This window comes from Bradyrhizobium arachidis, from assembly GCF_015291705.1.
Taxonomy (GTDB): domain Bacteria; phylum Pseudomonadota; class Alphaproteobacteria; order Rhizobiales; family Xanthobacteraceae; genus Bradyrhizobium; species Bradyrhizobium arachidis.
The window spans coordinates 5,162,499-5,218,357 of the sequence record NZ_CP030050.1 but is presented as its reverse complement, the minus strand read 5'-3'; the positions used below and the strand labels follow the sequence as shown (position 1 = coordinate 5,218,357).

The following is a 55,859-nucleotide window of genomic DNA, read 5'->3' as shown; positions in this document are numbered from 1 at the left end:
GCGTGTGCCGTGAAGCCCGGCCGCAACGAGCGCCACGACCACGAGCGCAGCCCCGAGCACCGAGAGCACATACTCGTCCTTGCCGAAATCGGTCAGGATGCTGATCGGCCACAGGCTTGGCGTGCCGCGCGCCGGCATCAGCAGGATCTCGGTCCGGTCGAACGCGACCATCAGCACGACGATCAAGGCCGCGCCCACTGCGCTCAGCCACAGCGAATGTCGCGCCAGCTTGCGCGCGGCAGCAGCACGGCGCGAATGCGAGGGTGTTCGCACGAGCTGCGCCAGCGCGCGCCCGGACACGGCGAGCAATTGCGCCGGATAGCCCGCACGCGGCGCGATGTCGGTCGTCCCAGGCATCCTACTCGGTGCCTTCCGAGCGGAAGATCGAGATCGAGATCGGCCGCCCTTGCGAGAAATTATAGCCGTCGATGCGTGCACCGACCTTGTAGCGCAGCCCGATCGCCTCGGCGCGCTGCACGAAGCTGCGTTCCGAGCGCTGTTCGATCAGCGCGAAGCGGCAGCTCCCCTGCCGCAGGAAATCCGCCGCGCCAGAACCGTCGGTGAGCAGCGTCTGCGTACCCGTGAGGAACACGAGGCTCGGCTCGTGATAACCGGCAGCCGCCGCCTTCGGCCCGACGCAGCTGACGTTGCGCAGCGCGCGCGCCACCTCGATGCTTGGAAACAGCGGTGTCAGCGACGGCAGCACGATGCCCCAGACCACGACCGCCAGCATCAGGGCGGCGACCAGTGCATTCAGCACCGAGCGCTCGGCGCGGTTGCTGTCGAACAGCCACCAGGCGAACAGGCCGAAGATCAGCGAGGCCGCGATGAACGGCCAGGCGACGAAGGCCGGCTGCCGCGTCAGCATGACCGCGCCGACCACCGCGATGATCGAGGCCGCCGCAGGGATCGCGAACCACCAGGCCGAGCCGCGCGCGAGCCACGAGCGCGACAGCACGTTCCGCTCCAGCGCGCCGACGGTGAGGATCGCGATCGCCGGATAGAGCGGCAGCACGTAATGCGGCAGCTTGGTCAGCACCGCCTCGAACACGATCCAGGACGGGATCAGCCAGGCCAGCAGGAACTGCGCGCCGGGCTCGCGCCGCGCCCGCCACACCGCAGGCGCCGCCATCGCCGCGAGTGGCGCGCCCGGCCAGAACGTGATCCAGAACAGCGCGAGGTAGAGCCCGGGCGGTGCGCCATGGGATTCCTGGGCGCCGATCTTGCTCAGCATGTCGCCGCCGACGGAGTCCGCAAAGAAGGCATCGCCCGCGCGCCAGAAGATCGCGATGAACCAGGGCAGCACCAGCACCAGCATCCACATCAGTCCCCAGACCGGACGCAGCTTCCACAGCCAGGAGGCATCGCGGTCCAAAATCGCCAGCGCGACGATGGTCAGGCCGGCGAACATCAGGATCAGCGGACCCTTGATCAGGATGCCGACCGCGAGCGCGGTCCAGAAGATTGCGGGCCAACTCCACGGCGGACGGGTCTCGTCCTCGGCGCGCTGCCAGGACAGATAGGCGCGAGACATCGCGCCCATCGCGGCGGTCACGCAGAACAGCAGCATCGCGTCGGTCTTTGCGAGCCGAGCCTCGACGCCGAGCAGCACGGAGGCGCACATCAACAGCGCAGCAAGCACCGCAGCGCGCCGCGTCACGAAGCCGAGCGCGGCCCAATAGGTCATGAGCACCGCGCCGATCGCGCCCAGCAGCGAAGGAATGCGGTAGACCCAGATCCGCAACTCGGCCTTCGGCAGCTTGAGCGCCGTGGCAGCTTCAACCGCCGCCGATTGCAACCAATAGATGCCGACCGGCTTCTTGTAGCGGACGTCCTCCTGGAAGCGGATGTCGACATAGTCGCCGCTCTCGACCATCTGCTTGGTCGCTTGCGCAAAGCGCGCCTCGTCGCGATCGACCGGCGGGATGGTGAAGAAGCCAGGCAGGAACAACAGCAGCGCGCACAGCACCAGGAAGCCGGCCGCGCGAGCATGGCTGGACGTGACGACGTCGAGCAGCGACACCAGCCGGCTGCCCGGATTTACGGGCGTTTTCGGCTCGCGGGGCGCTCCAAAACGGGGAGTTGGGTAGGTCTCGGCCATTGGTTCCGCTTACGCTGAAACCGCCATCGCCACAACCGCTTAAGCCAGGGTCATTGAATTCGAATGACAACTGTGTCCGCGGCGCCCGTGGCATCGATCACGGTGAGGCGTGCAAAGCCCGGACCGGGCGGATCGATCAGGCGCTGGCGGCGGCCGTCGATCTCGCCGCGCGAGGTTCCGTTAACCATGACGGTCATGGGCAGGACACCGCCGGCGACCTTGACAGGCATGGCGGCGGCTTCCGCACCACCGGAGCGATCGACGTCGATCCGCGAGCCGTTCAGCGGAAACTGGATGTGCAGCGCCTGCTCGCCGCCGGTGCGAACGAGTTCCCCAATCGGGCGGAACCGCCTCAGCGGCAGCGGCAGCTTGGCGTTGCTGGCGACCAAAGTTCCCTTGGGCGGTTTGGGCAGCGGTGTGAGCGTCTTGCCGGTGCGGGCGAAAGCGTCGAACAGGATTGGAGCTGCGGCGACGCGCCCGATCAGGCCGGGAACCGGAGCGCCGTCGGGCCGGCCGACCCAGACGCCGATGGTCATGCGGCCGTCGAAGCCGACCGACCAGGCATCGCGATAGCCGTAGGACGTGCCGGTCTTGAAGGCGATGCGGTTGTGGGCGGCATTCTCGGGCGGCGGCGTGCCGAGCAGCACGTTGCCGACCTGCCAGGCCGCGGCCTGGTCCAACAGCCGCATCGGCTCGCGGTCATCCTTTGCCGCGACGACTTCGCGCAGCGGCCTGGTGGTGCCGAGCCGGGCGAAACCCGCGTAGAGCTGGGCGAGATCCTGGAGCGTCACGCCGACGCCGCCGAGGCCCATTGCGAGACCCGGCGCCTCGTCCTTGGGCAGGACGAGATTGCCGCCGGCCTGGCGCAGCCGCGAGGCCAGCCGGCTCGCGCCGACGCGGTCGAGCAGGACGATCGCCGGGACGTTCAGCGACAATTGCAGCGCCTTCTTCACCGGCACCGTGCCCTGGAACGTCATGTCGAAGTTTTCCGGCGCATAGGAGCCGAAGCGAACCGGACGATCGTCGATCAGGCTGTCGGGATGAACAAAGCCGTCCTCGAAGGCGAGGCCATAGATGAAGGGTTTCAGCGTCGAGCCCGGCGAGCGGACGGCGCGGGTCATGTCGACCTGCCCTGCCCGGCTCTCGTCGAAATAATCCGCCGAGCCGACGCGCGCGAGCACGTCGCCGCTCTCATTGTCGACCACGATGATACCGACCGAGATGTTCGGCCCCAGCGCAATGGCGCGGTCGCGCGCCAGCGGCTCCAACACCCTCTGCAAGGTCGCATCCAGCGTTAGCTTGATGACCGGCGTATCCTTGACGGTCGCGAGCGCGGAGTCGGAGGCATGCGGTGCCAGGATCGGCATCGGCTTGCGCAGTTTGGGCACGGGCGCGGCCTTGGCCTGCGCAGCGTCCTCAGAGCTGACGACATGCTCCGCGACCATGCGATCGAGCACCCGATCGCGCGCCCTGCGCGCCGCCTCGGGATAGCGGTCGAGCCGGCGCGTCTCCGGCGATTGCGGCAGGGCGACCAGCAGCGCAGCTTCAGAGAGCGAGAGCCGCTTCGGCTCCTTGCCGAGATAGGCGATCGAGGCGGCGCGGATGCCTTCGAGATTGCCGCCGTAAGGCGCAAGCGCGAGATAGAGGTCGAGGATCTCGGCCTTGCTCATGCTGCGCTCGATCTCGATCGCGCGCACGATCTGGCGCAGCTTGGCATAGAGCGAGCGCTGTCGCCGCGGCTCCATCAGCCGCGCCAGCTGCATCGAGATGGTCGAGCCGCCGGACACGATGTGGCCGCGCGTTCCCAGTTGCAACGCGGCGCGTCCGAGCGCGAGCGGATCGAGGCCGTTATGCGCGTAGAAGCGCTGGTCCTCATAGGCGAACAGCAGTTTCAGATAGGTCGGATCGACGTTGGCCTTCGCATCGACAGGCAACCGCCAGCGGCCGTCTGACATGGCGTAGGCGCGGAGGAGCTTGCCATTGCGGTCGATGACGGTGGTCGAGACCTGGCGCGCCTCGTCGAGCGGAAGCGGTCCGAGCGAGTAGACCCATGCGACGAAGCCGATGATGGCGAGGATGAAAGTGAGTGCGAGGGCAGAGAGGACACGATGGCCCCTGCCCCTTGCTCCGTCATGGCCGGGCTTGTCCCGGCCATCCACGTTGGCCCCGGCACCAAAGTCCGTGGATGCCCGGGTCAAGCCCGGGCATGACGACGGAGTTTGTAGCCCGTTCGGAGCGTCAGTCATCCCAAGCACTCACTTCGCCGCCCGCACCTCGACCGTTCCCGTGCCCGTCCGGCCGTAGCGCGAGGGGTTGTACATGTCCTCGACATAGGCCTGCGGCAGCACGTATTTGCCGGGCGAGACGGCGCGCACGACATAGGCGACGGTGAACACCGCCTTGGAATCCGCGGCCCGGTCCACGGCCGCGGTGAAGCGGTCGTCGCGAAACTCGGTGTCTTCAGGCTCCTCGCCGTCCTCGATCCAGTCCAGCGTGCCGCTGTCGCCTGACGAGACCAGCTTCGGATTGTCGATCTCCAGACCCGCCGGCAGATAGTCGGACACCATGATGTGGCCGTACTCGGGCTTCGCCTCCGTGATCTTCAACACCACGGCGAAGCGATCGTTCTGCTTGACCTTGCTGATATCAGCGGGCTTGCCGTCGAGCGTGAAGTAGTTCCGCTCGATCTTGAACCCCGCCGAGGCGGCCGGCTCCGGCGTCACCGGCGAGCCCGACACCGAGACCACCGCCTGCACCGGTGCGTCGCCGGTGTTGGTGATCTTCAGCGGCTTGCCGCTCAGCGTGTCCGCCTTGTAGCTGCGGTACAGCGCAGTCTTGACCGGCTGGCCGTCGACCTCGATCGACAGGTTCTCCTTGGCGAGCGCCCTCGCCGCCAGCACCAGCCACGCATTCTCCTGCGTGGAGGTGTAGGGCGTGAGCCCGCGCGCGGTCTCGACCCGCGACACCGCCTGCGTCAGCGTCGCCTTCGACGCATTGCCCTCGCTCGCGAGCGAGACCAGAGCTGCGGCATCGCGAAGCTGCGAGCCGTAGTCGGTGCGGCCGAACTCAAGCACCGGCTTCGGTGCCAATGAGTCCAGAGCCGCGCCATAAACCCGCTCCGCGCGGTTGCGGTCGCCGACCAGCGCGAGCGCCGCAGCGAGCTGCGACTTCGCAATCGGCGTTGCGAGGTTGGAGAGCTTGGTGTCGGCGAGATAGCGGAGATCGCCGATCGGCGCTGCGCCATTGCGGGCGAGCACGTAGAGCCCGTAGGCGAGATCGCGGCCACCGTCCTTCTCCGGCTCGTTGCCGTTGACGACCGAGTTGCGGATGCGGTCGAGCGCGTTCTTGAACGGCACGTCCGGCACCGCAAAGCCCTTCTCGCGGGCGCGGGTCAGGAAGTCCGTCACGTACGCATCGAGCCAGGCATCGTCGCCACCAGCCAACCACAGGCCAAATGAGCCGTTGGAGCCCTGGCGGGCCAAAAGCCGCTCGATCGCATCGCGGATGCGCTGATCGACCTCGGTGTCCATGGCGAGGTGCGCACCGGTCGCGAGCTCGTTGACGTAAAGCAGCGGCATGGCCCGGCTCGTGATCTGCTCCGAGCAGCCATAGGGATAGCGGTCGAGCGCTTTGAGGATCGTCGCCGCATCGAGCGCGGTCGACAGGCTGGCCGAGACCGAGACGCTGCCGGTGCCCGGCACGAGGTCGGAGAACATGTCCGAGGTCAGCGTCAGGCTCTCGCCCTTGGCGAGGGTGCGGATCGAGCGCCGCGCCAGCACCTGCGTCGCCGCCTTGACGTCGAACGCATAATGGCGCGCCAGCGTAAGGCCATTCGGTCCCTTGATGTCGACGTCGAGCGTCGCCTGCCCCGCCGCGGTCGCATCGAGCGCGAGCGAGAACGCGTTGCGCTGCTTGGCGGCGAGCTTGACCGTTGTAGCGGGATTGCCGGTCATCTTCACCGGGCCGCCCGTCTTCACGTTGATCACGTAGTCGCCGGCCTGGCCCTCGACATTGTCGATCTCGAGATTGACCGTGCCATGGTCGCCATTGAGCAGGAACCGCGGCAGCGTCGTGGTCAGCACCACGGGGTCGCGGATCACGACGTCCGTATTGGCGCGTCCGAGCTTGGTCGCGGTCCACGCCACCGCCATGACGCGCGCGGTGCCGGCGAACTCCGGAATGTCGAAGCTCACCTCGGCCGTGCCGTCGGCACCAACAGTCGCGATGCCCGAATAGAGCGCCAGCGGCTTCTGCGCGGGCGGCGAGCCCTGGAGCTCGGCGGCCCCGGCATCGCCGCCGGATTTGATCTGGCCGCGCGTGCCCGACATGCCGTCGATGAGCTGGCCGTAGAGATCGCGGATCTCCGCACTCAGGCGGCGCTGGCCGAGATAGTAATCGTCCGGCGCAGGCGGCTTGTAATTGGTGAGGTTGAGGATGCCGACGTCGACCGCGGCGATCACCACCTTGGCGTCCTCGCCCGGATTGAGTCCGTCGAGCTTGACCGGAATCTTCAGCGCCGCGTTCGGGCGGATCAGCGCCGGCGGCGTCAGCTTCACCTGGAGGGTGCGGGTCTGCTTGTCGATGCCGAACCATTTCAGGCCGATTGCGCGGCCCGGCATGCGCTGGGCGGCGGCATCGAGTGGACGGCGGAGCGTTGCCACCACATAGGCGCCGGTGCCCCAGTCCTTGCCGACCGGGAGCTTCACCTGCGCGGTGCCTTCCCTGACGTCGATGGTCTGCGTCGTGAGCAGGCGGTCGCCGAGCACGTTGACGGTGAGCTTGCCCGCGGAGCGGACATTGACCGATACCGTCATGGTGTCGCCGGAGGCGTATTGCGGCTTGTCGATCGAGGTCTCCAGCAGGTCAGGCGTGTCGGCGCTGCCGTCGGAATACCAGCCGACGTCGAACTGCACCGAGGTCACCGGGCCGTCGGCGTCGTTCGACTTCACATCCAGCCGGTAGCGGCCCGGCTGCGGGCTGAGCGAGATCCTTGCCGGCTTGTCGGCGGCAACAGTGACGTCACCGTCGGCGACGCGCGAGGTCGACTTGACCGGCTCGTACTCCCAGTAATTGTTCTGGCGATACCATTGGTAGCGCGACTCCATCTTCAGGAGCTCGTAGCGCAATCCGTCGCGGCGAAGCTTCTCGCCCTCGGGCGAGACGAAGACGACGTCGAACTCGGCCTTGTCGCCCTCGGCGACGTTCTTGTCGCCGAACAGCGGCTTGATGCCGATCTGCGCCGCAACGGGCGCGACCGGCAACACCAGCTTGCGCTCGACGGCGCGGCCGCCGGTCTCGACCATGCGGACGAAGATCTGCGCCTCCTGCGGCCGCGTCGATGCCGGCTGCTTGTCCAGCGTCACCGGGAAGGTGGCAACGCCATTGGCATCGGCCTCGGGCAAGTTCTCCAGCGGCGTGCGCTCGTTCGAGGTGGTTTCCTCGTCGGCAACGCCGAACTGATAGCCGGCAAAGCCCGGACGCTCGCTTGCGGGCGCGATCAGCATGTCGCCCTCGAGCGCAAGGCCGGAGGCCGGCGCGCCATAGAGGAAATGGCCGTCCGCCTTAAGCTCCACAGGAGCGTTAGCTTTGATCAGCTTGTCTTTGGCAGACAAGTCGAATTCGATCCGATCTGGGACATAATCCTCGACCATGAAGGTGGTCTCGCCGACCGAGTTGCCCTTCGGATCGGTGAAGGCGCGCACCCGCCAGGTCCCGGTCGGGACGGCCGAATTGAGCGGCACGGACAACGTGCGGCCGCCGGCACCCTGGTCGGCCAGCACGGCGCGGCGGAATTCGACGCCGTCGGGGCGCTCGATCACCAGGGTCAGCGGCCCGCCGGTCACGGCATTGCCCTGCCCGTCGCGGAGCAGCGCTGTCAGGAACACGGTCTCGCTGGAGCGGTAGACGCCGCGCTCGGCATAGACGAAGGCGTCGGCGCCCGCGGGCACGGCGCGGCCCGCGACACCGCGATCGGACAGGTCGAAGGCGGAGGTCTTCAGGCTCAGGAAGGCATAGTCCGCCTTCTCGCCCGTGACGGTCAGCAACGCCGGCGACAGGCCGCCCTCGCCGCGCGCAAGGCCAGCCTCGAACAGCACGTGACCGGAATCGTCGGTCTTGCGGGTCGCCAGGATCTCGTTGTTGCGGGCAACCAGCCGCACCTCGGCCTTGCCGACCGGATCGGTCGAGGCCAGCGAGTTCACAAAGACATGGATGCCGTCATTGCCGGAGTAAGCGGACACGCCGAGATCGGAGACGATGAACCATTGCGTGGCGAGCTGGTACTCGTCATTCGAGCCCGGGCCCTTGGCGGCAGCCGTCATCACATAGACGCCCGGCTGCAGCTCGCCGAGTGCCTGATCGACCGGGAATGCCGTGGTGACGTCCTGATTCAAGGTCATCGCGGTCGCGAGCTCGCCGGACCAGACCTTGACGCCGCGCTCGTCGCCAAGATCGCCGAGCTGATATTTGGTCAGCGTCTTCTGGAAATCGCTGTCCACCACCGTGTTGATCAGGTTGCGGTCGCCGATCCGGAACACGTTGATGCTGACCGCGGGTGTGTTGACGCTGACCACGGGAATGCCGCGCTGGCCGGTCCTGGGCAGCACATAAGCGCGGCTGGTGAAGCGCACGAAGGGCTTGCGGTCACGCACATAGATGTTGAACTCGGCCGATTTCGGCAGGCCTTCCTTGACCGTGGACGGCAGGCCGGCGCGCAGATTGATGTTGTAGCGCTCGCCGTGCTTGAGGCCGTCGACGCAGAGCTGCTTGCCCTCGGCCGACAGCGCCGGTTTATCCTGGCCTGCGAGCGCCAGGAACGGCGCGAAATCGGTGCGCTTGGCGAGCTCCTCCGAGAATTGGAAGCAGGCGCGCGGGCTCGCTGAATCCGAGTCCACGGTATAGTCGAGCAGCCGAAAGCCGTGCTCGTCGCGCATCTTCTCATACTGACCGCGTACGTCGGCGACCTCGCGCGCCTCGAGCGACAGCCGCAGCGCATCCAGCGCCGGCCGCCAGAGCTTGCGTTCGGCGAGCGACTTGCCGAGCACGGCGAGCGCATCAGCCTCCTCGCCCGGATTACCGGCGCGCTGGTAGGCGATGTAAGCGGCGGTCGAGGCGCGCTCCAAAAGGAACGTCTGCTCGCTCGAGTTCTTGGGCCAGATCTGGAAGATCACCTTGGCGAGCCGCAGCCAGTTGCCGGCATCGTCAGGCGTGGTCGCCGCGATCTGGCCGAGCACCGACAGTCCGGTGCGGTAGTCATTGCGGCGGAAGGCAGCGTCGGCGTCCGTCTTGAGCGTCGCATTGGTCTTGGCGACCGGCCCCGCCTCGCTCTTGATCTGGGCCTCCAGCTTGATGGCGGAATCGGCGAGATCGTCGCGCTTGAACGCCTTGTCGGCGGCTTGCGCAGCCGAAAGGCCGAGCGCCAGCGTGGCGCAGAGTGTGACGGCGCGAACAAGACCGATCATGATGGACTCCCGGAAAGCGCGGACGAGCGCCGCGGCGGCAAATGAAATGCGCGGAAAGGTGACGGACTCAAGGCGATGGAACCGAAGGTGCAAATCGTCGCATTCGCCATGACAAGGCAAGCCCAGAGGAGACCGGCCGCGATATCGCCGCGCACGCCGTCCTGATGGCGCAGCAATACCTAGCCAGTCGACCGGCGGCCGCGTCCCGGAAGCTCCTCAGCGCTTCCCGGCGATGTGAACCATCGTCCGTTGCGCTGCCGCTCAACCCGGCACCCTGACACCCCGCCGTTCCGCTTTGTCGCGGCTCGGAGGAAATCGGTTCGGTTCAGACTTGGCGAAACACCAGATTTTTCATATTGGCATGCTAGATGAACGGCCGGCCCCCGAACCGGGGGGTGGCTCAAGACGGTCCCGTAGCTCAACTGGATAGAGTAGCGGATTTCTACTCCGCGGGTTGCAGGTTCGAGTCCTGCCGGGATCGCCAGTCAATTCAATAACTTAGACGGTATTGCCACCCTCAAATCGTGTTGCGCCTGTTGCGCAAAATTCCCCAATACTTCCAACGATTCCCTACAACTCCCGGCTACTCGGCGCGACACGGGGCGCGACAATGGGCTGTGAATAGGTCGGGAAGCGATGAACTGCCGTCCAGCGTGCGCGACGGTTATGCAACGATCCGTCGTTGATTCGTTTTGGAGAGGACCATGGCTGAGGAAGCCGCATCGATTCTTAAATTATCGGACGTCGTTATAACTGCGTGCACGCTGCTCGGGCCGATTCTAGCTGTTCAGGCTCAGAAGTGGGTCGAGGGCTACCGGCAACGCGGATGACCGAAGCCGAGCGAAAAGAGGTGGCTCGACGCTTTCTCGATTCCGCCGAGAGTTGGCTGCGCCGGCTTATAGAATCGAAGCTGCCAAATAGGTTCGGACCAAATTATCTCGGGCCAGATGAGGCCGGTGGATGCAAGGTTATCTCAAAAGACATTCGCCGGCAGATCACAACGAGATTTGAATCCGATCGTGGGCGCTTTGCTCGCGTCATCGACGCTGCGGATCTCGGCCATGTCATTACGATCGTACTGCACCCTGAATTACATCAGCGGAACTTTCGAGACGCACTGAAAGCGGCTTATCCAGATGGGCCTGCCGAGGCGCGGACCTTTCTCAACCGGCTGGAGGAAATTCGAAATAAACTTGCTCATGGCGGCACGTGCAGCGACCGTGACCATGAACGTGCCGTTTGCTACTCAAACGACCTCATCGATTCAATCAAGCAACACTTCAGAGAGCAAAACATGGAACGGCAATTCAATGTTCCAACGTTCACTCGCGTCGTCGACAACCGTGGCAATGATTTTCACTTGGCGCATGGTCCGGGCCAAAACATGCACTTTGTCGACGTGCGTCAGCAAGGAAACGGCGACCTATACGTCGGGGACGAGCTTATCGTGGAAGCAGAGGTTGACCCGAATTTTAGTGGCTACAGTGTTGATTGGATGACCTTTAACGGGGACGTCGGTCAAAATTCTCCAGTGCGGCTGTCGATCAATATGAAACACGTAGGGCTTGAACTGATCGTTCGTCTCAACGTTCGATCCTCAGAGCCGTGGCATCGGCTTCACGGAGGAATCGACGATATGGTCGAACTGCGCTATCGGGTCCTTCCTCCGAGTTAAATCCGCAGCGGCGTCCGTATGATAATGTTCTGCGGCCCGCTCAGCTCAGTCAGCGCCCACACGAGCGCGTCGACACGATCAGGCGAATACCCGACCTTCGCGCGGTCAAAATCCGATGTAAATGCACACATCTGGTCTTCCAGCACGTCGAACCCGCCGACATGGTGGACCTTCCGCTGCTCATATAGCGCTGCGATCGGCTCGGCGCGCACCACCTTGCCACGGCTTGCGTGCACCGCTTTGAAGCTCACGCGGTGGTCCAGCGCGCGAATGGTTGCCTCGACCATCGCGCCGCCGTTGTTGATTTCGGCTAGGATCCGGTCGGCCTTGTGCCGTCGGTAGGCGGCAATCGCCACCGCCGCCCATTCGTGCGGAGCATAACGACCGGAGCAATCTTCGAGCACGTAGATTTTGTCGTCTCTCGTCACGCCAGCAACAATGATTCCCGTTTCATCCGATCCCTCGTTGTTGGAGACGGCCGGGTCAATGGCCACAACAATGCGGCGCAGGTCCGGCGCAGCCGAAACACGATCGCGGTCCAGCCAATCCAGTTGCCATAGGGCGCCGGGATTGTCGCTCAACAACTCAGCGTTCAGTTCCTGACGCCCTAGGCGGGTGCCTTCGTAGCGCTGGCGAACGGCAGCAAGGAAAGTCGGCGCCAAATTGGCTGCGTTCTCGAAGGTCGAGCCGCGCGTCACCACAACGTCCCTGCCCTGGCGCACCAACAACTCCTTGAGCAGCTTGATCGGCCGGGGCGTCGTTGTCACCAACCAGCGCGGGCGCTTCCCGAGGCGCAGGCCGAATTGCAACATGTCCCAGGTGCCCTGCACGTCGGTCCACGCTGCCAGCTCGTCGGCCCATGCCGCGTCGTGCTCGGGGCCGCGCAGCCGGTCTGCCTCTTCGCTGGAAAAGGTCGTCGCGACCGCTCCATTCGGCCAGGTCAGCCGGCGCTTGCTCGACTCGTAGATCGGCCTATTCCATGCCGGCGCGGTGTTGAGCAGGCCCGAGACGCCCTCGACCAGCGTGTCCCGAGCGTCGGCCGCGGTGGCGGCGACCAAGGCGATGCGGCCGGCCTGGCGGGTCTCGACCAGTTCGTGCACCCACCCTGCCCCGGCTCGAGTCTTGCCGAAGCCGCGGCCGGCTAGGATCATCCAGCCGTTCCATTCGCCGGGCGGCGGCAGTTGGCTCAGACGGGCCTTGGCGCGCCATCCGCCGTCCTCAAGGGCGTTGGCGAGCGCGGCGGCGATGCTGGTCATCGGGCGGGCTCCGGTAACGATACAGGGCAAGGCGGCGGCAGCGCGACAGCATCGATCACCACAGGCACCCTGCCCCCGTCGGCCGTCTCGGAGTCCAGTTCGTGAAGAGCCGCCACAACGGCCGCGCGCGCGGCTCCGTGCGGTGCCAGGGCTCGCAGGATTGCCGCCTGCACCTTGGCGAACTGCGGACTGTTCACGATCGCCACGTTGTTCTGAATGTTGATAGTGCCTTGCGCGATCGTCGCAATCTCCCCAGTCACCTTGCCGATCTTCTCCAGCACGCCGACGAGCTGGCCGGCCACGATCGCCGCCCCGCGTGCGTCACCGGCTTCGGTGGTCGCCGCAAGCTGCGACATGAGCATTGTGCGCACCGCCCTGAAGTGGTCGAGCACCGACGCGCCCTCGTCGGCCGCCTTCGCGGCAAGGTCGGCAAGCTGCGCCGGCCCGACGAGATAGGACGCCTTCATTTCAGCGCTGACGTGGTTGTGCCAGTGCCGGCCGATAGCGTCCTTGGACAGTCCGAACTTCGTAGCCAGGCTATCGAGTGAGGCGCCGCCCGCACGCAGCAATTCGATTCGCCACCTCTCGTCGTGGCTGCAAACGGTGCATTTAGGGCCGGATTTCATTCGCATTTTTCCAATGTGAATTGCGCCCCCGACCCGCATCACCGGCCAAGGGCACAACATAGGCGCGACAAACTCAAGGGAATGACGTTATTTCAAGTAGTTAGGATGAGAGTAGAAGATATATAATCCGTTAATCGCGTGACCGGGTGACAGAACCGAGCGCGAAAGCACTGAAAAACCGGCGCGGATTGATGCGGCGTTGCAACGGGGAACTATAAGCAAGGCTTGCAGGTTTGCTCTCCACTGACAAACACGGAGGAGACAACACCATGAACAGTATTATTTACCTGGTCGGGCTCGTCGTGATAATCGGCATCATCCTGTCGTTCTTTGGTCTGCGCTGAGAAACTCATTTTCCATGGGCAACGCACACACGCACAGCCATAGGATCTGAGTGTGTGTGCGTACGATCGGAAGGGACGTAAACGTCCCCCTTTCCGAATATCGTCTTCGCACAATGTCCAAAAGTATGAAGCCATGGAAATCGCAACGATTTTTTGAATTTTCGCACACACGCACAGCGCAAAACGCACATGTGCGAAAACTGTGCGTTCTGAGCGAAACTCGGCATCAGAAACGCACAGCCCTGTATGTGCGTTCTTCCACTTCAAAATGAAGTAGACCCGCGCGGCATTGGGATCGGCGGCACCGGCATGGTCGCGCGCTTTGCGTCGATCGCGTTCAACTCGCGATCCCCCGTCTGTGTGGTTCGCCACGCGCCAAGCCGCTCGACCACTAGCTTTTCCTTGAGCAGTCGTTTCAAAACCCGCGCCACCTTCGTTTGATTGGGGGCCATAGCCGCTCCGTATGTCCAGCCAAGCGCCTTGGCCAGGTCAGTGGGGGACGAGCCCTGCCGATCGCTCACAGCCCGCAGCACACGCTCGTTGTCGTGGTCGGCGCCTTTCTCCATCACGTTTGCCCTATCGCCACCGACTGGCCGCGCAATGACCGTCGGGATCGGTCGGCTCTTTGTGTCTTTGAGCTTTGGATGATCGCGCACCGTTTCGAGTTCGAAATGCATCGCGGGAAACTCAGGGCCGCGGAATTTGCCCTGCGCGGTGAGAGCGAGCAGTGAGTCGCGACGCTGAACCGCAATGTTGCCGTCGACTTCAGCCAGGAACGCGCCGCCGCCGCGGGGGATCAGGTCGTCGTCGCCGGCCCGCTTCGTCGGATGGCAGAGCACAATGACGGTCGGCCCGCCAGGCAATTGCGTAAGGGATCGGAGCTGCCTGGCGTATGCGCCGGCCTGCGTGTTGGAATTTTCGTCTTCTGACGAATTGTAGGCCGCTGCGGTGTCCACGATTACTAGGGCTAGGTTCAGCCCTTTCCGGATCACCTCCGCGGTAATGCGCTCGGCCGTCTGATTAAGGTCCATCGCGCCGACGAGGAAGTGCACAGCCGACGTGTCGGGGCTGATCTCCATGTCACGCGTCAGGCCGAGCCAACGCGCTTGGACGTCCGTCGGGTTCTCACCAGCGAAATAGAGCGTGGTCCCTTGCTCCACTGCGACGCCGTTCAGCGGCCGGCCGGCTGCGACGTGCCCCATGACCCGCATGGCGATCGCGGTTTTGCCCGATCCCGTGGTCGCGGTGAGGCTATAGAAATAACGCCGCTGCAAGATGCCATCGACCAGAAAGTCGGGTGGCTCGAAAGCGCCGACGAACTCACCAGATGACCTAAGCAGGTCGGGTTGCGGGACCGCGGGAGCTTTCAAAGGAACAACGGGCATCGGGGGTGTCTTCTCCAGCAGTTCGCGAAAACGCCGTTCAGTCCAGCGCTCGTATTTGGCTCCGTTGATCTCAGGGCGGCCGTCCGCCAGCCATTTGGCGTAGCCGGCGTCGTCCAGATCAAAAAAACGGTCGAGGCGCTTCAGGCGCCTGGCTTCGCGCGCGTCTTCTGCGGTCTTGACCGCTGCACGTTTGGCACCGACCTTCGCGGCCAGGTCGTTTAAGATTGCCTCAGTCCGTTCCCAGGCAACGCCGCACGGCTGGTAGCCGCGATGTTCCTTCTCGCTGGCAAGGACGTCGATGATGAGGGAGTCGGTCCAGTGCTTTTCGCGATCGAAAAGTTGCCACTGTTCAATTAGAGCGGCCTCGTATTGCTCCATTGTCACGGGCTCGTGGACGCCCGGAATCCAGCAAGGCGGCTCATACTCGAACATGAGATCGCGCCAGAGTGCGAACCCCTCAGTTGGCCACAGGCGGTGCATGTCCCAGCCAAGGCAAAGGGGCGGCGACATCTCCGGCTCGGGGCCGCCGTCCCACCATTCAGCGAGATCGCGCATAGCCTCCATCGCGACCGGCGTCGCAAGGCGTTCGACTTCGTCGAGTTCAAGTAAGCTCATCGTGGACTCCAATCGTTGGAGCCCCACGCAACATTTACATTGCGGCCGTCGTCGAAGTGTGGTAGCGGTGAACTCGCGACAGTTTACGACTACCTTTCGACGCCTCTGCAATGCCCGTTGCAGGGGCGTTTACTTTTAGACGGTGCGAACGTTCGCAGCCTGCGGCTTCCCGGTTCGGGAGCTGATCTCAATTTCGAAGCCGGCGTATGAACCCACTTCGAGCGATTTAGTGCCGAGCGGCAGCGCGGAGACGTGGCAAAACACGTCATAGCCATCTGTCGTGATGAAGCCGAACCCGCGGTCGGCGTTCCACTTTTTCACCCGTCCAATTTTCATCTGTGTTCTCCTTTCGGTGAGAGTTACGTCGGTTCTTTCAGTCCAAGCAGCTTCGCAATCTCCAGCAGCACGCGGCCGTGAAATACTGTCAGACGCTCGACATCGCGCCGCTTCCGTTCGCCCCGCTGGTAAAGTGTGTTGACGAATTGAGCCACTTCGTCGGACGGCCGATCAAAGATCGATAGCGAGACGAACACCCCATCCGCGTCAAAGTTAGCCGTCACAAGATCGTCGCCACGCTCAAGGCGCTCTCGGATCCGCGGCAACAGCATGTCGCCAAGGAAAAGTGCGAGCCCATGCCCGGCGGTTTTTGCCGATAGGTGCGTGAGATCGTCCGCATAGCCCTTCGGATTGATTAGATATTCGTGCATCGGAAGGTCGAGGACCCGTTTGACCTCCTTGCCGAAGTCTCCACCGCGCTCATGATCGATCGCAAGCGCAATCAGCCACACCGCCGCGTCGCGTGCCGTCATTTCCGCGGCGCCGCGCCCGTGGCCTTTGATGTTGAGGAGTCCGGCCGCCCTCAGATGTCGGCCGTATAGATCCACTGTCGAAAAGGGCTCATTGAGTAATTCCGACAGCGCCTTCGCGAGATCGCCAGATGTAGCCATGTTACGCGGCCCGTACTTTTACCGGTAGTTTTTACTGTTGAAATAATCTATACACCTGCTATTCTTAACAAGTCAACAACACGGCGGTTTGAGTCCGCTCTGGGGAAAGGGAAGACGGATGGCATCGAAGGCTGACAAGGAATTCACCACGCGCGCGGTCATGGCGATGGCGCAGGAGATGGTCAACGCAAAGAGCGCGTTCGATCGCTCGTTCACGATGTTCAAAGCGCTTGCCAAGGAGCATGGCGTGAAGCTGCCAAAGCCGGAGTGAATTAGGGAGACTTGGGTGTGCGAGGCGGCCGGGCTTTTCTCTCGGCCGCTTTTCGCCGCTCGTAGCGGGCCTCCCATTCGTCCTCGATGCGCTTTTCCTCACGGCGCCGCAGCGCCTCGCGCGCTTGCTCAAGAGCTAGGTTTGACAATTCCAACTCGGTGAGCCCGAGCGCATTCGGTGCGGATGGTGACCGCTTCTTTGTCGTCGGAGGCTTCGGCCCCACACGCGTTGCCCGAACCATTTCCCACACATTGACCAGCGTCGACAGATGCTGCTTCCCAGGTCGATACACGACGAGCTTACCGGCGCGGGCTAGACGCTTGAGCGTGTCCGCTGTCACGCCACTGCCTTCCGGAAACGCAATGCGCGCCAACTCATCCAAAGGTCTAAGGGTCTCGTCGGTCCAATCGGTCACAACCGACAGGTACCACGGCCGCCCCGGGTTTTGTGTTGACAGTTTGCATAAGCCCCTATTTTCACAGACTTTTTGTTGCGCGCTCGCGTAAGTTGCGCTTTGATGGGCCCTTTAGGGGGCGATCCATGTTTATTCGCAATTGCACAATGGCGGCCGTTCTGGCCGTTGCTCTCGCGGGCTGTCAGACGGCCGCAGAAGCGCCGAACACCGCGAGCGGAAAGCCCGAGGTGACCATTCGCGCACCGACGGCCGCAATCAAGGCGAGGCTCTTATCGCTCGCAATGGACAAGCGATTCAACGTAACGAAGGATACCGAGTACCTATTGCAGGTCGAGAAGCCATCGGAGAACTTCGGCGCCGCGCTGTTGCTTGGCTCCAAATACGACGGCATCCCTGCAGAGCGGATCGTGTTCACGTTTGCCCCGATCGGCGAAACTACCCGCGTTGTGGCGGCTGGCATGTTCGTTACCAACCCTGGCTCGGGTTTCGAACGGATAACTCCGGTCAATGGGGGCGAAGGCGCAGTCCGGACACAGCAGACGCTCGATGAATTGAAAGCCAGCATGGAAACGCCGCCAGCCCCGCCGCCGGTAGCAGCACCGGTCGCGGCGGCCCGCAAGCCGGCAAAGCCGACGACTTAGAACACACCAATAAATCGGCTCAGCAATTCTGAAACGGACAACTCACGCCCACGAGGCAATTACCAATATGGTATCCGTCGGGGCAATAGACGCTACATGCTTGGCTGTTGCCATTCTGCCTGCAATCTGCCTTACAAGCCGGCCTGCCGCGACCAGAATTCTCGCAGATTTTTGACCAATCGGCCGGCCTCGGCTTCTTGGATAGATCGGCGGCAGTGGCTGAAAAGGTCAGCGCGATTGTCGCAAAAATGATCGAAACGAAGAGGCGTAGCATCTTTAAGCTCCTCCCGGTTTGTTCATCTGGGAGTTGCATACAACTTACCAAGCGACGCAGACATGCGACTTTCTGGCGCTCCACCCCAACCAGCAAGTGCGGTTGAAACGGACTGCGCCGACGCGCACCCGACACGATCACACAGGCGCGTCCGCCCATGCGATCGCCGGAACACTTTGAATCAGGACGTCTCCGTTTCCAAAGTGTTCACTTGCCCGGCCTCGCCTTGGCATCTCGCCAATGACTCAGCCTGGCAAATGGCTGTTTCCTAGCCGTCTCTGCCGCGACGGTCGATCCAGCCTTGCGTATTGACGATAAGCTGGCCGGTCGCGTTGAAGGCGCGGTAACGAATCTGCGCGCTAGCATTCGTGCGGACTAGAAAGCGCTGCCAGCCCTGCAACGCCGTGGACCCTTGAACGCCCGCGTTGAGATTTGAGTTTCCTGGCGCTTCATCCGATTTATCAAACTCTGAAATATAGACGCGCCCGTCTGCCCCACTTCCAGCAATCCCACCGACCGACAGGATGGCCGTAACCTTCACACTGGTAGGCACATTCACGGTAAGGGCGTGAGCCAGAGTGTCACCGACAGGACTTGCATTTAGGCTCAACGTCGAAACATCCCAAATGAACTCATCGCCTAGCTGTGTAAACTTGATCCACTGCGATGCAGCCGTGCAAAGCGAGCCGATGCGGCGAAACAACGTGTAGTTCGCCGGAAGGGTCGGAGACGTCGCAGACAAAGAAATCAGAACATCAACGACACCCGTGTCAGGTCGCTTGATCAGAAAAACATGGTACCAAGCGCTGCTGGCGATGGTCCCGGTGTCGAGCGCACCATTGCCGCTCCCGACCGCCCATGCACCGGTAGTTTTTGCATAGGCTGATGCTAGCGAAAGGAAATCGACATTGGTGCTGTCGGTCGCCACGCCAGCGGCGACGCCGAAAGACGACGAACTTCCCGCAGTCGAAAGCGTAAGACCCGCGAGATAGGAGCGCAGCACAGCCGGAGTACCAAGATTCTTGAGTGCAGCGGCAGGACTGGCCACATCCGATAGATTATTCGCTGCGACCATGTCGCCGGGGCCAGGTTGGCCCGCGATTGCAAAGGTCCAATTTGCGAACGTGCCACTCCCGTTCGTCTTGTCGACCGAGATTGTTAGAGTCGTGCCGCTATAGGTGGCGACGCCCTCCATCCATTTCGTGGCGTCGCTCGCGGCTGCGGCTCGCACGCGCGCGCCGTTGTAGCCAAGACCGGATTGCGTGGTGAATGCCTTTGACCCCGTGCCAATGATAAGCGACGTCGTCGAGGTACCACCATAACCAGCGGCAGGCGACCCGCTCGATACCCATACGCCTCCGGTTTTCAGCCAATAGGCCCCGGTTGAGGGCTGATAGGCCCATTGTCCATCGTTGCCATAAGACGGATCGGGGGCCATTAGGCCGACATCGACGAACCAAAAGAAGCCGCTGACTTCAAAGGCCGCCACCAGTTCATTGACGGTCTGCATCGCCTGCGCGCCCGCAAAGCGCTGGGGCGACACTTGCCAAATCGTGTAAGCGACTCCCGTCTGAGCACCGCCGCCCCACGGGGGAATGACCAGGTGCGTGGTGTCCGTGACGTCGGAGATCACCGATTGAAAATTACCAACTTGGAAAATGTCGCCGGGCTTGACGTTCGTTCCCGACCAGATCGTGCCGATGCCGGTGACAGTCGTTCCTCCCGCCGAAACGGTGGCGGTGCCCGTGGAGTAAGTTGCGAGTGCGGTCATTGAGATTTCTTCCTTGCTTCAACGATGGCGTTTGCTTCGGCGATCGGCAGCCACCGGCCGTCGAGCTTTCGCCAGGCTTTGCCGGTCAGAGGTTGCCAGGCAAGCCACCCGCGCGCGTCGGGCGGTGGCTCGGTGAGATCGGGGGGCAAGTTATGGAGTTCGATTTTTTGACTGCTTGCGCTCATAGATCCCGCCTTTTCTTCGCGCTCTGAACAATCTTGACCGTATCCGCGTAGCGAGACGCGCGATCGCGAGCCAATTCCGCACGCATCAACGCGACGGTTTTTTCGTCGGCGCTGCCCTCAATGTTGATGTGGGTATCTCCCGCATGGATGGTCACCTGGCCACTGTTGCCATTGGCTGCGCGCGTCATGTTTCCAACGAGGCCGCCATCGGCGTAACCGCGCAGGCTGTCCAGATTGGCAACGCCAACGCGGCGGACCGTTACCGCGTCCATCACGTATTCGCCTTTGTGGACAATGCCGGCAGGCTGATATTTGCCGCCCGCACCGGTATAGCCGCCATCGGCAAACATGGGGAACGACAAGCCGCCCGTACCTGCGCCAAGGTCACCAGGTGCGGACATGGTCGGCGTGCCGCCGAGACCGAACAGAGAAGCGAGACCGCCCGACGAGCCGCCGAACGCCGACGCAAATAGCTTGTCGGCCGCCATTGATGCGAGCTTGTCGCTGAGTTTGCCGAGCGCATCGAGACCGGCTGATTTGAACGCGTCCCACGCGTTAGCGCCGCTTCGAATCTGCTGATTGAACATGGTGAAAAAGCCGCGATTGACGCTCATCCCTTCGGATGCAAGTGAATCAAGCTGCTTCCGAGCGTTGCCGGCGTCGTTCAAGGCTTGCTGGAATTGCGGCAGCAGCGACGCCGCGACTTTCGCTTGATCGCTCAGGTCTTCCATTTGCTTGGAACTATAGTTGAGCGCGGCGCTGAACTCGTCCACCTTTTTCGGATCGATGAGCCCTTGGTCTTGCCATGCCCGAAGCTGATCACCGGCCGCTTTGGCAGCGTCCTTCATTCGGAAAACGCCGATCTGCGCCATTGCTCAGTGCTCCAGCGACATGCGATGGCCGATGCGGTCACCGGCCCAACGGTGGACAATCTGCTGATCGATCGCGTTGGGCGTGATTGTCGTCAGCTCGGCGAAGCCGCCCACTCGCGAAAAGCCATCCTCCGCGGGCGTGCGGCGTTGCAGTTCGAGCAGCTTGCACAGGCTGTTCGCGATCTGGCCCGGCTCGTCGTCGGGATCCGGCTCGACGAAGCCCGTCGCCGCGATCAATTCTTCTGATGGCCATGGGCCAAACGACGTCCGCCCAACGGGCAAGATCAGGTAGGGAGTCGAGCCAAAGCCGATGCTGTCATGACCGCCGGCTGTCCGGATATAGAACAGCATCGGGCGACCGCGGAAAAAGCCCGCCAGGTGGAGTTCGAAAGGCCGGTCCAATTTGAACTGATCGACGATCAACGGAAGTTCGCGGGAAGCGATGCCGACCAGTTCGTCGAAGCTGGAGGCGCGCTTCCGAAGCTCACGAGCAGCGGTGTCCAGGCCGAAGGAATTGCCGCGACCGGTGATCACGGCCGGCCACGCAGGAATGGCGTGAATCTTGGACTTGAACTCCGTGATAGTCCCGTCGTCCAGATACGATGCCGCGTCCGTCGCGATCCAGATGCAGTTGTGTTTTTTGGATGCGATAAGATTGTTGGCGGTCACGACTCGATCACCTTCAGTGCCATATCCAGTTTCGCGCCGATCTCGCCCGCGACATCAAAGATCGTTTCGAGACATGGCGACGCCGAACCTTCTTTGACCTCGCGCAGCCGATCGAATGCTTGATCACGGATCGATTTCAGCCCCGCTTCGTCGGCACCGCTGCGGACACCTGCTAGCAAAGCGGTCTCGAACTCCTGCACGATCTGTTTGAGAGCGTCGGTCACGCGAAGTCACCACCAACCAAGTATTCGATGTCGCCGAGAATGCCGGGGCCGCCCGTTCGCTTCATCACCATGAGCGAGCCCGACTGATATTGCGTGGACAGAGCAGTCTTGCCGGACTTGTTGACCGCGTGCGGAGCGGCAGCGAGCGTCACTATGCCGGTGTTGTACATGACGAAACCGACGTTGAAGCCGGTGTGCAAGTCACTGGGGACGGTCACGACGACATTGCTAGGGTCGTCGCAACGGAAGACCTTGCCGTTGTCGTTGATGGTCAGCGTAAAGCTGCCAGTGAACGGGACGACGTTTCCGCGGAAATCTGCGTATTGATAGCTCACCTGGACCTCTCGACTTGCTCGCGATTACGAAAAATCACCACCGACGAGGTAGTCGATGTCGGCCACTACGCCGAAGTTGCCGCCGCTCCGCTTCGTCACTATGAGCGAGCCGGACTGGTACTGCGCGTTGGTTGCGCTTCCGCCCGCCACCTTCGTCGCATGCGCTCCGCTGACGATCGTAATCGTGCCGGTCGAGTATTGAATGAAACCACAGGAGAAGCCGGAGTGAAGGTCGTTGGGGACGGTCACGCTGGCGTTAGTGGCGCCTTCGTATCGAAACGCCTTGCCAATGTCTTCGTTTCTCAGGGTGAAGCTCGCGGTAAAGGGGACGATTTCGACTCGTCCAGTGGAATAATCGTAGCTCATGGTCTGAACCCCTCGATCTGCTTGTCGCTGATCTGCACCGCGCGATCGTGCCATTCGTTGACCAAGATGCGCGGCGCGAACTCGCTGTGTTGAAACGATCGCAACGCCTGCTCAAGGTTGTTGCGCATGAAATGGAAACTGCGCGGCGGAGAATCGTTTCCGGCTACGTTGCTATTCGCCAAGGTGCGGTCGATCGCGGCCAGGCGCGCCCACGCCTCGCGAAAGGCTTTAACAGCCTCCACGTAGGCCGCGCCGGCCGCTTCGCGTTCTGCTCGGAGCTGTTGCCGATTCATCGCGGCTCAACCCGGCGTGAACGATGAGAGGTTCGAGTTCAGCGCCGCGACAATCTGTTCCTCCCAATCGCCGGTCACGGTCGGCTGGAATTCGTTGTGAGCAAACAATTCCAGCGCTGCGATTAGCTGAAGGCGGTCGCGCACTTTGAAGGTGGGGTACTTCAGCGCCGTCCCGACGCTGTCGACGTTCTTGTTGCGAAGCGTCATGTCATACGCCGCGAGATTGACGAACGCCGTCTTGAAGGCCGCCAACGCAGAAACATAGGTTGCCCCGGCGCTGGTGCGAGCGGTCTGCAACTGGGAAAGAGTAGCCATGGAAAAGGATCCTTTCTTGAGATGGGAGCGAGTTACGCGGCGAGCGCGGTTTCGCGCTCAACGTCTGCTTCGATGTGCCGCTGATCCGGTACGGTCTGGTTCAGGAACTCGGTCAGCGCACGGGTGTTCGGCAGCTCTGCCAGGTCGCACGCGGCTTTGCTCAATTCGCCCGTGGCGTTCGCCAGCAGTCGCACCGCGTTGCGCTCGGCGTCCAGAGCGGCCGTCACGCCCGGCTGCACGAGTTCGATTGCACGACTGCGTGCGACCTCGACCGTCTCGGAATCGGCGCCGACGAGTTCAGGTGCTTCGAGTAGCGTCTGCAGATACAGCGCCGACATAGTCGGAATCAGCGTTCGCAGCTCCTTGCTCGACTTCGGCAGCCGGTCACGCACCTGACCGCGCAATACCGCGCCGGCCGCATCGGCTTTATCGATCGCCGGCAACTGAATCTTGGCGCGCTTCTCGTCGATGCGCGCGTTAAGCCGCTGCACGGTCGCGTTGGCGCGGATCAATTCCCAAGCCTTTTTGCCGAGGAGAGAACGGGCTTCCTTCGTCCGGCCCTGTTCGCTTAGATCCTTGTTGCCGCGGACATTGGCGGTGTTCGCCAGGATCTCGCGATGCAGCTTGGCAACGCGAGTCATCGCGCCCCGTACGGCAACGTCCGAAACGCTGGCGGCTTGGGCTTCGAGAAAATCAAAATAGCGCATGTTCGACCTATGGTAAGCATCCGGTGAGGACCGCGTAGCGGTCACTCAGGCTGCTTGGTTGACTTGCTTATTTCGGTCGCGCCAATTCCAGGGCAAAAGTTCGTCGAGCCGTTGTACGGGATGTGCAGCGATGCGTGCCAGGACGTCGGCGAGCCAAGCTTGTGGATCCACGTCGTTCATTTTGGCTGTGACGATCAGGCTGTACATCATCGCGGCACGGTCGCCGCCGCGGTCGGAGCCACAGAACAGCCAAGACTTCCGCCCCAGGGCGATGCCGCGCAGGGCTCGCTCGGCGGCGTTGTTCGACAGGCAGATGCGGCCATCGTCGAGGAAGCGGGTAAACGCATCCCAGCGCTTGAGCATGTAGTCCATCGCCTTGGCAACGTCGTTGCGCCGGGAGAGCTTGGCGCGTTGTTCACGCATCCAGACTTTCAGATCGGCCATCAGCGGCGCGCTCAGCTCCTGGCGGACGGCCCGGCGCCGTTCGGGCGTCTCGCCGTTGATGCCTCGCTCGATCTCGAACAAGGCGTCGATCCGACGGACTGCTTCCAGTGCCAGAGGCGAGATCACCGCTGGCTTTTTGCCTTGTACCTTGCGGCGCGCATTCTCCGCCAGATCAGCCATCACGAAGAACGGTCGTCGGGCATGGACCCAACACGCCGCTTCCAGGATCGGACCTACGTTGCGGCTCGGGTCGTAAAGCTTGCCATAGCCGCCATAGGCATCGGCCTGGAAGATGCCGTTGTAGCCGGCCAGATGGGCCTGGGGATGCTCGCCCGCGCGATCGCGCGAGTAATAAAACACTGCTCCCGGCGGGGCCTGCCCGCCAAAAGGCTTGTCGTCGCGTACATAGACCCAGATGCGGCCGGTGTCGGTCTTGCCTTTGGCCAGGACCGGCACCGTCGTGTCATCCCCGTGCAATCGCTCGGCACTCAGCACATGGGCCTCGAGGCGCCGGAACAAGGGCGTCAGCGCAACAGTGCAGCCACCAACCTGGTCGGCGAGGGTCGACAGGCTGATCGGCACGCCTTCCTTGCCATAGCGTTCGGCCTGACGGTTCAGCGGCTGGTGCTGGCCGAACTTCTCGAACAGCACCATCGCCAGTAAGCTGGGGCCGGCCCAACCACGGTCGATGACGTGGAACGGCGCCGGGGACTGGCTGATCTTCTCGCAATCACGGCAGCTGAACTTCTCCCGGACGTGCTGGATCACCTTCCAGGACTTCGGGATCACCTCCAGCGTCTCGGTGATGTCCTCCCCGAGCTTGGACAACCTCGCTCCGCCGCAGCAGGCGCACGCCACAGGTCCCGGCACGAGCACCCGCTCGCGAGGCAGATGGTCCGGGAACGGCTGGCGCGACGGCCTCTTGCGCGTGAACGAGGCCACCTTCGTCGTCTTGGCCGCGGCCATTTCGGCAGCGAGTTCGTCCTCAGTCGCTGAGGCCTCGAGCTCCTCCAGCGTCAGTTCGAGCTGATCCAGCAGCCTTGCGGTACGCTCCGAGCGAGGGCCATAACGATCACGGTTCAGCTTTTCGATCTGCAGCTTCAGGTGAGCGATCAGAGCATGGTCGTCGGACTGCTGGGCGCGAACGCTGGCGAGTTCGGCGCGCGTCGCCAGCAACGCCGCTTGCAGCGCCTCAATGTCTTCCGGCAGCTTCTGGGGACCGTCACCCATGCACCGATGGAATCACAAAAGCGACGATTTGGCGTGCGCTTTTTGCAATCTCACGGGACTATTGCGCAACCTATCCTGCGCTCTGCGGCCGCCAGCTGTGTTGGGGATTGCGCCAGTCGATCGCCTCCAGCAAATAGCCCATCTGAGCTGCGGTCAGCGATACCACGCCATCCACCGTCGCCGGCCAGATGAAGCGGCCACGGTCCAGTCGCTTGGCGTAGAGCGACAGCCCGATCCCGTCGTGCCAAAGGGCTTTGATCAGGGTGCCAGCACGACCACGGAACACAAAGACGTCGCCGGCAAAAGGATCCCGCCCCAGCCCCTCCTGCACCAGCAATGCCAGACCCTGCATGCCTTTGCGCATGTCAGTGTGACCGGTTGCGATCCAGATCCTCGCCCCTGCCGCGATCGGGATCATCGCCGCTCCAGCAGATCCAATACGCGAGACAACGCGGTCATATCAACGCCGGCGTCCACGATCACCCGACAGGCCTTGCCGACGACAATCTCCATGCGTCCGCTCGCTGGCCCCGCTAAAGTTACTGGCGGCGCCGGCGGTTGGTCCGGCATCACCATCGCTGGCACAAACGCTGGCTGAGGTTGTTCAGTATTGCTCGTCCGCGTCCCAAACGATCGTCGCCAAGTCAACAGGAGCGAGCGCGAGATGCCGTATCGTCGTGCTGTCGACGAGACCGCGCGCGGGGCCTGCAAACTCTCCAGAACGATCTTGAGTTTCTCATCATCGGTCCAGCGACGGCGACGGCCAGTCTCGACAACCTCGAACCGTTCAATCTGAGCACTGAACTTATTGCTGTCCATAAGGGCTGTTACACAGCACTGGTATTAACCCGACAAGGCGGCCCTCACCGGAGGGAGACGACCTATGTCGTCAGTTTGCAGTGAATGGAAATTGTCAACGCTCAAGCGGCGACGTTTGCGCGGGGCGTTGTGGCGGTCTGGAAGCTGGCGAGGAAGGTGGGGACATGCAGACCCCAACGGCCGGCGACATTGCGAGCGCCCGGCACACGGCCGCTTTGAAGAGCGTGGAAAGCGCCCTTCTCGGTGCGGCCGATCACTTTGCCAATGGCAGCGGCGCCCCAAATCAATTCGGTTTCTGGAATTTCGATCTTCACGACCGCGAGTCTCCGTTGAGGCTCGCTACTTCGGGCAATAAAAAAGGCCGAGGCGCGAGCACATGTTGTGCTGTTCGCTCTCGACCATCCCGGTCGTTCAGCTTCTTACTCGCGCTAGGGCATCTCGCCCGTGGGTCGCCGTCTCGGCAACGCGAATTTCCACCTAGAAACTACGTCGTACGCCCGATAAGTACCACCTGTTTCGTTAACGTTTCGTTACCTAACCAAATTCCCCTTCAGCCGCTGCAAGCTCCTCGTGGTGATCAGCCCGCGGAATCAAATGGGCGTAAGTATCGATCGTGATTTGAATGGACGCGTGTCCAATTCGTTCTGACAATTCTTTGAGGTTCAGGCCGAGCCCTATTGGCGGTCGAGCAAGGCACCAACTGGCGAAAAAATGCCGCAGGCTGTGCGCTCCCGTGTACTTGGCTTTGACGACCGGCCTCCCCTCTGCGTCTCGCTCCGGCTTTCCCTTTTCATCGAGCACCGGCACCGTAATGCCGGCCTTTTCCCAAGCAGGAATCAGACCGCGCTCGATGATGTTCGAGTGTGCTTCGACTTTCCCGGATCCGTTCGGGAAAACTAGATGTTGTTGCCCGTCTGCCTTCGGACATTGCAGTTTCCATGCTTTAAGTGCGGCGAGTGTCTTGGGCGGGATTGGGACGGCACGTTGACTATCGGCGGATTTGGGATTGCCAATAGAGTTGTAGCGGTCAGCACGCTGGCGAACGTGCAATTCGCTCTTCTTGAAGTCGACGTCTTGCCAGCGCAGCCCGCGCAATTCACTGGCGCGCAAGCCGCAGCGAACTGCCGTAAGAAAGAAAGCGTGCCAACGCTTGCTGTCCGTTTGCTGCAACAGCGCATCAACTTCCCGAGGTTCCGGAATATCTCGTCCGATGACGAGCTTGCGCTTCTGGCGACGTTCGACTTTGCGCTTTCTGCTGCGGTTTGCAGTCATCGAGCGGACTACGTTATGCCCCACCTTCCCGCGTTCCAGAGCGTCGCTGAGTAGGCTGGAAAGCGAGGTGGTTACTTTCTTGACCATTGCCGCAGAGCGCGGCTCCGCTTCCTTTTGGCCCGGCGCGGGAATGCCGTTTCGTAGCTTGTCCTGCCAGTCACGCACGATCGCGACAGTCAGTGCCGGGAGCTTGAGCGCGCCCAAATACGGTTTGATGTGGAATTTTAGGTGCTGTCGATACTGATCGACGCTGGAACGTTCGAGATCGCCGCAACCATCTATCCAAAGGTCGCCAGCTTCCTCGACGGTGATGCTCCGGCTTGTCGGAGTGTGAACGCCCTTCTTAACGTCGATGCGGACTTGTGCCTGGAAATCCTCGGCGTCCTTCTTGCGGTCGAATGTTTTGATGTGCCGCGTGCGCTTTCCACGGGCGTCGCGCTCGGCGGTTGAATATTGGACCACGTAGGCGGACCGCTCTTCGCCACTCTCGGTGGTCCATGTCCGTTTTCTGATCGACATGTCGCTCCCCCTCGCCCTTGTTACAACATACCACGGCGCAACAAGAGCGCAACATGAAGCCAAATAATTAAAGCAAATCAATGCCCGATAGCGGATTTCTACTCCGCGGGTTGCAGGTTCGAGTCCTGCCGGGATCGCCAGTCAAACCGCTTGGCAATCAAAGACATTTTGCCGGTCAAGCCCTAAGGCGAATCACCGCCTGGCTAGAGCGAGTGGGGATCAAAGACCCCAAATGGGGCCAGGTGGGCAGAAAATCCCCGGAGAAATCCCCGGAGCATTTTCGCACACCGGAATGGCGCCGGCGCGCGCATTGCGCGGCCCGCGCTCTACTTGCGCAGCCTGCCCATACCAGCCGCGAGGAACACGTCGATCAGCACGGCCGCGCCCAGCAGCAGAAACATCTGGATCGGAAACATGTATTGCATGTGGAAATAGATCAGCACGCCCTGCGCCACGAAGCCGGCGGCCATCGACGCGCTGGCGGCCATCACGGCGTCGAAATTCTCGATCCCAGCGTCCGAGCGACGATACCACCTGACGAGAGCGCCGGAGATCGCGAGGACCAGCAACACGGGCCACAGCGTTGGTGCGAACGGCAGCCCAGACATTTCGGCGTGGAGGATCAGGACGAGCTTGGCCCAATAGATCGAGGCGACCTCGGCCGGATGCTGGCGGACGAGATCGAGATAGCGTTCCCGCAGAATCTCGTAAAAGCGCGGACTGAGATACGGAACGGCCGGATCAACGGCCTTGACGGCGTCGATCGCGCTGTAGTCACTCCATTCGATCCCGAACGGGTTGGGTACCCCGCCGAGCCCCATATAGAGGTTCGCCCAGGTCCCGTGACTTTCCAGCTTCTCGGGCGGCGGCAGCTGATAGACGGCGTCTCGCGCGCGCAGAAGCGCATACGGCGTCGCCGCCGTGGCGACAATTGCAAGCGCCAGCACGACAGGAGCCAGCTTGCGCTCGCGGATGACGAGCAAGATCGTTGCGATCAAAGCGGTCAGCACGCCCATCATGCCGATCGCCTCACGGAGCAGCAGCGCCACGGCCAGACCCACAAACCCGGCCGCGATCCACGCAGCCCGAAATCGCGGCCTGCCAAGGATCGCAATCGGCAGAATGACCGCGAAGCACGCCGCCGCGAACTGGGCAGGATGTGGCGTCAGGGCGTGAAACTGGCGGGCCATGAACGCGCCGACGGTCAGCACCGACAGCGAGGCAACCGGAAGATTGCAGGCCATCAGGAGCAACGCCACAGCGATGAGCGCCGTGTAGTTCAAGGCGGTGTTGAGGTGCGAGATCTGCTCGGGCCGGACCGGAGCCCCGCTCACGACGGAATAGACCTCGAGCGCCAGGGCGTGGCCGAGATCGTCACCACCGAAACCGTCGGCGATCGGCACGACATCCTCGCCGTGGCACAGCACGAGAAACTTGTGCGTCGCCCTGGCGCAGTCCGCGCTGGCGAGCCAGACCTTCGCAGTGGTCCAGCTGTGCGGAAGGCCATCGGCTTTCTGAAATGAGCGATACGCCTGCGGCGCGGTCGCGAGCGCCAGACAGACAAGGAGCAACGCCGTACGCACGAACGGCGCACTAAAACCCCTGACCGACTCCATTCCCATTCCGCGGCGCCTCAAATCTCCGGCTTGCGGTTGCGCCGGCGCCCTTCGCCTATCCCCGCGATACCACCAACTACGACCAGCCCCGCGACGATCGCCGCCACCGCGGCGACATTCGCAACATCAGCCTTGCCGAAGCGATAGAACCGATTGACCGCATCACCCGCCCCGTCAAGCCTCATTTGAGCTTTCCGACGCAAAAGTCCAGAACTAAAGCGAGTTTGCAAGACCCTTTCGACATGCACATCGAGCGGACCAGGCCGGAGGACGCGCGCGAGACCGCCGCCACCTCGACCTTATCGCTCCAGTAAGCCGTTGATAGGCGATCTGGCTCGCCACCTCGTCGGCGATGTCGCGATCGAACGCGGCCCGCGAAACGCCATATTGGTCGAGCACCTGCGGCAGCCCCTGGTTGAATCAGTGGGAAACGGCGCCGATCGCACATGCCGCGCGATTGCCTCGCCAAGAGAGGTGATGGTAAACCTTCCTGCGCATTTGCACGGGAACTGCTGGAGGATCCGCGGTGCCGAAAATCGATAACCGCTTGATTGGTGTCGTTGTCCTGGCGCTGATGATTCTTGCGATCGCCAATATCGCAACTCAACCCTAAAATGCACGCCACTGCCGCGCGCGATGAGTTCCGACCAAGATGCAATGGCGATGAAGGATGCGCTCAGAACCAGAGGCGCAGCACCAGATCAAACATGGGCTGAGGTGGTAGAACTGCGCCGCCAAGGAGACGCTAAATGTTGAACAGCTTAGGAGATGCGCGCCCGGACAAGGCGGGCATCCGGGCTGCTTATGTCGGCAGGCCGAAGGAGCCCTGGGTAAGCGCATTGCGGACTTACATCGCGCTGCTGGTTTTCCTTGGAAGCTACCTTGTTCTCACCGTCGTCGGGAACCTGCTCTATTTCACCAATGTGGGTGAAGTGATGGGCAAAACCGCCATTGTGGGCTTCGATATCCGCAATTTCTCCAGAGCGCGCTCGCCAGGTTATTGGGCGCTGCTGTTCTTGCCATTCGTAGTAGCGCCGCCCATCGTCATTTTCGTTCGAAGGCTGGCCGCCAAGATGGGAGGGTACGTCGCTGCGTTGCCGAGCCTCTCCAGGCCGGCCTACTGTTTATTGCTGGGATTGCTTTATGCGTATGCCCTCTTTTCCCTGTGGAATGCTGACGCAGCACGCCTGTTGCTACGCCCGGCAGACTACATCAGCGCGTTGGATAGTCGCTTCCAGCTCATGGAAGCGCTTGGGTTTTGGCCTCAAGTGACGATCAAGTCCCTGCTCTTCACTCTGTCGATCTACGGCATGGTCGAGGCAACGAGCCGAAACGACTACTTCTGGAGCATATTGACCGCATTCAATCTGATCGCGATGTCGATCATCCTCATTCTACTGAACATGAAATGGCCTCTCGTATTGTTCTATGCCGCGAATCTTGCAACGATCATGCTCTTCGCCAAACGCAAAATAGTGCCGGGACTGCTTTTTACCAGCTTAGCTCTAGTTAGCTACTTCTCAGTCTCTCTTCTGCTTCTGCGCGCGAGTTCCACGCCTGTCGTCGTGACTCGCATCGAGAGCGCTCCGGTGTCTCCCACTTCAGAGCAGTTCAATCGAACTTTGGCAGAAGCGAAAATATGGAGAGAACAATTTGGCACCAGCGCCGAAACGGCGGAAGTCAGCCGGGAATCGTTTTCGAACGTGCTAACCCTGTCAGCCGGCGCCATCGTCAACCGCATGGCCCAACCGTTCCCATACTACTATGAAATATTCTCGAAATCCGAAGGAAAATGCGGATCCTTGGAAACGAGAATTCTTCGTCAACGCTCACCATGCCAGCCAAGCAATCTCGTCTATGCGGCGATGTTCGATGACAGATTTTCCGGCGTAGGAACCGCGCCTCAAGGTCCCCATGTAACGGGCTTTGCCCTCCAGGGATGGCTCGGCGCCATCATCGAGCTCGTTTGCACATCGATCGTTTTAGGGCTCTTTGCGGCAGCCTCCGGCGATGAGGGAACGATGCAAGCGACGATCACCGTAATGGGGGCCGTCACTGGCTACTTCTTTTCTCAACTGCCATTTGAGGGGCCATTAATTTACGATCACGGCGCGTTCTGGTGGATGATCCCACTTCTGTTGTATGCAGCATGGAAAAGGGTCCCGCTGGGGTGAACATACCGCCACTCCAGCCAACCGCTCCCTGAGATCAGTGCCAAAAGCAAAGCAAGGCGGTCATACCTCGCCAAGCTCGGCCTGATGCGCCCGCCACCACCCCGCAATCGCCGCCGCCAGATCATTCCACGGCTCTGTCGGCAGATCAGGCACCGCCACCCGCACGCTGTACTCGTCCGTGGTCGCACTGTGAAACCACTCGGTCGCGGCGAAATCGAAGCCGAAGCTGCCGGCGTGACGGATGGGAAAACCGGCCCGGCTGAGATCGTGGCTCATGGCCTCGGCGGCTTGTCGCGCGCCCGCCTCATCGAGAGGACACCTTGAGCGGAGCGTGACATAGAGCCCGTGAGTGAAGTGAAGCTCGGCCGCGAGCGAGGCGAGCTCGCGCGCGAAATGCCGGGCCGCATGACGACCGTTGCGCAGGATGGCCGCGACGCGTCGCTTCGTCAGGCCCCAATAGGCCGGGCTGCCGACAAACGGAGGAAAATGCGCCGGCAGCGCCGCGCCGCCGAGAAGCCGCACGGCATCGCGCATCTCCGCCGCGAGGCGTTCGGCCAACGAACGCTCCGCGCCCTCCTCGCTCCAGCGGACGAACACCGCAGAGCCCAGCCGTCCGTATTCCGCGCCGAGCGAATCCAGCTTGGTGTGGCTTCGCACCATCACGACCGGGATTTGATATCGCCGCGCCCAGCGCAGGACGCGCCGGATGCGGCCCGACCGGCCGGCAAAGCACGTCGTGTCGAAGATCAAAAGATCGAACGGCGAACCGTCGCAGCGCAGCGTCGCTTCGAAGGCGCCGGCGGGGACGCAGGAATCGAGCAGCAGAATTCGCGGCGCGCCGCCCGCGACAGGCACGCCCGCCAGCGGCGGCTTCACCGTGACAAGCCGCAAATGCGGGACAAAGCGCTCGATCAGCTCCAGCGTCTCGCCGTAGGAGCCCGGCAGCACCACGATGTCGCCCGTGGTGACGAGCCTTGCCGAGGCGAGCAGCAGCGCCGCGATCGCGGACATGCCGGACGCGGTGTAGATGGCCTCGCTGGTGCAGCCGCGCGCGTCGTCATAGAACGAGGGGCCGCTCACCTTCAGATCCGCGCGCTGGTAGTCGTAGCTGAATGCGAACGGGCCGCTGGTCGGACGGGCGGTCGCCGACCAGGATGTCTCGGTCGCCTTCCAGTCCGCCAGCTCATGCTCGGCGCGCAGTGCGGCGGTCAGCTGGAATTTCGCCGCGATGACCTCGTCCACCGAGCGCGGACAGGGCACGTGCCGCGGGCTTCTCAGGCAGCCGTTCAGGAGCCTGATCTCCTCATGCTTGCGCCCCAGATAGGCCTCGATGGTCTCCATGCAACGCTTGATACGATCCCTGATACGACAACTTAGCAAACTTCGATCGTAATCAACGTCCGGCGCGGACCTGAGGTCCAATACGCCGCCCTTGCAACGAAGACGCATCTGCGTCGTTGAGAGTGCAAAGAGAGTCAAGCCCGTTCGGGGGCTTCTTGTCTGTTCACGGTCCGACTCCGCTTCGTTCGCGCAGTACGAATCGCGATCGCGAAAATCAGCTCTCCGCAGATCTTAACATCTGATTGCCGCGATCGCTCATGCGGATCCGCTCACCAGCACGGGCCGCAACCGGTAGGCATCGATCGCGGCGTTCGACAGCAGCAGTCTGCGCCGCTCGCCACGCAGCATCATGCGGTCGATCTTGTTCAGGATGAAGCGGGCTGAATCCTTGTGCTCGCCGGTGAGCAGACCGGACTGGTCGAGATATCTCCAGGCAATCTCGAAGCACTGTGCACGCAATTGAAGGTCGGTCATGGCCGCTCAACGTCGACGCGGAACGAATGTTCCTATGCGGGTCGAGCGGGCCGCTTGCGCCGGAGCCGGCGCAATAGCGATGCGCTTATTGGCAAGGGATCGCGGAACGAGACAGCGACCGCGGCGTTGACTGCAACGAAATCGAGTGGTGCCGACCTGCCTGCCCCGGTCGGCTTTGAAGGACCCCGTGCTTGTCCCCCGAGCACGGGGTTTTTCTCATGCAAACCCACAAAGCAAAAGCGCGAGGCGAGCAATGCTCGGCCTCGCGCCTTCAGCCCCTAGCGAGCGCCCCCGCTTACCAGGTGTAACGAATGCGGCCCGTGCCGGCGTAGGTCTGCGACCGGTCGCTGAATTCGCCGTCGAACTTCACCAGGAACGAGACGCCGCTCGCCGTGCGCCATTCGGCGCCGGCCGTGGTAAGCGCCAGATCGCGCGCCGGCGTCGTGCCGAACACGGTGAACGGCGCAGCGCCGATGCCGCCGAGCGCGGCGAAGCTGAGCGTCGCCGAGGGATTGCTGATCTCGTCATGGGCGTAGGCGAACTTGCCGAACAGGTTAAGCTGGCCGCCATTGTCCACCGGCATGATCTTGTCGGTGCGCAGGCCCACCTCGCCGCGATAGGCGGTGGCCGTGCGGCCGACCACGGTGAGTGCGCCTGCAGCGGCGCCCAGCGCCGTCGCCTCGGTATAGCCCGGCGTACGGAACCACTGCCCCTGGATGGCGCCATAGGGCGTCCAGTTCACGCTCCAGTACTGGCCGACCTTGTAGCCGCCCTCGATACGTCCGCCCCAACCCTGGGCCTCGAAATCGGCCTTGTAGAGGTCGATGCCCGGCGTGGTGGACCGGCTCGTACCCATCCAGTAGTTGGTGTAGGTGCCGGCTGCAGCGATGTAGCCCGGCCCGAAACCGTACTTGCCGTAGACACCGGCCATGAACGTGTCGCTGGTGCCACCGCCGTTGCCGGCGCCGGCAACCGTCGGCGTCACCGACCAGTTGATGTTGCCGCCGGCAAGCGAGAAGCCGATCAGCGAGTCCGCGGTGAAGCGATAGTCAGCGCCAGCGGCGACGCCGCCGACGCGGGTATAGAGATCGGACGTGCCAGCCGCGACATTGCCGCTGGTGTTGTTAGCGCCGCCAAAGGCCGCGCCCCAGACGTCCCAGTGCGGGGCATAGGCAACCACGGGCGGCGGTGCCTTCAAATAGGCACCGAAGGCCGAGCGCACGGCAGCCGGCACCGGCTTTTCGCCGGCATAGCTCAGCGTGCCCGTCGTCGAGACCTTGTTGGTCGCGAACGGATCGGTCAGCAGCGAGAGGTAGGAGCTGCCGAGCTGGAATGCGCCGGACTGCGCCTGGGCCAGGTTCTCACCGGTGTTGCCACCGGACAGGAAGGCCTGCATCGCCAGATCTTCGCCGATGGAGCTCCACGACGTGGCGCTCAACATCCCGAAATTCGTGCCGTTGTTCTGATACACGAACTGGCCGTTGGGAATCGCCGTGTTGTTGGTCAGCGCACCCCACCGGTAGGCAGAGTTCGGCTGCCCCGTGATCGTCGACGTGGTCAGGAACAGAACGTATTGTTGTCCGGGCGTGAGCGAGACGCCGCCTGTGTTGATCGACACGGTCTGATACGCGGAGCCGCTCGGCGCGGTCATGATACCGGAGCTGAAGAGCGCCGAGCCAGTGATGTGCTGGGTGGTCGGATCGAACGCGTAAACGAAGGCCTGGTACTGCGGCGCGGTACCGAACGGCAGCGACAGCTGGAAGTTGAAGCCCGACAGGCGGGTCTGGCCACTCGTCGGCGTGAAGGTCTGTCCGTAGGTCGCCGTGTTAGGCACGCCCCAGCTCGAGATGAACGAGGTGCCGTTCCATTGCGGCATGGTGTCGATGTTTTGCGCCTGTGCAGACGTGCCGAGAGCAAGAAAGGCCGCGCTGCCGAGCCACAGCGCCTTGCGAGTCACCAAGGACTTCATTGCCCACCCCCAAATCAAATCCAGAAAAAACGAATGAATAGCCGTCAATATCGTGCCGCCAAGCAATACGTCGAACGCAGGAGGACGGGCAATTGCTGTTCGGGTTCTCAGCAACGATTAGCAATCTAGCGTGACCCAAAAACAACATAATTGGATAGAGGGACACATCGCGACGTTGAGATGATTGGGTTTTTCGTCCCATTGAATTGCAGCGATGCTGCGTCGCGTGCCGACAATATCTGTCGTGCACAGCCGCGCGGGAATACCTGCTGCAAGGACGGCGCCGTCCAGCTCAATCGCGCTTGTCTCCGGCGGCGTCGATCGACCCGCGTAACGGAATCAATCCGTCTCTTCTTCGCGCCGCTCGCGGGCGAGCTGGTGCCACGCCAAAGCGAGCTGGATCAGGCGCTGCCGGTCGTCGCCTTCGGAGGCGGCAGCCTGCTTCATCGCGGCCTCGGCTTCGTGCTGTGGATCGTACTTGGTACACATGCGCTCCACCCTAACCGACCGATCTGGACATGCGGATGGCAATTTCGTCCGTATCATTGCGGGTTGACGCTGGCGTCGCTCGGACTGCTCCGCCGCGGTTGCTCCGACTCTCAGGCCGATGACGAAGCCGTGAGGCCAGGCATCATTCGGACTGATCTGTGAATTGCGTCACAGCCACCATCCGGCATCTCCGCTAAACAGCGCTTCGACGCTTCCAGAAGCGTAACGAGGGCATGGGTGTGTTTCCCATCATGACACAAGAAACAGCATCCGAAGCTGACGTCCCGGCGCCGCGGCAACGCCCCGACCTGCTCGGCATCGCCTATCTCGGGACCATCGGCATCGTCATGCTGGCCTGGATCTGCGGCCTGGTCTGGGCCGCCATCGCGTTCTTCAGCTGGCTGGTGTCTTGATCCCGCGCGCGATGACGGCTCTAAAGCGCGACGAGATCATCGCACTTTAGGTTGTTGTTTGAGCATGATCTTTTCGGAAAACCGCTGCACACTTTTCCGGATCAAGCTCTAGAACAGCCAATGCGCGAACTGCGCCAGCTTGATCCCGCCGCACACGATCATGGCCCACAGCGCCAGGCTGACCTGGATTGCATCCAGCATATCCACACTCCCCCGCGAATCACGTCCCGACTTTTTTCTTTTGAGAATGCGCGAAGCGCCGACATGCGCCAGTGATAATTGGAGGCAGTTGTTGTGCGCCGCCGAACCGGCGGCGACAGGCGCAGCTAGCTAATCCCCAAAACAAAAGAGGCGGGCCTAAGCCCGCCTCCTCGCTTCAAAGCTCGTCTGGATCGTCAGTAGCAGGCGCGGGGATCTGCCTGCACGTACTGGCCGTTCGGATAGCGGTAGTAGCAATTGCCCTGGGCGAGATAATAGCCCGGGCGCGAGGCCGCCGTGGCGCCGGCGATGGCGCCGGTGGCACCGCCGATCACGGCGCCTGCGGCCGCACCCGAGGCATTGCCGGAGATCAGGCCGCCCAGCACGCCGCCGACGATGGCGCCGCCGAGCGCGCTTGCGCCGGGATCGGCCGGCGGCGGAGGCGGAGGTGGCGGTTCATAGGCGACCGGCGGCGGGGCATAGGCCACCGGCACGTCGTCGTAATACTCCTCGGAGATGTAGGCGGGCGGGCCGGCCATCCGCTGCGGATAATAATACCAGACGCCGCCGACGTCCCACCACCAGCCGGAGCGGCCGTTGTGGACCTCGTGGCGCCAGCGCCCGCCGTCCCAGGCGAGATTGCCGCGATAGGCGTGTCCGCCCCAGTCGCGCGCCGGTGCGGGCCCGCGGGCATAATTGCGGCCGGGCGGCGGACCGCCGGCATTGTGCGGGCCCGGGCCTGGACCGCCCGCGTGAGGCGGGCCGCCAGGCTGTCCCGGGGGACGCGCGGCCTGCTGCGGCGGCGGCCCCTTGCGCATGGTCTGGTTGTTCGGGGGTGGCGCACCTGCGCCGGGCGCCGCCTGCGGCTGGGCTTGCGGCCTCGGCGGCAACGCGTCCTGAGCCTGCGCCGAAAGCGCGACAAGGGACATGGCCGAAACCACGGGAATGATGATCTTCATGCGGCTGGACGCACTCATGCGTGCTAGACCCCCTACTCTCTCGATTGCCGTGGTCCCTGGCGCGATAGACGATTCGGCTCGCGCCGGGCTGATGCCGGCCGACATAACTGATCTGCTTTGTCGGCTAAGTCCCGTTACAAATGTTTAAGATCACGGCAATTTTTCGGCCCTGCGGTCGTGCTTGGACCGCTTCTAGCGAGCCGGCTCGATCACATTGCAATTGGTTCGCCCCGACATCAGGCAATCCTGCATCTTGCTGGCCGAGGTCAGATCGCGGGCGAGCCACCAGCCGATGCCGAGGATCAGAAGCGCGATGATCAGGCCGGCGATGGCGCCGCGGCGATTGTCACCGGATGGGGAGCGTGGCGGGGTTCTGGGCTTCTCGCCCGGTTCGGGCTTGGACTCGGACATGGTGACCTGATTGCACGGGCGAGCCGGCTTTATCACCTCTGCGGCGTGGCGTCACATCCCGGCATGCCCTTGCTGTTCAACCGCGGGTCTGGCGGATCGCGTCCTTGCGTGAGGTCTCGACAGCCGGGATCGCCTGGTGCGCGCGGGGCGCACAGGTCGTAAGCACGAAGGCCGTCTGGCTGCACTCCCAGCCGGCGCCCAGGACGGCGTTCTCGATCGGCTGCGGACGGGCGAACAGCAACGCCCCGCCCGCCAGCGCCGCCACCACGAAGGCGAGCGCAAGCGCCTTGAGGGTCAGCCGGAAGATGGTCATGCCCGTGCTCCGTCTCGTATTGGGGCGCACGCTAGGCGCGGCGTCGGGTGCCCGCTATGAGGGACATCACAATTCGGCAGTTTTTCCGGGTTACGAGAGATCGTCGGGGCTGGCGATTTTTCGTTGACCTGATCGGCTGCGATTATGGGTGGCTTCGCGACGCGCGCCGATGTACACGCTTCTGCGTCGCGTGGCGCCTGCTATGCCCAGCCGACGTACCAACAGCAGTGATGTAGGATTGAAAGCGAGGAAGACAAGGCTCGTCGATGAGTGGATTCAGGGAACCCGGCTTCGCGGACCGGCAAAAGGCGGCGCAGGACGCCCGCAAAAATCTTTTGAACAAATTCAAGTCGCAGCCGGGCCCCGACGATCCGGCGGTGGCCGCGCGTCGCGCCGAGCGCGAAGCGCTCTCGGCCAAGCGTGCCGAGGCCAAGGCTGCGCGCGAGGCGGAAAAGGCCGAGCAGAAGCGCGTCGAGGAAGAAGCCAAGGCCGCTGAAGCCGCGCGGATCGCCCGCGAGGCCGAAGAGGCGGTCGCGCGGCAGGCTGCGCTCGAGGCCGAGCAGAAGGCCAAGCGCGACGCCCGCTACGCCGCCCGCAAGGCCAAGCGCAAGTAACGTTCAAAAGTCACGTCCAATTGAAGTTGGGCTGCGACGTGATTTCGGGGCGGTCCAAATGACCGCCCCCAGATTTTCCGAAGCGCGCGCCTGCCGTTTGCATGCGCCCGCGACGGCGGCGGACGATCAGTTCTTCTTCATCATCCCGTCGTCTTTCTTCATCCCGTCCTTGGACATGTGGTCCTTCTTCATGCCGTCGTCCTTGGACATGGTATCCTTCTTCATGCCGTCCTTGGACATCGTGTCCTTCTTCATCATGCCGTCGTCCTTGCCCATTTTGTCCTGGGCAAAGGCGGCCGGCGACAGCGCAAGGCCGAGCGAGAGAGCGGCAGCCGAGATGCCGAGCGCGATGCGGGTGCGAATGGTCATGGGTCATCTTCCTTCGAGGTGATGTTGGCCAGCGACGGATGCCGCTACCTCATGCTCGACGGATGACGGGCCGCACCTGTTACGTGCGGCGGAATTTTTTTTCGCCAATGCGAAACCTGACCGCGGGACCACCGGTTTGACACAATTTTGCCTGCGTGACCCCCGCTAGTGCCGCCCGCGACCGAAGGGTGAGTGTGCGGCGCAGCAATGCCCCCCGCGACTTGCCGCCGCATTCGGTCTCGAACTATCAGATTAGAGAATATCGGGTACAAGACCGGCTAGGATGGGCCTGAAGCCGGGCCTCTTAAGACCCGATCACGTCAAGAACCGTCCAAGGGGATAAATCTATGTTCACGCGTCGTCACCTGCTCGCGACTGCCGTCGCAGCACCCGCCATTCTCCGCTTCGGCACCGGCACCGCGCATGCCGCGACCACGCTGAAGATCTCGCACCAATTCCCGGGCGGCACCGTCGACAAGGGCGATTTCCGCGACCGGCTCTGCCGCATGTTCGCCGCCGAGGTCAGCAAGCGCAGCAAGGGCGACATCGCCGCCGAGATCTATCCGAACTCCTCGCTGATCAAGACCAACGCGCAGTTCTCCGCGATGCGCAAGGGCGCGCTCGACATCAGCCTCTATCCGATGCCCTATGCCGGCGGCGAGCTGCCGGAGACCAATATCGGCCTGATGCCGGGCCTTGTGACCACCTACGACCAGGGCATGCGCTGGAAGAAGGAGCCGGTCGGCAAGGCGCTGACCGATTTTCTTGCCGACAAGGGCATCATCCTGCTCACCTGGGTCTGGCAGGCCGGCGGCGTCGCCAGCCGCTCCAAGCCGATCGTCGCCCCTGAAGACGCCAAGGGCATGAAGGTGCGCGGCGGCTCGCGCGAGATGGACATGGTGCTCCAGACCGCGGGCGCTTCGGTGCTGTCGGTGCCCTCCAACGAAATCTACGCGGCGATGCAGACCGGCGCCTGCGATGCCGGCATCACCTCCTCGACCAGCCTGATCTCGTTCCGTCTCGAGGAAGTCGCGAAGTCGCTGACCTCGGGCGCGGGCGCCTCTTACTGGTTCATGCTCGAGCCGCTGATGATGTCGAAGGCGATCTTCGACAAGCTGCCGAAGAACCATCAGGACGTCCTGCTCGCGGTCGGCTCCGAGCTCGAAACCTTCGGCCGCAAGGGCGCGCAGGACGATGACGTCGAGGTCGCCAAGGTCTACGAGAAGGCTGGCGCCAAGGTCTCGGCGCTCGACGCCGCGACCGTCGGCAAGTGGCGCGACATCGCCCGCGACACCGCGTGGAAGGATTACGGCGCCAAGACCGCGACGGCGGCGAAACTCTTGAAGCTCGCCTCCGACGTCTCGGCATGAGCCACGGTCCGCTTCCGGATCGTGATGACCAGGCGACCCCTGCCGCAGGGACTGGCCCTGCGGCGGCGATTGATCGCGGTCTCGCCATCCTCAACAGCATCATCGTCGTGCTCGCCGCGATCGCGCTGGTCGCCGCCTGCGCCATCCTGAGCTACAGCGTGCTCAGCCGCGCGCTGTTCAAGGCCGCCAATTACTGGCAGGACGAGGCCGCAGTCTTCCTGCTGGTCGGCGCGACCTTCATGACGGCAGCCTATGTGCAGCAGAACCGCGGCCATATCGGCATCGAGGCCTTTGTCGGCCTGCTGTCGCCGCTCGCCAACAGGATCCGTCTTTGGCTGGTCGATGCCGCGACGTTCCTGTTCTGCGCCTTCTTCACCTGGAAATCCTGGACGCTGGCGCATGAAGCCTATGTCGACGGCCAGGTCTCGAACTCGATGTGGTCGCCGCCGCTCGCCATTCCCTATTCGTTGATGGCGCTCGGCATGAGCCTGCTCTGCGTCCAGATCCTCGTGCAGCTTGCGCTGCCTTTCGCGGGAGCGAGGCGTTCATGAGCGTTTTCGGTATCGGTGTTGCCTACGGGATAGCAACGCTGCTCGTGATGTTTTCAGGCATGCCCATCGCGTTCGCCCTCGGCGCGGTCGCGGTCGTGTTCATGGGCATCTACATGCCCGCCGCCTCGCTCGATACGGTGACGCAGAACGTCTACGAGGAAATGGCCTCGATCACGCTCTTGTCGATCCCGCTGTTCATCCTGAAGGGCGCGGCGATCGGCAAGTCGCGCGCGGGCCAGGACCTCTATTCGGCGCTGCATGCCTGGCTGCACCGCGTGCCCGGCGGCCTCGGTGTCGCCAACGTGTTCGCCTGCGCCCTGTTCGCGGCAATGGCGGGCTCGAGCCCAGCGACCTGCTCGGCGATCGGTTCGGCCGGCATCCCGGAGATGCGCAAGCGCGGCTATTCCGGCGGTTTTGCCGCCGGCATCATCGCCGCCGGCGGCACGCTCGGCATCCTGCTGCCGCCGTCGATCACCATGATCCTGTTCGCGGTCGCGGCCGAGAAGTCGCTCGGGCGGCTGTTCCTCGCCGGCATCGGTCCGGGTCTGCTGCTGGTCTCCCTGTTCGGCGCCTACGCCGTGATCCGTTTCCGTCAGGAATATGCCGCCGCCGCGGCGATCTACGAGAAAGGCGGCCCGGAAGCTCCGATCCTGCAGCGCGACGAGTACACGCTCGCCGAACGCTTCAGCGTGCTGCCGCGCGTGATCCCGTTCGTGCTGCTGCTGACCGGCGTCATGATCGCGCTCTATGGCGGCTTCGCCACGCCGTCGGAGACGGCAGGCCTCGGCGGCCTGCTGGCACTGGCGCTGATCGCGGCGATCTACAGCGTCTGGCGGCCGGGCGACCTCGCCCCGATCATGAGATCGACGATCCGGGAATCGACCATGCTGATGATGATCATCGGCATGTCGCTGCTCTATTCCTACGTGATGAGCTATCTGCACATCTCGCAATCGGTCGCCGAATCCATCGTCGCGATGCACCTGCCGCGCTGGGAGCTGCTGTTCGCGATCCTCGTCATGGTCGTCGTGCTCGGCTTCTTCCTGCCGCCGGTCTCGATCATCCTGATGACAGCGCCGATCATCCTGCCGCCGCTCCGCGCTGCGAACTTCGACATCATCTGGTTCGGCGTCGTCATGACCATCGTGATGGAGATGGGGCTGATCCATCCGCCGGTCGGGCTCAACATCTTCGTCATCCGCAACGTCGCGCCCGACATCCCCTTGAGCGAGGTGATCTGGGGCACCCTGCCCTTCGTGCTCTTGATGATGCTCGCGGTGCTGCTGCTGTGCTTCGTGCCGGAGATCTCGACCTGGCTGCCGGATCTCGTGATGGGGCCGGACGGGAGCAGGTAGCGGCACTCACGACTGCCGTAGGGTGGGCAAAGGCGCGTAGCGCCGTGCCCACCACTTCTGAATGGTGGGCACGCTGCGCTTTGCCCACCCTACGAGTTATGCGCTCCGCACAGCCGCAAGGCTGACCCACCCTACGATTTTTCCTTCCGCCGCGACTTCGGTGCGTGCGCCACCACCTGCAACAGATCCTTGCGCACGGCCTCGATGTGCCGCTCCAGGAAGCGGCACGCCTCCTCGACCTTCTGCGCGCGGCACAGCGCGATCAGATGAGCGTGCTCCTTTTCTGCCGTGCCCATTGCCTTGGTGTTGGAGAGTTGCAGCCGCGTGTAGCGGTCGCTGGTCTGGAGCAGCGACAGCACGATCGCGCGGGTGCGCGGCTGCGGAGCGTGAACGTAGAGCGCCATGTGGAAATCGGCGTTGAGCTGACCCCATTCGCTGACATTGCGCGCCTTGATCGCCTTCTCGAACTGCTTGTGGATGTCGTCGAGGCCCTCGAAATCCTCCGCGCTGAAACGCGGCGCCGACTGCGCCAGCAACCGCGGCTCCAGGATGCAGCGCAGATCGAACACGTCGTTGATCTCGTCCAGTGACAGCTCCGAGACGATCGCGCCCTTCTGCGGCACGATGCGCACCAGCCCTTCCGCCTCGAGCTGGAACAGCGCCTCGCGCACGGGGATGCGGCTGACGCCATAGGCCTCGCCAAGCGCATCCTGCCGCAGCTGCGATCCGGCCGGATAGGTGCCGTCGAGGATCGCCTGCCTGAGCTGGTCGACGATCGCAGCCGACAGGGTGCGATGCTTCAGAGGCTGTTTCATCTGATCGTCTGTTGTCCTTCCCGACTCGCTCGGCCGAAGCGGTCCCTGTCTTGCATGTTGAGGTGCCCGGCAAAAGCCAGCTGCCCAGCAAAAGCGCGCCCTGCCGCGGAAATGACCGCAATCTCCGTTTGACAGTCAAAATGTATAAATTATACATTCGGCAATCGCACGACAAATCTTCGGGGGTTGGGGCCTCTTCATGATCGAGCAGACGATGCCGGCCACGCGCGCGCTCAGCGTCCGACGTACGATCGTCCGGATGTCGAGCGCCCTGCTCGCCTTCGAGCGTCTGGCGCTGATGGGGCTGATGTACCTGCTCACCGGTCTGATCCTGGTGAACGTCATCACCCGCTACGCGCGGTTCCCGATTTACTGGATCGATGAATCCGCTGTTTATTGCGTAGTCTGGCTGACCTTCGTCGGGGCCTCCGCGATGACGCGGCTGCGGCTCGACTTCGCGGTGACGATGCTGACGGAGCGGCTTTCGCCGCAGCACCAGAAGATCGCCAAGGTGATCTCGACCGGCCTCGTCGTCGTGTTCGGCATCGCCTTGAGCATCACCTGCGTGCTCTGGATGGACCCGGTCGGGCTCGCGCGCGCTGGATTCGACGGGCGCAAGCTCGCGGCCGAAACCTTCAACTTCCTCTACACCGAGCACACCCAGACGCTGAACTGGCCGACCTGGGTGCTCTATCTGACGCTGCCGATCCTCGCGGTCTCGATGACCGTGCACGGCCTCGCCAACCTTCTGGAAGATCTCGAGCTGGTGCCGCGCACGCCGCCGAAAGGCTTCCAGCTCTCCGAGCTCGACGGGGTCAACTGATGGTCACTTCCGCCGCCTTTGTCGCGATCATGCTGGTCGGCGTGCCGATCGGGCTCTGCCTGTGCCTTGCCGGCCTCGTCTATATCGCGGCGTCAGGCAATCCCGTGCTGTTTCAGTCCTATCCGCTCCAGCTGTTCGGCGGCGTCGACAGCTACGGCCTGATCGCCATCCCGCTCTTCATCCTGATCGGCGAGATCATGAACGGCGGCGGCATCACGCGGCGCATCGTCGACATGGCGATGGCATTCGTCGGCTCGCTCAAGGGCGGGCTCGCCTACGTCAACATCCTCGCCAACATGTTCATCTCCTCCATCCTGGGATCGGCGACCGCGCAGGTGGCGATCATGGCCCAGATCATGGTGCCGGAGATGGAGAAGAAGGGCTACGACAAGACATTTGCAGCGGGCCTCACCGCCTATGGCGGCATGCTCGGCCCGATCATTCCGCCCTCGGTGATGTTCGTCGTCTACAGCGTGCTGGCGCAGGTCTCCGTCAGCGACATGCTGATCGCCGGCATCGTGCCGGGCGTCATCCTCACCGTGATGTTCTGCCTCGTCATCGCGCTGATGGGCTACATGTACAACTATCCCCGCGCCGACTATCAGACGCCGCGCCAGCGCCTGATGACGATCCTGCGGACCTCGCCAACACTGCTGATCCCGATCGTCATCGTCGGCACGATTTTGACCGGTCTTGCCAACGCTACGGAATCCGCCGCCGTCGGCGCCGTCGCCGCGGCGCTCGTCGGCAAGTACTGGACCAAGGAATTCGAGTTCTCGCAGCTGCCGCAGATGATGCTGCGCAGTGGCATCTATTCGGCGATCGTGCTGTTCCTGGTCGCCGCCGCTGCCGTGTTCTCCTGGGTCCTGATCTTCGGCAAGGTGCCGCAGGAAACCGCTGGTTGGATCCAATCCGCCGCCAAGGACCCGATCAGCTTCATGCTGATCTGCAACGTCATCCTGCTGATCATCGGCACTGTCATCGACGGCATTCCCGGCCTGATCATGACGGTGCCGATCCTGCTGCCGGTCGCAACCGACGTCTACCACATCGATCCCCGGCATTTCGGTGTGGTGGTCGTGATCAACCTCGTGCTGGGCCTTTTGTCGCCGCCGGTCGGGCTCTGCTTCTTCGTCGCGGCCGCCGTCACCGGCGCCAAGCCCGGCAAGATGTTCATGGTGACGCTGCCGTTCTTCGTCATCTCCTGCGTCCTCCTCGTGCTGCTCTCGCTCTACCCCTCGCTCTCGCTGATCCTCGTCAAATAGGCCCGTACAATAGGAAGCCCGACCATGCCGCTTTCACGCCGCCGCTTTCTCGCCGCCAGTGCCGCCGCATCGGTGTTCGCGCCCTCGCTGGCGCTCGCCCAGGCCAAGGAATTCCGCCTCGGCCTGATCACGCCCAACGGCCATTCCTGGAACAAAGCCGCGCTCAAGTTCGGCGACGAGCTGAAGGCCGCCACCAATGGCCGCCTGACCGTGACCGTGTTCCACTCCGGCCAGCTCGGCAACGAGCCGGCGATGATGCAGCAATTGCAGTCCGGCGCGCTCGACATGGGCTTCATCCAGGCCGCCGAGCTCGGCTCGCGCGTGCCGCACATCGCCGCGATCAACGCGCCCTACATCGTCCGCTCGACGCCGGCGGTGGCGAAATTCGTGCGGCATCCGGCGGCCGTCAAACTGTTCGAGGTGTTGCCGCAGGAGACCGGCACGATCGGCCTCGGCTGGGGCATCACCGGCATGCGCGCGGTGTTCTCGTCCAAGGACCTCAATTCGCTCGCCGATATCAAGGGCATGAAGCTGCGCATCAACCCGACCCCGGTCTACCGCGACTTCTATTCCTCGCTCGGCGCAGCCCCGACGCCGATCCCCACCCCGCAGGTGTTCGACGCCATGGCCAACGGCCAGGTCGACGGCCTCGAGGCCGACCTCGAATTCTCCTGGAACCAGCGCTTCGACAAGGTGTCGAAGGTGATCCTGCAGATGAATGCCGTCTTCATGCCGATGGCGGCGGTGGTCTCCGGCCGGGTCTGGCAGACGCTCTCCGCCGCCGACCGCGAGCTGATCGCCAAGACGATCAAGACGACGCTGGATGCGCAGATCGATGAGCTCGCCGGCAACGAGCCGGCGCTGATCGAGAACTTCAAGAACGCGCCGATCCCGATCCGCCAAGTCCCGGCCGGCGACACCGAGGCTGTCATCGCCGAGTTCGACAAGATCTGGCTGCCCAAGGCACCCGTTCTCGCCGAGCTGCGCAAGGTCGGCGCCACGCTCTGATCCCATCCGCCATCCTTTTCGCCACAGCCGGCGGCCCCAGCCCTCCGCCGGCAATACACCTGTCAGAACTCACTTGGAGTGAACTCATGAGCCGCCGCGTTTCCTGGGAAGGCGTCTTCCCGGCCGTCACCACGCAATTCCACGACGATCTCTCGCTCGATATCGATGCGACCGCCAAGGTGATGGACGGACTGATCCGCGACGGCGTCTCCGGCCTGATCGTCTGCGGCTCGGTCGGCGAGAATACCTCGCTGGAGCGCAAGGAGAAGGTTGCGATCATGGAGACGGCGAAGTCCGTCGCCGCCGGCCGCGTGCCCGTGCTGTGCGGCATCGCCGAATTCACCACGGCGTTCGCGGTCGAGACCGCCAAGGAAGCCGCGCGTGTCGGCATCGACGGCGTGATGGTGATGCCGGCGCTGGTCTACTCGTCCAAGCCGCATGAGACCGCCGCGCATTTCCGGGCCGTCGCCAGCGCCACCGACCTGCCGGTGATGCTCTACAACAACCCGCCGATCTACAAGAACGACGTCACCCCCGATATCCTGGCCTCGCTTGCCGACGTCGAGACCGTGGTCTGCTTCAAGGATTCCTCGGGTGACACGCGCCGTTTCATCGACACCAGGAACATGGTCGGCGACCGCTTCGTGCTGTTCGCAGGCCTCGACGACGTCATCGTCGAGAGCGTCGCCATGGGCGCCGTCGGCTGGGTCTCCGGCATGTCGAACGCCTTCCCGCGCGAGGGCGAGACGCTGTTCCGCCTCGCCAGGGCCGGCCGCTTGGCCGAGGCCATGCCGCTCTACGAATGGTTCATGCCACTCTTGCACCTCGATGCCCGCCCCGACCTCGTCCAGTGCATCAAGCTGTGCGAGCACATCATGGGCCGCGGCACCGCCCTGACCCGCCCGCCGCGCCTGGCACTGCTGCCGCAAGAGAAGGCCGAGGTCGAGGCCATGATGGTCAGGGCGCTCAAGAACCGGCCGCGCCTGCCGGATGTCGGGCTGAAGGCGGCTTAGGCGAAGGTTTCGTAGGGTGGGCAAAGCGACAGCGTGCCCACCATCTGCGAGTGATTGAGGAAGATGGTGGGCACGGCGCTGCGCGCTTTTGCCCACCCTGCGGCACCTGTGCGCGCCGCAAGCGGCCTTACGACGCCGCCCGCTTCTTCTTCGCGTTCAGCGCGGACGCCACGCGGCTGACCGGCGGCTTGCCCAGCAAGCCGCTCATCTCATTGGTGGCCGCGAGCAGCCTCTCCATGTCGACACCCGTCCTGATGCCCATGCCTTCGAGCATGTAGACGACATCCTCGGTCGCGACATTGCCGGTCGCGCCCGGCGCATAGGGACAGCCGCCGAGGCCGCCGGCGGCGGCGTCGATGACGCGGACGCCCTCCTCCAGACCGGCGTAGAGATTGGCGAGCGCCTGACCGTAGGTGTCGTGAAAATGCATCGCGAGTTTCGCGGGCGGGATGTTGGCGCTGACCGCGCGCAGCATCTCTTTCGCCTTGGCGGGCGTGCCAACGCCGATGGTGTCGCCGAGCGAGATCTCGTAGCAGCCGAGGTCCCACAGCGCCTTGGCGAGATCGGCGACCGCCTTCGGCTTGATCTCGCCGTCGAACGGACAGCCGAGCACGCAGGAGATATAGCCGCGCACGGGCACACCATCGGCCTTGGCGCGCGCCAGTACCGGCTTGAAGCGCTCGATGGACTCCGCGACCGTGCAGTTGATGTTGGCGCGCGAAAAGCCTTCGGACGCTGCCGCGAATACGGAGACGACCTTGGCGCCGGCAGCGCGGGCGGCGTCATAGCCCTTCTCGTTCGGCACCAGCACGTGGAATTCGGCGCCCTTGACGTGGGCGACGCCGCGCAGCACGGCATCGGAGCTCGCCATCTGCGGGATCGCCTTGGGCGAGACGAACGCGCCGACCTCGACCGTATCGAGGCCGGCCGCAACCAGCGCCTCGATGAAGGCGATGCGGGCCTCGACGCTGACCGGCGTCTTCTCGTTCTGGAGGCCGTCACGCGGCCCCATTTCGATGATGCGGACGGGATCGCTCATGTCATTCCCCTGAAGGTTCGACCACGGCAAGCTCGACGCCCTCCTGCACGATGTCGCCGACCTTGCATTTGATCGACTTCAGCACGCCGGCATAGGGCGCCCGCAGCGTCTGCTCCATCTTCATCACTTCGAGCGTCAGGATCGGCGCGCCCTTGTCGAGTTTTGCTCCCTCTTCGGCCAGCACGGCAACGACCGTGCCCGGCAAGGGCGCGGCGATCTTGTCCTCACCGACATGCTCCTCGCTCTCGCCACCGAACGGATCGACCCAGTGCAAATCGAAGCGGCCGTTGCGCGTGCGCAAGTAAAGCTCGTGGCCGTCGATCACGGCGGCGACGGAGGATTTGACGCCGTCCAGCGTCAGGTCGAAGCCGCCATCCTTCGGCGCGATCGCAAACGCCAGCTCGCGCTCGCCGATCACCAGCGTCGACGGCCCGCTGCCATAGTTCAGCGCGATCTTCTGCTCCGGACCATGTCCCACGCGGAAGGCAAAGCTGCGCTGGCGCCGGCCAACCGGCTGCCAGCCAAAGGTCTGCCAAGGAGACCCCGCCTCGGCCCGCGCAGCCTGCCGCTCCCCGTTGACGACCGCGGCGATCGCGGCGCAGAGCTCGAGTTCGCCCGGCGCCGGCGCTGCGGTCGTCAGCACCGCCAGCTCGCGCTCGATGAAGCCGGTGTCGATCGCATTGGTTCGCACCTTCGGATGCGTCATCAGTGCCGACAGGAACGGGATATTGGTGACGATGCCGCGGACGTCGGACTCCTCCAGCCCGCGGTTCAACCGCTCGATCGCAACATCCCGCGTCGGCGCCCACGCGATCATCTTGGCAAGCATGGCGTCATAATACGGCGAGACCGTATCGCCCTCGCGATAGCCGGCATCGATGCGCAGGCCGCCGGTCTCGTCAGGCAGGCGCCACGTGGAAATCCGCCCGACCGAGGGCATGAAGTTCTTGGTCGGATTTTCCGCGTAGACGCGCGCCTCGACGGCATGGCCGTTGAGCTTGATCTCGTCCTGCTTGAGCGGCAGCGCTTCGCCGAAAGCGACACGCAGCTGCCACTCGACAAGGTCGATGCCCGTGATCAGCTCGGTCACGGGATGCTCGACCTGGAGGCGCGTGTTCATCTCGATGAAGAACACGTCCTTGCCGTCGGAGACGAACTCGATGGTGCCGGCGCCGACATAGTTCACCGCGGCCGCCGCCTTTCGCGCAGCCGCACAGACCGTTTCGCGCTGGGCGGCATTGAGCGTCGGCGACGGCGCCTCCTCGATCACCTTCTGGTGCCGGCGCTGCAGCGTGCATTCACGCTCGAACAGCGAGAGCAGATTGCCCTGGCTGTCGCCGATGATCTGCACCTCGATATGCCGGGGATTGTCGACATACTTCTCGATCAGCATGCGGTCGTCGCCGAACGCGGCCAGGGCCTCGCGTTTGGCGCTGACGATCGCGGGGCCAAGCTCGGCCGCCGAGCGCACGATGCGCATGCCGCGCCCGCCGCCGCCGGCTGAAGCCTTCACGAGAACCGGGAAGCCGACCTTCTCGGCCGCCTTCGCCAGGGTCGCATCATCCTGCGCATCGCCATGATAGCCGGGCACCAGCGGCACGCCCGCTTTCTCCATCAGCGCTTTCGAGCCGGACTTCGAGCCCATCGCCGTCATCATCTCGGCGGTCGGGCCGACGAAGACGAGGCCCGCGTCGAAGCAGGCCTGCGCGAACTCGGCATTCTCCGACAGGAAGCCGTAGCCGGGATGCACGGCCTCGGCGCCGGTCTTCTTCGCGGCCTCGATCAGCCGCTCGACATTGAGATAGCTGTCGCGGGCACGTGCCGGCCCGAGCAGCACGGCCTCATCCGCGAGCGCGACATGCATGGCGTCGCGGTCGGCCTCGGAATAGACCGCGACCGTGCGCAGGCCCATGGCGCGCGCGGTACGGATGACGCGGCAGGCGATCTCGCCGCGGTTGGCGATCAGGAGGGTGCGAAAACGCCGGTAGAGTTTTGTACGGTCCATCGCATCACATCCTGAACAGGCCGAACTTCGTCGGCTCGATCGGCGCATTCGACGCCGCCGAGAGGCCAAGGCCGAGCACGAGGCGCGTGTCGGCCGGGTCGATCACGCCGTCGTCCCAGAGCCGCGCGGTCGCGTAATAGGGATGCCCCTGGTGCTCATATTGCGCGCGGATGGGCTCGCGGAATTTGTCTTCCGCTTCCTTCGACCAGCTATCGCCCTTGGCCTCGATATTGTCGCGGCGGACTTGGCTCAGCACCATCGAGGCCTGCTCGCCGCCCATCACCGAGATGCGCGCATTCGGCCACATCCAAAGGAAGCGCGGCGAGTAGGCGCGGCCGCACATGCCGTAATTGCCGGCACCGTAGGAGCCGCCGATCACCACGGTGAATTTCGGCACCGAGGCGGTCGCGACCGCCGTCACGAGCTTGGCGCCGTCGCGCGCGATGCCGCCGGCCTCGTATTTCTTGCCGACCATGAAGCCGGTGATGTTCTGGAGGAACACCAGGGGAATGCCGCGCTGGCAGCACAGCTCGATGAAATGCGCGCCCTTCAGCGAGCTTTCGCTGAACAAGATGCCGTTGTTGGCGATGATGCCGACGGGGAAACCCCAGATATGGGCGAAACCGCACACCAGCGTCGTGCCGTAGAGTTTTTTGAATTCGTCGAACTCCGAGCCGTCGACCACACGCGCGATGATGTCGCGCACGTCGAACGGTTTTCTGCCATCGACCGGAACCACGCCGTAGATCTCCTCCGCGCCGAACAGCGGATCGCGCGGCTTATGCATGTTGAGGTTCGGCCGCGTGGACGGCTTCAGCGTGCCGACGATGCGCCGGGCGATGCCGATCGCGTGGGCATCGTTCTGGGCGTAGTGGTCGGTCACGCCCGACTGGCGCGAATGCACGTCGGCGCCGCCGAGCTCTTCCGCACTGACGACCTCGCCTGTCGCGGCCTTCACCAGCGGCGGACCGCCAAGGAAGATGGTGCCTTGATTCCGCACGATGATGCTCTCGTCCGACATCGCCGGCACATAGGCGCCGCCGGCGGTGCAGGAGCCCATCACGATCGCGATCTGCGGAATGCCCTGTGAGGACATCTGCGCCTGGTTGTAGAAGATCCGCCCGAAATGGCGCTCGTCCGGAAAGATCTCGTCCTGCATCGGCAGGAAGGCGCCGCCGGAATCGACCATGTAGACGCAAGGCAAATTGTTCTGCCGCGCGATGTCCTGCGCGCGCAGATGCTTTTTCACGGTCATGGGGTAGTAGGTGCCGCCCTTGATGGTGGCGTCATTGGCGACAACAACGCATTCGCGGCCCGAGATGCGCCCGACGCCGGTGACGACGCTCGCCGAGTGCACGTCGCCGCCATAGAGGCCGTAGGCCGCGAGCGGCGACAGCTCCAGGAACGAGGTGCCGGGATCGACCAGCAGGTCGACCCGCTCCCGCGCCAGCATCTTGCCGCGCGCGGTATGGCGGTTGCGCGAGGCCTCGCCGCCGCCGCCGGCGACCTGGCTCAGCTTTTCGCGCAAGTCGGCGACGAGCGTGCGCATGGCATCGGAGTTGCGCGCAAAATCGGACGAAGACGTATCGATGCTGGAATGGAGCGGCATGTGGTCCCGCGTTCTGGTGTGACGTGTGAGAGGCCGCGGGCAAGGCGCCGCGGCCGTTCCATTGTGGAGGGGTCAGGCGGTCTCGGACATCAATTCGCGGCCGATCAGCATGCGCCGCACTTCCGACGTCCCCGCGCCGATCTCGTACAGCTTGGCATCGCGCCAGAGCCGTCCGACCGGAAACTCGGATGTATAGCCGACGCCGCCGAGCGCCTGGATCGCCTCACCGGCCATCCACGTCGCCTTCTCCGCGGAATAGAGGATCGCGGCCGCCGCATCCTTGCGCAGCGTGCGCGCGTGGCCACCGCGGTCGCAGGCCTTTCCCACGGCATAGACATAGGCGCGCGTCGCCTGCCAGGTCGAATACATGTCGGCGAGCTTGCCCTGCATCAGCTGGAAATCGCCGATCGGCTGGCCGAACTGCTTGCGCTCGTGCATGTAGGGCACCACCGCGTCCATGCAGGCCGCCATGATGCCGAGCGGGCCTCCGGACAGCACGGCGCGCTCGTAGTCGAGGCCTGACATCAGCACCTTGACGCCCTCGCCGATCGCGCCGAGCACGTTCTCCTCGGGCACCTCGCACTCGTCGAAGAACAAGGGATAGGTGTTGGAGCCGCGCATGCCGAGCTTGTCGAGATGCTGGCCGTGGGTGAAACCCCTAAAACCTTTCTCGATCAGGAACGCGGTCATGCCGCGCGGGCCGGCCTCCGGATCGGTCTTGGCGTAGACCACCAGCACGTCGGCATCGCCGCCATTGGTGATCCACATCTTGGAGCCGTTGAGCACATAGCGGTCGCCGCGCTTGTCGGCGCGCAGCTTCATCGAGACCACGTCGGAGCCGGCGCCGGGCTCGGACATTGCCAGCGCGCCGACATATTCGCCGGAGATCAGCTTCGGTAGATAGCGCTGCCGCTGCGCGTCGGTGCCGTTGCGGCGGATCTGGTTGACGCAGAGGTTGGAGTGCGCGCCGTAGGACAGGCCCACGGCCGCGGAGCCTCGCGAAATCTCCTCCATGGCGACGATGTGGGCGAGATAGCCCATGTTCGAGCCGCCATATTGCTCCGGCGCGGTCATGCCGAGCAGACCGAGGTCGCCGAAGCGCTTCCAGAGGTCGGCCGGGAACAGATTGGCCTTCTCGACCTCGGCGGCGCGCGGGGCAACCTCCGCTTCCACGAAGGCGCGCACGGTGTCGCGCAGCATGCCGATGTCTTCACCCAGATCGAAGTCGATGCTCGGGATGTTCAAGGCGATTCCTCCGTCTTCTTGTCGGCCCGAACCTACCCCCGCCCGGGTGCCGCTTCGGTCGAAAAGGTTGCATTTTCCGCCAAGTTTGGCGAGGATTTTTCATGCCCTTTCAAGCTGCGACAGTATTGCCCCGCCGCGCCATGACCCCCGCCGCCTTCGTCCGCGGTGTGGTCGCCGCCTATGGCCGCTACGGGCGGGATCCGGCGGACGCGCTGGCCAAGGGGCAGGTCACCGAAGACCTGGTCGGGTCCAGCGACGGGCGGATAACCGCCGCCCAGTTCGAGGCGCTGGCGGGCCATGCCATGCGCGAGCTCGACGATGAGGCGCTCGGCTGGTTCTCGCGCCGGTTGCCCTGGGGCACCTATGGCATGCTGTGCCGCGCCTCGATCACGGCGCCCAATCTCGAGGTCGCGCTCAAGCGCTGGTGCCGGCATCACCGCCTGCTCACCGAGGACGTGCTGTTCGAGCTCTCGGTCGGTGATGAGACCGCGACCATCGCCATTCGCGAACAGCGCGATCTCGGCGCTTTCCGCGAATTCTGCCTCGTCACCCTGCTCCGCTACGTGCTCGGCTTCTCCTGCTGGGCGGTGGACTCCAGGATCGCGCTGCGCGCCGCCGAGTTTCCTTACGCCGAGCCCGGCCATGTCTCGGTCTATCCGACCATCTTCTGCCGGACCCTGAGCTTCGATGCGGATGGCGCGCGCATCGTCTTCGACAAGCACTATCTGTCGCTGCCGCTCACGCGCAGCGCCGCCGATCTCGACAGCATGCTCAAGGGCGCGCTGCGGCTGACCGTGCTGCCCTACCGGCGCGACCGCCTGCTGGTCGAGCGCGTCCGCCGCGTACTGCGCCATGCGCGCGGCCGCAGTCTCGGCGCTGAGGATGTCGCCAGCGAACTCGCGCTCTCCACCCGCACCATGCACCGTCGCCTGCGCGAGGAAGCAACCTCGCTGCGCGACCTCAAGGAGGAAGCAAAGTTCGAGCTCGCCAAGCAGGAACTGATGCGCGGACGCACCCCGATCAAGCGGATCGCAGAGATCGCCGGCTTCCGCAACGAGAAGAGTTTTTCCCGCGCGTTCCGCAGCTGGACCGGCGCCTCGCCGCGCGAGTTTCGCGGAAGGTATCGATGAGGCGCGCCATCATCGGCCTGTCATAAATTGACGGCCTCCGAGATCGCTCCCGGAGGCCGCAATGTCCTGGATCGGGTCTCGATGTCAGGCGTTAATTCTGCGCACCCTGGCGAGCCTTGGGCTGCTTCGTCTGCTTCGGCTGGAAGGCGAGCGCGTCGTTGCCGGTCTTCGACGAGCCACCGGCCTGCGAGCACGAGCCGCCGATGCCGCCGGCCGCCTGACGGCAGGCTTCCATCGTCGGATAGCCGCAGCCATGCGCGGCCTGGGCGCCGTTGGTGATGCAATAGTCGTCTGCCTTCGCAGCCGGCGCGGTCATCATCAAGAACGCAGATGCAAACAGCGTCGCGGCGGACGCGACGAACGTCTTCGAGGTCGGAGTCATGCTGTCTTTTCCTGCTTAAAGGGTCCCACAAAAGCGCCCCCGGCATGCGACACAGGCCGAGGTTCACACCTTGCATCTAGGCCGCACGCGGGAGCCGGCAATCGTGCCCCGGCGCATTGCAGGGCTTCGTAAATCACATGTCACAGTTAGGTGAGTTACTAAACTATATGACAGACTCGCAGTCTCGGCTTTTATGAAATGGCTCGCCGTAAAAGTGTGAAGTCCCCTAGCCCGCCGAGGCGACCGCCAACTCCTGCACCGGCAGCGGCACGTCCTTGGCGACGCCCAGCACCGGGAAGCTGCGGACGTTCCTCACGTCGGGCATCGCGGCGAAATGCAGCAGCTGCTGACGCATGCTCTCGACGCTCGGCGCGACGCATTTCAGGAGATAGTCCGTGTCGCCCGAGATCCGCCAGCACTGCTGGATGCGAGGGATCGCGGCGATCGAGCTCTCGAACGCTTCCAGCACCGGCTGGGCCTGGCTGCCAAGCTGGATCGAGACGAACGACACCACCTCATAGCCGAGCAGCCGCTCGTCGATGACCGCGCGCACTGCCCGGATCACGCCGCGGCTGAACAGCGATTTCAGCCGCCGCAGGCAGTTCGGCGCGGACACGCCGACGCGCAGCGCCAGCTCGTTGTTGCGCACCCGCCCGTCCTGCTGGAGCTCGGAGAGTATTTTGAGATCGACGCCGTCGAGCTGGTCACGCCCGGCCATACCCTACCCTCGTCATGGTCGTATCATGAGGGCAGCGAAGCACGGGGCGGACTGGATGCCAACCACCTTGGGTTTCTGGAGGGCTTGAGAGCGTGGCGGAAATCTCGCCTGCGGCCCATCCTTCGAGACGCCCGTCTCCGGCGGGCCATCAAGATGAGGT

General features: G+C 63.5%; 56 protein-coding genes and 1 tRNA gene (1 of these 57 only partly in view). 15 read left to right on the top strand and 42 right to left on the bottom strand.

Annotation, left to right across the window (positions count from 1 at the left end; genetic code table 11):
* The 4 genes from WN72_RS24405 to WN72_RS24390 form a co-directional block, all read right to left on the bottom strand.
* A protein-coding gene (locus tag WN72_RS24405) for a phosphatase PAP2 family protein (protein WP_092217219.1) crosses the window boundary here: on the bottom strand, positions 1 to 357 show its 5' end (the start). It extends 489 nt beyond the left edge of the window; only the first 357 of its 846 coding nucleotides appear in the window; the start codon lies at positions 355 to 357; the stop codon falls past the left edge of the window.
* Position 358: 1 nt separating this feature from the next.
* Positions 359 to 2,101 (bottom strand): ArnT family glycosyltransferase, encoded by a 1,743-nt coding sequence (locus tag WN72_RS24400; RefSeq protein WP_092217218.1) that lies wholly within the window; start codon positions 2,099 to 2,101, stop codon positions 359 to 361.
* Between the two features lie 50 nt (positions 2,102 to 2,151).
* Positions 2,152 to 4,260, bottom strand: coding sequence for a penicillin-binding protein 1C (pbpC, locus tag WN72_RS24395; protein WP_092217217.1), 2,109 nt, complete (start codon positions 4,258 to 4,260; stop codon positions 2,152 to 2,154).
* A gap of 96 nt (positions 4,261 to 4,356) precedes the next feature.
* A complete protein-coding gene (locus tag WN72_RS24390) occupies positions 4,357 to 9,561 on the bottom strand; it encodes an alpha-2-macroglobulin family protein (protein ID WP_092217302.1) in 5,205 nt (1,734 codons plus the stop codon).
* A gap of 407 nt (positions 9,562 to 9,968) precedes the next feature.
* Here WN72_RS24390 and WN72_RS24385 point away from each other — a divergent pair.
* Both WN72_RS24385 and WN72_RS24380 read left to right on the top strand, forming a co-directional pair.
* Positions 9,969 to 10,045: transfer RNA gene (locus WN72_RS24385), tRNA-Arg, on the top strand.
* A 342-nt stretch (positions 10,046 to 10,387) separates the two neighbouring features.
* On the top strand, positions 10,388 to 11,236 hold the full coding sequence (locus WN72_RS24380; protein WP_143130645.1) for a hypothetical protein: 849 nt from the start codon (positions 10,388 to 10,390) through the stop codon (positions 11,234 to 11,236).
* On the opposite strand, the gene WN72_RS24375 is transcribed toward WN72_RS24380, so the two are convergent.
* From WN72_RS24375 to WN72_RS24355, 5 genes are all read right to left on the bottom strand, one after another.
* Positions 11,233 to 12,492, bottom strand: coding sequence for a DNA-packaging protein (locus WN72_RS24375; protein ID WP_092217215.1), 1,260 nt, complete (start codon positions 12,490 to 12,492; stop codon positions 11,233 to 11,235). The two genes, WN72_RS24380 and WN72_RS24375, sit on opposite strands and share 4 nt — an antisense overlap.
* Positions 12,489 to 13,118, bottom strand: coding sequence for a hypothetical protein (locus WN72_RS24370; RefSeq protein WP_143130644.1), 630 nt, complete (start codon positions 13,116 to 13,118; stop codon positions 12,489 to 12,491). The genes WN72_RS24375 and WN72_RS24370 overlap by 4 nt, the downstream gene beginning before the upstream one ends.
* A gap of 607 nt (positions 13,119 to 13,725) precedes the next feature.
* Entirely contained in the window at positions 13,726 to 15,462 is a 1,737-nt protein-coding gene (locus WN72_RS24365; protein ID WP_092217213.1) for an AAA family ATPase, read from the bottom strand.
* Between the two features lie 135 nt (positions 15,463 to 15,597).
* A complete protein-coding gene (locus tag WN72_RS24360) occupies positions 15,598 to 15,798 on the bottom strand; it encodes a cold-shock protein (protein WP_092217212.1) in 201 nt (66 codons plus the stop codon).
* Between the two features lie 23 nt (positions 15,799 to 15,821).
* The gene (locus tag WN72_RS24355; protein WP_143130643.1) at positions 15,822 to 16,409 is read right to left on the bottom strand and encodes a hypothetical protein; all 588 of its coding nucleotides are present in this window, start codon (positions 16,407 to 16,409) and stop codon (positions 15,822 to 15,824) included.
* A 118-nt stretch (positions 16,410 to 16,527) separates the two neighbouring features.
* On the opposite strand from WN72_RS24355, the gene WN72_RS24350 reads away from it, so the two are divergent.
* Positions 16,528 to 16,680: a hypothetical protein gene (locus tag WN72_RS24350; RefSeq protein WP_167380921.1), complete on the top strand. Its 153-nt coding sequence runs from the start codon at positions 16,528 to 16,530 to the stop codon at positions 16,678 to 16,680.
* 1 nt (position 16,681) lies between these two features.
* Here WN72_RS24350 and WN72_RS24345 read toward each other — a convergent pair whose 3' ends face one another.
* Positions 16,682 to 17,095 carry a hypothetical protein gene (locus WN72_RS24345; protein WP_143130642.1) on the bottom strand — a complete coding sequence of 138 codons (414 nt, stop codon included), beginning with the start codon at positions 17,093 to 17,095 and terminating at the stop codon, positions 16,682 to 16,684.
* Between the two features lie 125 nt (positions 17,096 to 17,220).
* On the opposite strand from WN72_RS24345, the gene WN72_RS24340 reads away from it, so the two are divergent.
* Positions 17,221 to 17,736, top strand: coding sequence for a hypothetical protein (locus WN72_RS24340; RefSeq protein WP_244553796.1), 516 nt, complete (start codon positions 17,221 to 17,223; stop codon positions 17,734 to 17,736).
* Between the two features lie 542 nt (positions 17,737 to 18,278).
* Here the strand turns inward: WN72_RS24340 and WN72_RS47010 are convergent.
* The 17 genes from WN72_RS47010 to WN72_RS24255 form a co-directional block, all read right to left on the bottom strand.
* Positions 18,279 to 19,781, bottom strand: a complete 1,503-nt coding sequence (locus tag WN72_RS47010) for a hypothetical protein (RefSeq protein ID WP_244553795.1) — start codon at positions 19,779 to 19,781, stop codon at positions 18,279 to 18,281.
* Positions 19,778 to 19,966, bottom strand: a complete 189-nt coding sequence (locus WN72_RS24330; protein WP_092217209.1) for a hypothetical protein — start codon at positions 19,964 to 19,966, stop codon at positions 19,778 to 19,780. Before WN72_RS24330 ends, WN72_RS47010 begins: the two co-directional genes overlap by 4 nt.
* On the bottom strand, positions 19,963 to 20,838 hold the full coding sequence (locus WN72_RS24325; RefSeq protein ID WP_092217208.1) for a phage tail tape measure protein: 876 nt from the start codon (positions 20,836 to 20,838) through the stop codon (positions 19,963 to 19,965). The genes WN72_RS24330 and WN72_RS24325 overlap by 4 nt, the downstream gene beginning before the upstream one ends.
* 3 nt (positions 20,839 to 20,841) lie before the next feature.
* Entirely contained in the window at positions 20,842 to 21,507 is a 666-nt protein-coding gene (locus WN72_RS24320) for a hypothetical protein (RefSeq protein WP_092217207.1), read from the bottom strand.
* A complete protein-coding gene (locus WN72_RS24315) occupies positions 21,504 to 21,731 on the bottom strand; it encodes a hypothetical protein (protein WP_092217206.1) in 228 nt (75 codons plus the stop codon). The genes WN72_RS24320 and WN72_RS24315 overlap by 4 nt, the downstream gene beginning before the upstream one ends.
* Entirely contained in the window at positions 21,728 to 22,066 is a 339-nt protein-coding gene (locus tag WN72_RS24310) for a hypothetical protein (protein ID WP_092217205.1), read from the bottom strand. Before WN72_RS24310 ends, WN72_RS24315 begins: the two co-directional genes overlap by 4 nt.
* A gap of 24 nt (positions 22,067 to 22,090) precedes the next feature.
* Positions 22,091 to 22,432, bottom strand: a complete 342-nt coding sequence (locus tag WN72_RS24305; protein WP_092217204.1) for a hypothetical protein — start codon at positions 22,430 to 22,432, stop codon at positions 22,091 to 22,093.
* Positions 22,429 to 22,725, bottom strand: coding sequence for a hypothetical protein (locus tag WN72_RS24300; protein ID WP_092217203.1), 297 nt, complete (start codon positions 22,723 to 22,725; stop codon positions 22,429 to 22,431). The genes WN72_RS24305 and WN72_RS24300 overlap by 4 nt, the downstream gene beginning before the upstream one ends.
* A gap of 6 nt (positions 22,726 to 22,731) precedes the next feature.
* Positions 22,732 to 23,040: a hypothetical protein gene (locus WN72_RS24295; RefSeq protein WP_143130641.1), complete on the bottom strand. Its 309-nt coding sequence runs from the start codon at positions 23,038 to 23,040 to the stop codon at positions 22,732 to 22,734.
* Positions 23,041 to 23,072: 32 nt separating this feature from the next.
* Positions 23,073 to 23,747, bottom strand: coding sequence for a hypothetical protein (locus WN72_RS24290; RefSeq protein ID WP_092217201.1), 675 nt, complete (start codon positions 23,745 to 23,747; stop codon positions 23,073 to 23,075).
* A gap of 45 nt (positions 23,748 to 23,792) precedes the next feature.
* Positions 23,793 to 25,421, bottom strand: a complete 1,629-nt coding sequence (tnpC, locus tag WN72_RS24285) for an IS66 family transposase (protein ID WP_194482923.1) — start codon at positions 25,419 to 25,421, stop codon at positions 23,793 to 23,795.
* 70 nt (positions 25,422 to 25,491) lie between these two features.
* Positions 25,492 to 25,839 carry an IS66 family insertion sequence element accessory protein TnpB gene (gene tnpB, locus WN72_RS24280; RefSeq protein ID WP_080134400.1) on the bottom strand — a complete coding sequence of 116 codons (348 nt, stop codon included), beginning with the start codon at positions 25,837 to 25,839 and terminating at the stop codon, positions 25,492 to 25,494.
* Complete coding sequence (tnpA, locus tag WN72_RS24275; RefSeq protein ID WP_080134401.1) at positions 25,836 to 26,240, bottom strand: IS66-like element accessory protein TnpA; 405 nt, start codon at positions 26,238 to 26,240, stop codon at positions 25,836 to 25,838. Before tnpA ends, tnpB begins: the two co-directional genes overlap by 4 nt.
* A gap of 101 nt (positions 26,241 to 26,341) precedes the next feature.
* Complete coding sequence (locus WN72_RS24270; RefSeq protein WP_092216358.1) at positions 26,342 to 26,554, bottom strand: hypothetical protein; 213 nt, start codon at positions 26,552 to 26,554, stop codon at positions 26,342 to 26,344.
* A 220-nt stretch (positions 26,555 to 26,774) separates the two neighbouring features.
* Entirely contained in the window at positions 26,775 to 28,031 is a 1,257-nt protein-coding gene (locus tag WN72_RS24265) for a tyrosine-type recombinase/integrase (protein WP_092216357.1), read from the bottom strand.
* A gap of 326 nt (positions 28,032 to 28,357) precedes the next feature.
* The gene (locus WN72_RS24260; RefSeq protein WP_143130615.1) at positions 28,358 to 29,647 is read right to left on the bottom strand and encodes a hypothetical protein; all 1,290 of its coding nucleotides are present in this window, start codon (positions 29,645 to 29,647) and stop codon (positions 28,358 to 28,360) included.
* 17 nt (positions 29,648 to 29,664) lie between these two features.
* Entirely contained in the window at positions 29,665 to 29,832 is a 168-nt protein-coding gene (locus WN72_RS24255; RefSeq protein WP_167380835.1) for a hypothetical protein, read from the bottom strand.
* 564 nt (positions 29,833 to 30,396) lie between these two features.
* On the opposite strand from WN72_RS24255, the gene WN72_RS24250 reads away from it, so the two are divergent.
* A complete protein-coding gene (locus WN72_RS24250) occupies positions 30,397 to 31,821 on the top strand; it encodes a hypothetical protein (RefSeq protein WP_092216355.1) in 1,425 nt (474 codons plus the stop codon).
* 60 nt (positions 31,822 to 31,881) lie between these two features.
* Here WN72_RS24250 and WN72_RS24245 read toward each other — a convergent pair whose 3' ends face one another.
* The 4 genes from WN72_RS24245 to WN72_RS24230 form a co-directional block, all read right to left on the bottom strand.
* Positions 31,882 to 33,162, bottom strand: coding sequence for a hypothetical protein (locus WN72_RS24245; RefSeq protein WP_092216354.1), 1,281 nt, complete (start codon positions 33,160 to 33,162; stop codon positions 31,882 to 31,884).
* A gap of 255 nt (positions 33,163 to 33,417) precedes the next feature.
* Positions 33,418 to 33,636, bottom strand: a complete 219-nt coding sequence (locus WN72_RS24240; RefSeq protein WP_027557988.1) for a hypothetical protein — start codon at positions 33,634 to 33,636, stop codon at positions 33,418 to 33,420.
* A 295-nt stretch (positions 33,637 to 33,931) separates the two neighbouring features.
* Positions 33,932 to 35,605, bottom strand: coding sequence for an autotransporter outer membrane beta-barrel domain-containing protein (locus WN72_RS24235; RefSeq protein WP_027557987.1), 1,674 nt, complete (start codon positions 35,603 to 35,605; stop codon positions 33,932 to 33,934).
* A 339-nt stretch (positions 35,606 to 35,944) separates the two neighbouring features.
* Positions 35,945 to 36,094, bottom strand: a complete 150-nt coding sequence (locus WN72_RS24230; protein ID WP_167336505.1) for a hypothetical protein — start codon at positions 36,092 to 36,094, stop codon at positions 35,945 to 35,947.
* A 251-nt stretch (positions 36,095 to 36,345) separates the two neighbouring features.
* Here WN72_RS24230 and WN72_RS24225 point away from each other — a divergent pair, with 251 nt between their 5' ends.
* Positions 36,346 to 36,507: a hypothetical protein gene (locus WN72_RS24225; protein WP_092216378.1), complete on the top strand. Its 162-nt coding sequence runs from the start codon at positions 36,346 to 36,348 to the stop codon at positions 36,505 to 36,507.
* Positions 36,508 to 36,902: 395 nt separating this feature from the next.
* On the opposite strand, the gene WN72_RS24220 is transcribed toward WN72_RS24225, so the two are convergent.
* From WN72_RS24220 to WN72_RS24210, 3 genes are all read right to left on the bottom strand, one after another.
* Positions 36,903 to 37,682, bottom strand: a complete 780-nt coding sequence (locus WN72_RS24220) for a hypothetical protein (protein WP_167380834.1) — start codon at positions 37,680 to 37,682, stop codon at positions 36,903 to 36,905.
* A gap of 174 nt (positions 37,683 to 37,856) precedes the next feature.
* Positions 37,857 to 38,075: a hypothetical protein gene (locus WN72_RS24215; protein ID WP_167380833.1), complete on the bottom strand. Its 219-nt coding sequence runs from the start codon at positions 38,073 to 38,075 to the stop codon at positions 37,857 to 37,859.
* Between the two features lie 76 nt (positions 38,076 to 38,151).
* Positions 38,152 to 38,388 carry a hypothetical protein gene (locus WN72_RS24210; protein ID WP_027557983.1) on the bottom strand — a complete coding sequence of 79 codons (237 nt, stop codon included), beginning with the start codon at positions 38,386 to 38,388 and terminating at the stop codon, positions 38,152 to 38,154.
* A gap of 266 nt (positions 38,389 to 38,654) precedes the next feature.
* On the opposite strand from WN72_RS24210, the gene WN72_RS24205 reads away from it, so the two are divergent.
* The gene (locus WN72_RS24205) at positions 38,655 to 39,002 is read left to right on the top strand and encodes a DUF6481 family protein (protein WP_027557982.1); all 348 of its coding nucleotides are present in this window, start codon (positions 38,655 to 38,657) and stop codon (positions 39,000 to 39,002) included.
* Between the two features lie 126 nt (positions 39,003 to 39,128).
* Here WN72_RS24205 and WN72_RS24200 read toward each other — a convergent pair whose 3' ends face one another.
* Entirely contained in the window at positions 39,129 to 39,371 is a 243-nt protein-coding gene (locus tag WN72_RS24200; RefSeq protein ID WP_027557981.1) for a pentapeptide MXKDX repeat protein, read from the bottom strand.
* 347 nt (positions 39,372 to 39,718) lie between these two features.
* Between WN72_RS24200 and WN72_RS24195 the strand changes: the two genes are divergently transcribed.
* From WN72_RS24195 to WN72_RS24185, 3 genes are read left to right on the top strand one after another with little or no spacing between them, the layout of a single operon-like run.
* Positions 39,719 to 40,741: a TRAP transporter substrate-binding protein gene (locus WN72_RS24195; RefSeq protein ID WP_027557980.1), complete on the top strand. Its 1,023-nt coding sequence runs from the start codon at positions 39,719 to 39,721 to the stop codon at positions 40,739 to 40,741.
* On the top strand, positions 40,738 to 41,292 hold the full coding sequence (locus WN72_RS24190) for a TRAP transporter small permease (protein ID WP_092216351.1): 555 nt from the start codon (positions 40,738 to 40,740) through the stop codon (positions 41,290 to 41,292). The genes WN72_RS24195 and WN72_RS24190 overlap by 4 nt, the downstream gene beginning before the upstream one ends.
* Positions 41,289 to 42,647: a TRAP transporter large permease gene (locus WN72_RS24185; protein ID WP_092216350.1), complete on the top strand. Its 1,359-nt coding sequence runs from the start codon at positions 41,289 to 41,291 to the stop codon at positions 42,645 to 42,647. The genes WN72_RS24190 and WN72_RS24185 overlap by 4 nt, the downstream gene beginning before the upstream one ends.
* 131 nt (positions 42,648 to 42,778) lie before the next feature.
* Here WN72_RS24185 and WN72_RS24180 read toward each other — a convergent pair whose 3' ends face one another.
* The gene (locus tag WN72_RS24180; RefSeq protein WP_092216349.1) at positions 42,779 to 43,462 is read right to left on the bottom strand and encodes a GntR family transcriptional regulator; all 684 of its coding nucleotides are present in this window, start codon (positions 43,460 to 43,462) and stop codon (positions 42,779 to 42,781) included.
* A 199-nt stretch (positions 43,463 to 43,661) separates the two neighbouring features.
* Between WN72_RS24180 and WN72_RS24175 the strand changes: the two genes are divergently transcribed.
* From WN72_RS24175 to WN72_RS24160, 4 genes are all read left to right on the top strand, one after another.
* Positions 43,662 to 44,285, top strand: coding sequence for a TRAP transporter small permease (locus WN72_RS24175; protein ID WP_430640370.1), 624 nt, complete (start codon positions 43,662 to 43,664; stop codon positions 44,283 to 44,285).
* Positions 44,285 to 45,550: a TRAP transporter large permease gene (locus WN72_RS24170; protein WP_092216348.1), complete on the top strand. Its 1,266-nt coding sequence runs from the start codon at positions 44,285 to 44,287 to the stop codon at positions 45,548 to 45,550. The genes WN72_RS24175 and WN72_RS24170 overlap by 1 nt, the downstream gene beginning before the upstream one ends.
* A 24-nt stretch (positions 45,551 to 45,574) precedes the next feature.
* On the top strand, positions 45,575 to 46,558 hold the full coding sequence (locus tag WN72_RS24165) for a TRAP transporter substrate-binding protein (protein ID WP_092216347.1): 984 nt from the start codon (positions 45,575 to 45,577) through the stop codon (positions 46,556 to 46,558).
* 86 nt (positions 46,559 to 46,644) lie between these two features.
* Positions 46,645 to 47,571 (top strand): dihydrodipicolinate synthase family protein, encoded by a 927-nt coding sequence (locus WN72_RS24160; RefSeq protein ID WP_092216346.1) that lies wholly within the window; start codon positions 46,645 to 46,647, stop codon positions 47,569 to 47,571.
* A gap of 127 nt (positions 47,572 to 47,698) precedes the next feature.
* Here WN72_RS24160 and WN72_RS24155 read toward each other — a convergent pair whose 3' ends face one another.
* The 4 genes from WN72_RS24155 to WN72_RS24140 form a co-directional block, all read right to left on the bottom strand.
* Entirely contained in the window at positions 47,699 to 48,610 is a 912-nt protein-coding gene (locus tag WN72_RS24155) for a hydroxymethylglutaryl-CoA lyase (protein ID WP_092216345.1), read from the bottom strand.
* Between the two features lies 1 nt (position 48,611).
* On the bottom strand, positions 48,612 to 50,615 hold the full coding sequence (locus WN72_RS24150) for an acetyl/propionyl/methylcrotonyl-CoA carboxylase subunit alpha (protein WP_167380832.1): 2,004 nt from the start codon (positions 50,613 to 50,615) through the stop codon (positions 48,612 to 48,614).
* Between the two features lie 4 nt (positions 50,616 to 50,619).
* Positions 50,620 to 52,224 carry a carboxyl transferase domain-containing protein gene (locus tag WN72_RS24145; protein ID WP_092216343.1) on the bottom strand — a complete coding sequence of 535 codons (1,605 nt, stop codon included), beginning with the start codon at positions 52,222 to 52,224 and terminating at the stop codon, positions 50,620 to 50,622.
* Between the two features lie 72 nt (positions 52,225 to 52,296).
* Entirely contained in the window at positions 52,297 to 53,424 is a 1,128-nt protein-coding gene (locus WN72_RS24140; protein ID WP_092216376.1) for an isovaleryl-CoA dehydrogenase, read from the bottom strand.
* A 146-nt stretch (positions 53,425 to 53,570) separates the two neighbouring features.
* Here WN72_RS24140 and WN72_RS24135 point away from each other — a divergent pair, with 146 nt between their 5' ends.
* A complete protein-coding gene (locus tag WN72_RS24135; RefSeq protein WP_027557969.1) occupies positions 53,571 to 54,599 on the top strand; it encodes an AraC family transcriptional regulator in 1,029 nt (342 codons plus the stop codon).
* 91 nt (positions 54,600 to 54,690) lie between these two features.
* On the opposite strand, the gene WN72_RS24130 is transcribed toward WN72_RS24135, so the two are convergent.
* Both WN72_RS24130 and WN72_RS24125 read right to left on the bottom strand, forming a co-directional pair.
* On the bottom strand, positions 54,691 to 54,981 hold the full coding sequence (locus WN72_RS24130; protein ID WP_027557968.1) for a DUF3551 domain-containing protein: 291 nt from the start codon (positions 54,979 to 54,981) through the stop codon (positions 54,691 to 54,693).
* A gap of 226 nt (positions 54,982 to 55,207) precedes the next feature.
* Positions 55,208 to 55,699, bottom strand: coding sequence for an Lrp/AsnC family transcriptional regulator (locus WN72_RS24125; RefSeq protein ID WP_027557967.1), 492 nt, complete (start codon positions 55,697 to 55,699; stop codon positions 55,208 to 55,210).
* Positions 55,700 to 55,859 lie beyond the last annotated feature (160 nt).

Coding starts and splice junctions, on each gene's coding strand:
- WN72_RS24155 (WP_092216345.1), bottom strand. CDS start 48,610: ATGAGCGATCCCGTCCGCATCATCGAAATGGGGCCGCGTGACGGCCTC.
- tnpB (WP_080134400.1), bottom strand. CDS start 25,839: ATGATCCCGATCGCGGCAGGGGCGAGGATCTGGATCGCAACCGGTCAC.
- WN72_RS24295 (WP_143130641.1), bottom strand. CDS start 23,040: ATGGCTACTCTTTCCCAGTTGCAGACCGCTCGCACCAGCGCCGGGGCA.
- WN72_RS24200 (WP_027557981.1), bottom strand. CDS start 39,371: ATGACCATTCGCACCCGCATCGCGCTCGGCATCTCGGCTGCCGCTCTC.
- WN72_RS24250 (WP_092216355.1), top strand. CDS start 30,397: ATGTTGAACAGCTTAGGAGATGCGCGCCCGGACAAGGCGGGCATCCGG.
- WN72_RS24165 (WP_092216347.1), top strand. CDS start 45,575: ATGCCGCTTTCACGCCGCCGCTTTCTCGCCGCCAGTGCCGCCGCATCG.
- WN72_RS24245 (WP_092216354.1), bottom strand. CDS start 33,162: ATGGAGACCATCGAGGCCTATCTGGGGCGCAAGCATGAGGAGATCAGG.
- WN72_RS24135 (WP_027557969.1), top strand. CDS start 53,571: ATGCCCTTTCAAGCTGCGACAGTATTGCCCCGCCGCGCCATGACCCCC.
- WN72_RS24240 (WP_027557988.1), bottom strand. CDS start 33,636: ATGACCGACCTTCAATTGCGTGCACAGTGCTTCGAGATTGCCTGGAGA.
- WN72_RS24150 (WP_167380832.1), bottom strand. CDS start 50,615: ATGGACCGTACAAAACTCTACCGGCGTTTTCGCACCCTCCTGATCGCC.
- WN72_RS24225 (WP_092216378.1), top strand. CDS start 36,346: ATGACACAAGAAACAGCATCCGAAGCTGACGTCCCGGCGCCGCGGCAA.
- WN72_RS47010 (WP_244553795.1), bottom strand. CDS start 19,781: ATGACCGCACTCGCAACTTACTCCACGGGCACCGCCACCGTTTCGGCG.
- WN72_RS24375 (WP_092217215.1), bottom strand. CDS start 12,492: ATGACCAGCATCGCCGCCGCGCTCGCCAACGCCCTTGAGGACGGCGGA.
- WN72_RS24300 (WP_092217203.1), bottom strand. CDS start 22,725: ATGAATCGGCAACAGCTCCGAGCAGAACGCGAAGCGGCCGGCGCGGCC.
- WN72_RS24205 (WP_027557982.1), top strand. CDS start 38,655: ATGAGTGGATTCAGGGAACCCGGCTTCGCGGACCGGCAAAAGGCGGCG.
- WN72_RS24380 (WP_143130645.1), top strand. CDS start 10,388: ATGACCGAAGCCGAGCGAAAAGAGGTGGCTCGACGCTTTCTCGATTCC.
- WN72_RS24350 (WP_167380921.1), top strand. CDS start 16,528: ATGGCATCGAAGGCTGACAAGGAATTCACCACGCGCGCGGTCATGGCG.
- WN72_RS24340 (WP_244553796.1), top strand. CDS start 17,221: ATGTTTATTCGCAATTGCACAATGGCGGCCGTTCTGGCCGTTGCTCTC.
- WN72_RS24160 (WP_092216346.1), top strand. CDS start 46,645: ATGAGCCGCCGCGTTTCCTGGGAAGGCGTCTTCCCGGCCGTCACCACG.
- WN72_RS24390 (WP_092217302.1), bottom strand. CDS start 9,561: ATGATCGGTCTTGTTCGCGCCGTCACACTCTGCGCCACGCTGGCGCTC.
- WN72_RS24325 (WP_092217208.1), bottom strand. CDS start 20,838: ATGGCGCAGATCGGCGTTTTCCGAATGAAGGACGCTGCCAAAGCGGCC.
- WN72_RS24265 (WP_092216357.1), bottom strand. CDS start 28,031: ATGTCGATCAGAAAACGGACATGGACCACCGAGAGTGGCGAAGAGCGG.
- WN72_RS24370 (WP_143130644.1), bottom strand. CDS start 13,118: ATGAAATCCGGCCCTAAATGCACCGTTTGCAGCCACGACGAGAGGTGG.
- WN72_RS24365 (WP_092217213.1), bottom strand. CDS start 15,462: ATGAGCTTACTTGAACTCGACGAAGTCGAACGCCTTGCGACGCCGGTC.
- WN72_RS24230 (WP_167336505.1), bottom strand. CDS start 36,094: ATGTGTACCAAGTACGATCCACAGCACGAAGCCGAGGCCGCGATGAAG.
- WN72_RS24260 (WP_143130615.1), bottom strand. CDS start 29,647: ATGGAGTCGGTCAGGGGTTTTAGTGCGCCGTTCGTGCGTACGGCGTTG.
- WN72_RS24400 (WP_092217218.1), bottom strand. CDS start 2,101: ATGGCCGAGACCTACCCAACTCCCCGTTTTGGAGCGCCCCGCGAGCCG.
- WN72_RS24360 (WP_092217212.1), bottom strand. CDS start 15,798: ATGAAAATTGGACGGGTGAAAAAGTGGAACGCCGACCGCGGGTTCGGC.
- WN72_RS24220 (WP_167380834.1), bottom strand. CDS start 37,682: ATGAGTGCGTCCAGCCGCATGAAGATCATCATTCCCGTGGTTTCGGCC.
- WN72_RS24180 (WP_092216349.1), bottom strand. CDS start 43,462: ATGAAACAGCCTCTGAAGCATCGCACCCTGTCGGCTGCGATCGTCGAC.
- WN72_RS24195 (WP_027557980.1), top strand. CDS start 39,719: ATGTTCACGCGTCGTCACCTGCTCGCGACTGCCGTCGCAGCACCCGCC.
- WN72_RS24145 (WP_092216343.1), bottom strand. CDS start 52,224: ATGCCGCTCCATTCCAGCATCGATACGTCTTCGTCCGATTTTGCGCGC.
- WN72_RS24215 (WP_167380833.1), bottom strand. CDS start 38,075: ATGTCCGAGTCCAAGCCCGAACCGGGCGAGAAGCCCAGAACCCCGCCA.
- WN72_RS24170 (WP_092216348.1), top strand. CDS start 44,285: ATGGTCACTTCCGCCGCCTTTGTCGCGATCATGCTGGTCGGCGTGCCG.
- WN72_RS24355 (WP_143130643.1), bottom strand. CDS start 16,409: ATGGCTACATCTGGCGATCTCGCGAAGGCGCTGTCGGAATTACTCAAT.
- WN72_RS24305 (WP_092217204.1), bottom strand. CDS start 22,432: ATGAGCTACGATTATTCCACTGGACGAGTCGAAATCGTCCCCTTTACC.
- tnpC (WP_194482923.1), bottom strand. CDS start 25,421: ATGGGTGACGGTCCCCAGAAGCTGCCGGAAGACATTGAGGCGCTGCAA.
- WN72_RS24190 (WP_092216351.1), top strand. CDS start 40,738: ATGAGCCACGGTCCGCTTCCGGATCGTGATGACCAGGCGACCCCTGCC.
- WN72_RS24330 (WP_092217209.1), bottom strand. CDS start 19,966: ATGAGCGCAAGCAGTCAAAAAATCGAACTCCATAACTTGCCCCCCGAT.
- WN72_RS24125 (WP_027557967.1), bottom strand. CDS start 55,699: ATGGCCGGGCGTGACCAGCTCGACGGCGTCGATCTCAAAATACTCTCC.
- WN72_RS24255 (WP_167380835.1), bottom strand. CDS start 29,832: ATGAGGCTTGACGGGGCGGGTGATGCGGTCAATCGGTTCTATCGCTTC.
- WN72_RS24130 (WP_027557968.1), bottom strand. CDS start 54,981: ATGACTCCGACCTCGAAGACGTTCGTCGCGTCCGCCGCGACGCTGTTT.
- WN72_RS24235 (WP_027557987.1), bottom strand. CDS start 35,605: ATGAAGTCCTTGGTGACTCGCAAGGCGCTGTGGCTCGGCAGCGCGGCC.
- WN72_RS24290 (WP_092217201.1), bottom strand. CDS start 23,747: ATGCGCTATTTTGATTTTCTCGAAGCCCAAGCCGCCAGCGTTTCGGAC.
- WN72_RS24185 (WP_092216350.1), top strand. CDS start 41,289: ATGAGCGTTTTCGGTATCGGTGTTGCCTACGGGATAGCAACGCTGCTC.
- tnpA (WP_080134401.1), bottom strand. CDS start 26,240: ATGGACAGCAATAAGTTCAGTGCTCAGATTGAACGGTTCGAGGTTGTC.
- WN72_RS24210 (WP_027557983.1), bottom strand. CDS start 38,388: ATGACCATCTTCCGGCTGACCCTCAAGGCGCTTGCGCTCGCCTTCGTG.
- WN72_RS24175 (WP_430640370.1), top strand. CDS start 43,662: ATGATCGAGCAGACGATGCCGGCCACGCGCGCGCTCAGCGTCCGACGT.
- WN72_RS24140 (WP_092216376.1), bottom strand. CDS start 53,424: ATGCTGCGCGACACCGTGCGCGCCTTCGTGGAAGCGGAGGTTGCCCCG.